Origin of the sequence: Desulfuromonas sp. CSMB_57 (assembly GCF_020194955.2) — a bacterium.
Taxonomy (GTDB): Bacteria; Desulfobacterota; Desulfuromonadia; order Desulfuromonadales; family Syntrophotaleaceae; genus JAFCIY02.
This window is the reverse complement of the sequence record NZ_JAFCIY020000023.1, coordinates 1-57,671: the sequence shown is the minus strand read 5'-3', so window position 1 is coordinate 57,671 and position 57,671 is coordinate 1. Positions and strand designations below refer to the sequence as shown.

48 protein-coding genes, 3 tRNA genes and 1 riboswitch (1 of these 52 running past the window's edge) are annotated in these 57,671 nt (G+C 62.6%); of the genes, 22 read left to right on the top strand and 29 right to left on the bottom strand.

The window, feature by feature from the left end; all coding sequences use genetic code 11:
- From JQN68_RS06340 to alr, 6 genes are all read right to left on the bottom strand, one after another.
- Positions 1–1,211: the 5' portion of a cytochrome c biogenesis ResB family protein gene (locus JQN68_RS06340; protein ID WP_225071965.1), read on the bottom strand. 172 nt of this gene lie to the left of the window's left edge; the window shows 1,211 of its 1,383 coding nt (coding positions 1–1,211); the start codon lies at positions 1,209–1,211; the stop codon falls past the left edge of the window.
- Positions 1,212–1,239: 28 nt separating this feature from the next.
- The gene (purE, locus tag JQN68_RS06335) at positions 1,240–1,758 is read right to left on the bottom strand and encodes a 5-(carboxyamino)imidazole ribonucleotide mutase (RefSeq protein ID WP_225071964.1); all 519 of its coding nucleotides are present in this window, start codon (positions 1,756–1,758) and stop codon (positions 1,240–1,242) included.
- A 42-nt stretch (positions 1,759–1,800) separates the two neighbouring features.
- Positions 1,801–3,072, bottom strand: coding sequence for a phosphoribosylamine--glycine ligase (gene purD / locus JQN68_RS06330; protein ID WP_225071963.1), 1,272 nt, complete (start codon positions 3,070–3,072; stop codon positions 1,801–1,803).
- Between the two features lie 41 nt (positions 3,073–3,113).
- A complete protein-coding gene (gene purH / locus JQN68_RS06325) occupies positions 3,114–4,679 on the bottom strand; it encodes a bifunctional phosphoribosylaminoimidazolecarboxamide formyltransferase/IMP cyclohydrolase (protein ID WP_225071962.1) in 1,566 nt (521 codons plus the stop codon).
- 107 nt (positions 4,680–4,786) lie between these two features.
- Positions 4,787–6,019 carry an ASKHA domain-containing protein gene (locus tag JQN68_RS06320; RefSeq protein ID WP_225071961.1) on the bottom strand — a complete coding sequence of 411 codons (1,233 nt, stop codon included), beginning with the start codon at positions 6,017–6,019 and terminating at the stop codon, positions 4,787–4,789.
- The gene (alr, locus tag JQN68_RS06315) at positions 6,009–7,154 is read right to left on the bottom strand and encodes an alanine racemase (RefSeq protein WP_225071960.1); all 1,146 of its coding nucleotides are present in this window, start codon (positions 7,152–7,154) and stop codon (positions 6,009–6,011) included. Before alr ends, JQN68_RS06320 begins: the two co-directional genes overlap by 11 nt.
- A gap of 195 nt (positions 7,155–7,349) precedes the next feature.
- Positions 7,350–7,454, top strand: a riboswitch (TPP riboswitch).
- 173 nt (positions 7,455–7,627) lie between these two features.
- Between alr and thiD the strand changes: the two genes are divergently transcribed.
- Both thiD and thiC read left to right on the top strand, forming a co-directional pair.
- Positions 7,628–9,073, top strand: a complete 1,446-nt coding sequence (gene thiD / locus JQN68_RS06310) for a bifunctional hydroxymethylpyrimidine kinase/phosphomethylpyrimidine kinase (protein WP_225071959.1) — start codon at positions 7,628–7,630, stop codon at positions 9,071–9,073.
- 68 nt (positions 9,074–9,141) lie between these two features.
- The gene (thiC, locus tag JQN68_RS06305; protein ID WP_225071958.1) at positions 9,142–10,434 is read left to right on the top strand and encodes a phosphomethylpyrimidine synthase ThiC; all 1,293 of its coding nucleotides are present in this window, start codon (positions 9,142–9,144) and stop codon (positions 10,432–10,434) included.
- A gap of 92 nt (positions 10,435–10,526) precedes the next feature.
- Here the strand turns inward: thiC and JQN68_RS06300 are convergent, their stop codons facing one another.
- From JQN68_RS06300 to JQN68_RS06230, 15 genes are all read right to left on the bottom strand, one after another.
- Complete coding sequence (locus tag JQN68_RS06300; RefSeq protein ID WP_225071957.1) at positions 10,527–10,682, bottom strand: hypothetical protein; 156 nt, start codon at positions 10,680–10,682, stop codon at positions 10,527–10,529.
- 173 nt (positions 10,683–10,855) lie between these two features.
- On the bottom strand, positions 10,856–11,410 hold the full coding sequence (locus JQN68_RS14715; protein WP_225071956.1) for a ComEA family DNA-binding protein: 555 nt from the start codon (positions 11,408–11,410) through the stop codon (positions 10,856–10,858).
- Between the two features lie 5 nt (positions 11,411–11,415).
- Complete coding sequence (gene cimA / locus JQN68_RS06290) at positions 11,416–12,990, bottom strand: citramalate synthase (RefSeq protein WP_225071955.1); 1,575 nt, start codon at positions 12,988–12,990, stop codon at positions 11,416–11,418.
- A 42-nt stretch (positions 12,991–13,032) separates the two neighbouring features.
- Positions 13,033–14,265, bottom strand: coding sequence for an aspartate kinase (locus JQN68_RS06285; protein ID WP_225071954.1), 1,233 nt, complete (start codon positions 14,263–14,265; stop codon positions 13,033–13,035).
- Between the two features lie 125 nt (positions 14,266–14,390).
- Positions 14,391–14,873 (bottom strand): tRNA (adenosine(37)-N6)-threonylcarbamoyltransferase complex ATPase subunit type 1 TsaE, encoded by a 483-nt coding sequence (gene tsaE / locus JQN68_RS06280; protein ID WP_225071953.1) that lies wholly within the window; start codon positions 14,871–14,873, stop codon positions 14,391–14,393.
- Positions 14,870–15,325 (bottom strand): CBS domain-containing protein, encoded by a 456-nt coding sequence (locus JQN68_RS06275; protein ID WP_225071952.1) that lies wholly within the window; start codon positions 15,323–15,325, stop codon positions 14,870–14,872. Before JQN68_RS06275 ends, tsaE begins: the two co-directional genes overlap by 4 nt.
- A 184-nt stretch (positions 15,326–15,509) precedes the next feature.
- The gene (acpS, locus tag JQN68_RS06270; RefSeq protein ID WP_225071951.1) at positions 15,510–15,899 is read right to left on the bottom strand and encodes a holo-ACP synthase; all 390 of its coding nucleotides are present in this window, start codon (positions 15,897–15,899) and stop codon (positions 15,510–15,512) included.
- 2 nt (positions 15,900–15,901) lie between these two features.
- Positions 15,902–16,621, bottom strand: coding sequence for a pyridoxine 5'-phosphate synthase (locus JQN68_RS06265; protein ID WP_225071950.1), 720 nt, complete (start codon positions 16,619–16,621; stop codon positions 15,902–15,904).
- A gap of 4 nt (positions 16,622–16,625) precedes the next feature.
- Positions 16,626–17,993, bottom strand: a complete 1,368-nt coding sequence (glmM, locus tag JQN68_RS06260; protein ID WP_225071949.1) for a phosphoglucosamine mutase — start codon at positions 17,991–17,993, stop codon at positions 16,626–16,628.
- 111 nt (positions 17,994–18,104) lie between these two features.
- Positions 18,105–18,767 carry a CdaR family protein gene (locus JQN68_RS06255; RefSeq protein WP_225071948.1) on the bottom strand — a complete coding sequence of 221 codons (663 nt, stop codon included), beginning with the start codon at positions 18,765–18,767 and terminating at the stop codon, positions 18,105–18,107.
- 1 nt (position 18,768) lies between these two features.
- Positions 18,769–19,557 carry a diadenylate cyclase CdaA gene (gene cdaA / locus JQN68_RS06250; protein WP_225071947.1) on the bottom strand — a complete coding sequence of 263 codons (789 nt, stop codon included), beginning with the start codon at positions 19,555–19,557 and terminating at the stop codon, positions 18,769–18,771.
- A 26-nt stretch (positions 19,558–19,583) separates the two neighbouring features.
- Positions 19,584–20,774: a dihydropteroate synthase gene (gene folP / locus JQN68_RS06245; protein WP_283775411.1), complete on the bottom strand. Its 1,191-nt coding sequence runs from the start codon at positions 20,772–20,774 to the stop codon at positions 19,584–19,586.
- 3 nt (positions 20,775–20,777) lie between these two features.
- Positions 20,778–22,634 carry an ATP-dependent zinc metalloprotease FtsH gene (ftsH, locus tag JQN68_RS06240; RefSeq protein ID WP_225071946.1) on the bottom strand — a complete coding sequence of 619 codons (1,857 nt, stop codon included), beginning with the start codon at positions 22,632–22,634 and terminating at the stop codon, positions 20,778–20,780.
- Positions 22,635–22,903: 269 nt separating this feature from the next.
- The gene (tilS, locus tag JQN68_RS06235; RefSeq protein WP_225071945.1) at positions 22,904–24,271 is read right to left on the bottom strand and encodes a tRNA lysidine(34) synthetase TilS; all 1,368 of its coding nucleotides are present in this window, start codon (positions 24,269–24,271) and stop codon (positions 22,904–22,906) included.
- 81 nt (positions 24,272–24,352) lie between these two features.
- A tRNA-Met gene (locus JQN68_RS06230) sits at positions 24,353–24,429 on the bottom strand.
- Between the two features lie 256 nt (positions 24,430–24,685).
- On the opposite strand from JQN68_RS06230, the gene JQN68_RS06225 reads away from it, so the two are divergent.
- Positions 24,686–25,036 (top strand): cupin domain-containing protein, encoded by a 351-nt coding sequence (locus tag JQN68_RS06225; RefSeq protein WP_225071944.1) that lies wholly within the window; start codon positions 24,686–24,688, stop codon positions 25,034–25,036.
- Between the two features lie 16 nt (positions 25,037–25,052).
- On the opposite strand, the gene JQN68_RS06220 is transcribed toward JQN68_RS06225, so the two are convergent.
- Entirely contained in the window at positions 25,053–26,036 is a 984-nt protein-coding gene (locus JQN68_RS06220; protein ID WP_225071943.1) for a serine/threonine protein kinase, read from the bottom strand.
- Positions 26,037–26,261: 225 nt separating this feature from the next.
- Here JQN68_RS06220 and JQN68_RS06215 point away from each other — a divergent pair, with 225 nt between their 5' ends.
- The 11 genes from JQN68_RS06215 to JQN68_RS06165 all read left to right on the top strand — a co-directional run bounded on the left by JQN68_RS06215 (position 26,262) and on the right by JQN68_RS06165 (position 40,574).
- Positions 26,262–27,551, top strand: coding sequence for an NCS2 family permease (locus tag JQN68_RS06215; protein ID WP_225071942.1), 1,290 nt, complete (start codon positions 26,262–26,264; stop codon positions 27,549–27,551).
- A 99-nt stretch (positions 27,552–27,650) separates the two neighbouring features.
- A tRNA-Ala gene (locus tag JQN68_RS06210) sits at positions 27,651–27,726 on the top strand.
- 163 nt (positions 27,727–27,889) lie between these two features.
- Positions 27,890–28,624: an ABC transporter ATP-binding protein gene (locus tag JQN68_RS06205; RefSeq protein WP_225071941.1), complete on the top strand. Its 735-nt coding sequence runs from the start codon at positions 27,890–27,892 to the stop codon at positions 28,622–28,624.
- Positions 28,621–30,984 (top strand): ABC transporter permease, encoded by a 2,364-nt coding sequence (locus JQN68_RS06200; protein WP_225071940.1) that lies wholly within the window; start codon positions 28,621–28,623, stop codon positions 30,982–30,984. The genes JQN68_RS06205 and JQN68_RS06200 overlap by 4 nt, the downstream gene beginning before the upstream one ends.
- 289 nt (positions 30,985–31,273) lie before the next feature.
- The gene (locus JQN68_RS06195) at positions 31,274–32,476 is read left to right on the top strand and encodes an efflux RND transporter periplasmic adaptor subunit (protein ID WP_225071939.1); all 1,203 of its coding nucleotides are present in this window, start codon (positions 31,274–31,276) and stop codon (positions 32,474–32,476) included.
- Positions 32,477–32,740: 264 nt separating this feature from the next.
- Entirely contained in the window at positions 32,741–36,625 is a 3,885-nt protein-coding gene (locus JQN68_RS06190; protein WP_225071938.1) for an EAL domain-containing protein, read from the top strand.
- A gap of 119 nt (positions 36,626–36,744) precedes the next feature.
- A complete protein-coding gene (locus JQN68_RS06185) occupies positions 36,745–38,106 on the top strand; it encodes an anthranilate synthase component I family protein (RefSeq protein WP_225071937.1) in 1,362 nt (453 codons plus the stop codon).
- Positions 38,103–38,936 carry an aminotransferase class IV gene (locus JQN68_RS06180; protein WP_225071936.1) on the top strand — a complete coding sequence of 278 codons (834 nt, stop codon included), beginning with the start codon at positions 38,103–38,105 and terminating at the stop codon, positions 38,934–38,936. Before JQN68_RS06185 ends, JQN68_RS06180 begins: the two co-directional genes overlap by 4 nt.
- 37 nt (positions 38,937–38,973) lie before the next feature.
- Positions 38,974–39,059, top strand: a tRNA-Leu gene (locus JQN68_RS06175).
- A gap of 275 nt (positions 39,060–39,334) precedes the next feature.
- Entirely contained in the window at positions 39,335–39,832 is a 498-nt protein-coding gene (locus tag JQN68_RS06170; RefSeq protein WP_502799350.1) for a DUF7713 domain-containing protein, read from the top strand.
- A 130-nt stretch (positions 39,833–39,962) separates the two neighbouring features.
- Positions 39,963–40,574, top strand: a complete 612-nt coding sequence (locus tag JQN68_RS06165; protein ID WP_249621065.1) for a nucleotidyltransferase domain-containing protein — start codon at positions 39,963–39,965, stop codon at positions 40,572–40,574.
- A 3-nt stretch (positions 40,575–40,577) separates the two neighbouring features.
- Here JQN68_RS06165 and JQN68_RS06160 read toward each other — a convergent pair whose 3' ends face one another.
- Positions 40,578–41,279, bottom strand: coding sequence for a hypothetical protein (locus JQN68_RS06160; protein ID WP_225073552.1), 702 nt, complete (start codon positions 41,277–41,279; stop codon positions 40,578–40,580).
- Positions 41,273–41,803 (bottom strand): hypothetical protein, encoded by a 531-nt coding sequence (locus JQN68_RS06155; RefSeq protein ID WP_249621064.1) that lies wholly within the window; start codon positions 41,801–41,803, stop codon positions 41,273–41,275. The genes JQN68_RS06160 and JQN68_RS06155 overlap by 7 nt, the downstream gene beginning before the upstream one ends.
- Positions 41,804–42,155: 352 nt before the next feature.
- On the opposite strand from JQN68_RS06155, the gene JQN68_RS06150 reads away from it, so the two are divergent.
- A complete protein-coding gene (locus JQN68_RS06150) occupies positions 42,156–42,437 on the top strand; it encodes a four helix bundle suffix domain-containing protein (protein WP_249621063.1) in 282 nt (93 codons plus the stop codon).
- Between the two features lie 43 nt (positions 42,438–42,480).
- Here the strand turns inward: JQN68_RS06150 and aroL are convergent, their stop codons facing one another.
- Both aroL and JQN68_RS06140 read right to left on the bottom strand, forming a co-directional pair.
- Positions 42,481–42,999, bottom strand: a complete 519-nt coding sequence (aroL, locus tag JQN68_RS06145; protein ID WP_249621062.1) for a shikimate kinase AroL — start codon at positions 42,997–42,999, stop codon at positions 42,481–42,483.
- 19 nt (positions 43,000–43,018) lie between these two features.
- Positions 43,019–43,756 carry an MJ1433 family protein gene (locus tag JQN68_RS06140; protein WP_225073548.1) on the bottom strand — a complete coding sequence of 246 codons (738 nt, stop codon included), beginning with the start codon at positions 43,754–43,756 and terminating at the stop codon, positions 43,019–43,021.
- Positions 43,757–44,321: 565 nt separating this feature from the next.
- Between JQN68_RS06140 and JQN68_RS06135 the strand changes: the two genes are divergently transcribed.
- The 4 genes from JQN68_RS06135 to JQN68_RS14605 all read left to right on the top strand — a co-directional run bounded on the left by JQN68_RS06135 (position 44,322) and on the right by JQN68_RS14605 (position 51,677).
- Positions 44,322–46,205: an ATP-binding protein gene (locus tag JQN68_RS06135; protein WP_225073547.1), complete on the top strand. Its 1,884-nt coding sequence runs from the start codon at positions 44,322–44,324 to the stop codon at positions 46,203–46,205.
- Positions 46,202–46,642 (top strand): response regulator, encoded by a 441-nt coding sequence (locus JQN68_RS06130; RefSeq protein ID WP_225073546.1) that lies wholly within the window; start codon positions 46,202–46,204, stop codon positions 46,640–46,642. Before JQN68_RS06135 ends, JQN68_RS06130 begins: the two co-directional genes overlap by 4 nt.
- Before the next feature lie 18 nt (positions 46,643–46,660).
- Entirely contained in the window at positions 46,661–49,168 is a 2,508-nt protein-coding gene (locus JQN68_RS06125; RefSeq protein WP_225073545.1) for an EAL domain-containing protein, read from the top strand.
- 61 nt (positions 49,169–49,229) lie between these two features.
- The gene (locus JQN68_RS14605) at positions 49,230–51,677 is read left to right on the top strand and encodes a transporter substrate-binding domain-containing protein (protein ID WP_283775410.1); all 2,448 of its coding nucleotides are present in this window, start codon (positions 49,230–49,232) and stop codon (positions 51,675–51,677) included.
- A gap of 6 nt (positions 51,678–51,683) precedes the next feature.
- Here JQN68_RS14605 and JQN68_RS06110 read toward each other — a convergent pair whose 3' ends face one another.
- Together JQN68_RS06110 and JQN68_RS06105 are read right to left on the bottom strand one after the other, a co-directional pair.
- Positions 51,684–53,048, bottom strand: coding sequence for an MFS transporter (locus JQN68_RS06110; protein ID WP_225073544.1), 1,365 nt, complete (start codon positions 53,046–53,048; stop codon positions 51,684–51,686).
- Between the two features lie 131 nt (positions 53,049–53,179).
- The gene (locus tag JQN68_RS06105; protein ID WP_225073543.1) at positions 53,180–54,088 is read right to left on the bottom strand and encodes a sensor domain-containing diguanylate cyclase; all 909 of its coding nucleotides are present in this window, start codon (positions 54,086–54,088) and stop codon (positions 53,180–53,182) included.
- Positions 54,089–54,291: 203 nt separating this feature from the next.
- On the opposite strand from JQN68_RS06105, the gene JQN68_RS06100 reads away from it, so the two are divergent.
- Positions 54,292–55,455 carry an alkaline phosphatase gene (locus tag JQN68_RS06100; RefSeq protein WP_225073542.1) on the top strand — a complete coding sequence of 388 codons (1,164 nt, stop codon included), beginning with the start codon at positions 54,292–54,294 and terminating at the stop codon, positions 55,453–55,455.
- Here JQN68_RS06100 and JQN68_RS06095 read toward each other — a convergent pair.
- Positions 55,445–56,230, bottom strand: a complete 786-nt coding sequence (locus JQN68_RS06095) for an ADP-ribosylglycohydrolase family protein (RefSeq protein ID WP_349632303.1) — start codon at positions 56,228–56,230, stop codon at positions 55,445–55,447. The genes JQN68_RS06100 and JQN68_RS06095 overlap by 11 nt on opposite strands.
- A 212-nt stretch (positions 56,231–56,442) precedes the next feature.
- Here JQN68_RS06095 and JQN68_RS06090 point away from each other — a divergent pair, with 212 nt between their 5' ends.
- The gene (locus JQN68_RS06090) at positions 56,443–57,129 is read left to right on the top strand and encodes an ABC transporter permease (protein ID WP_249621061.1); all 687 of its coding nucleotides are present in this window, start codon (positions 56,443–56,445) and stop codon (positions 57,127–57,129) included.
- A gap of 3 nt (positions 57,130–57,132) precedes the next feature.
- Positions 57,133–57,671: ATP-binding cassette domain-containing protein (locus JQN68_RS06085; protein ID WP_225073945.1), on the top strand; the 539-nt coding region annotated here is incomplete at its 3' end.

The following is a 57,671-nucleotide window of genomic DNA, read 5'->3' as shown; positions in this document are numbered from 1 at the left end:
CAGACGCGCTGATGAGACAAGCCGCAACAGGCTGCCAAGCCGGCCAACAGCAGCAGACATCCGGCCCACACCAAAGGCACGCCCGGATCCCTGGTAACCTGCAGCACCGTGATGTAGTTCAGCTCGGCAGCCTTGAGGCGAAACTGCAGACCGTCAGCGCCATCCGTGGACACGGCGCGACGGGTACCGACGATGGCTTGGCCATGGCGGCCGGCATCATCCACCACGACGATACCGGCAGCGGGTCCCTGCCCGCGATGCTCATCGCTGAAACTGGTCACCATCACCATGTGCCCATCCGCCAATCGCACGGGTTCACCGGCCACCACCGGCACTTCCTGCCAGGCCTGCTGGTCGGCCCCACGCCATTGCAACTGCAGTCGCGGCGCTGCCAAATCGTAGCTTGACTGGAAAAAATTCAAGCCCCGAAAACGCAGGGGATGGTTGACCAACAGGGGGATTCGGGTCAGGCCGGGCAACTCCCGGCCATCCTCCAGCACGGTCAGCAAGGTACGGTACTCGCGCACCCGATCGGTACCCGGATAATAGTCGATGGCAAAGTCATCGCAGCGCAGGGCAAAGCCCAATGGCCGGGGCTCGGTCGCCCCCGGCAGGGAAAGGGTCGCGACGGTTGCCCCTTCGGCAATCTCGAGGTGGGTGCGGAACCCGGCCAGTTTGCCCACCAGGGCGCCGCCAAGGATGAGCAGAATGGCCAAATGGGTGACCACCACGCTGAAACGCGCCCAGGCGTTCTTCTGGGCAAACAGCCAATTGCGGCCATCGCCGCGCAACAACCGTGGCCGCGCGAAATGCTGTCTGAGCAGAGCGGCCAGGCGAAAATCGATGGTTTCCTGAGGGGCCGGAACGGACCAGGCGGCATGCTGGACAAGGCTGAGCAGCCAGGCCGGATCGGGTCTGAGGCGGGGGCGCATCACCGAACGCCACATGCCGGGCAGGCGCTGCAGGGTGCAGGCGGCGAGATTGAGGCCCAGCAGGCCCGGCAGAGCCAGAAACCACCAGGCGCGATACAGGTCGTGCACCCCCATGGCGCGCAACAGCGTCCAGACCGGCTGGGGATAGATGCGCAGGTAGGCCTCGGGAGCCAGATTCTGCGGCACCACCGTGCCCACCAGGGCCACACCGGCCAGGGCGAAGAGCAGGATCAGGGTCAGTTTCAGGGAGCAGAGTCCCTGCCACAATCGGTATGGCACCGTGCGTTCCTTCCGGAAAGGTGGGGACTCAGAAACCGTCCCGACTCATACGATCCTGCAACGCCCGGGCCTTGACCGCCACGCCCGCCGCCATCCGGTCCTTGAACTCATCCAGCTTGCAAGCCAGTTCGTCATTCGCCAGAGCCAACAACTGGGCCGCGAAAATCCCGGCATTGCGGGCTCCGGCCCGGCCGATGGCCAGGGTTGCAACCGGAACCCCGGCCGGCATCTGCACCGTCGCGAGCAGCGCGTCGAGGCCCTTCAAGGCCGAAGCATCGATGGGCACCCCGAGCACCGGCAGGGTGGTTTCCGCCGCCACCACCCCGGCCAGGTGGGCGGCCGCTCCGGCACCGACAATCAGCACCCGCAAGCCCCTCCCGCGCGCCGAGCGCGCATATTCAGCCGTGCGTTGCGGCGAGCGATGGGCGCTGGAAACGGTCATTTCGAAGGGAATACCAAAGTCTTTCAGAACCTGGGCCGCCTCGACCATGATGTCGTAGTCGCTGTCGCTGCCCATGAGTATTCCGACCAACGGCTGGTCACTCATGCCGGGATTCTCCTTGTGCCGGGGATCATGCAGACGACGACTTCAGCGCTTCAGGGCCTTGCCGCCGATGTCGTTGCGGAAATGCACCTCCGGCCAACGGATGACCCGCACGCCCTGATAGGCCCGGTCCATGGCTTCGGCCACGGTGGCGCCCAGGCCGGTGACGCCCAATACCCGTCCGCCGGCGGTGACGACCCGGCCGTCCACCCGTTTGGTGCCGGCATGAAAGACCACCAGATCCTCGATCCGGGCCGCCTCCTCCAGGCCGGAAATCTCCTGGCCCTTGACGTAGTCGCCGGGATAGCCTCCGGCAGCCATTACCACGCAGACCGCCGCCTTATCGTGCCATTCCAACTCGATGCCGGACAGATCCCCCTTGGCGCAGGCCAGCAGCACCGGCACCAGATCCGACTTGAGGCGCGCCAGCAGGGGCTGGGTTTCCGGATCACCGAAGCGGGCATTGTACTCCAGCACCTTGATGCGGCCGTCCTTGATCATCAGGCCGGCATACAGGATGCTGCTGTAGGGCCGGCCTTCGGCGGCCATGCCGGCGATGGTCGGCTTCAGCACCTGTTCCAGGATCTGCTCATGAATCTCCGGCGTCACCACCGGCGCCGGGGAGTAGGCTCCCATGCCACCGGTATTGGGGCCCTGATCGCCGTCGAACACGGCCTTGTGATCTTGGGAAGAGGCCAGCGGCACGATGCGGGTACCGTCGGTAAAGGCCAAAAAGGAAGCCTCCTCCCCCTCCAGGAACTCTTCGACCACGACCTTGGCGCCGGCCGCCCCGAAGGCTCCCTCACAGAGAATGGACTCCACCGCGGCGATGGCCTCCGCCTCGGTGCGGGCCACCACCACCCCTTTGCCCGCCGCCAGGCCGTCGGCCTTGACCACGATGGGCGCCCCCTGCCGGCGGATGAAGGCGATGGCCTCCGCCGCATCCTCGAAGGTCCCGTAGGCTGCCGTCGGCACGCCGTACTTGGCCATCAGATCCTTGGCGAAGCTTTTGCTGCCCTCGATCCAGGCCGCCTTCCGGTCGGCGCCGAAAATGGCCAGACCGGCGTCCCGAAAACGGTCGACGATGCCCAGGGTCAGGGGCAACTCCGGTCCGACCACCGTCAGATCGATGTTCTCCCGAAGAGCAAACTCCAGCAATCCGTCCACATTCTCCACGCCGATGGGCAGGCACTCGGCCAGGCGGTCGATGCCGGCGTTGCCGGGCGCGCAATAAAGCTTTGCAACCAGGGGGGATTGGGCGATTTTCCAAACCAGGGCATGTTCCCGCCCTCCATTGCCGACGACCAGAATCTTCATGGCGACGGTTCCTTTCTCCGAGACTTGGTCGGTAATGAATTTCAGTGCCGGAAATGGCGCATGCCGGTAAAGACCATGGCGATATCGTGTTCGTCGGCGGCGGCGATGACCTCTTCGTCACGGATGGAACCGCCCGGCTGGATGACCGCCCGGATGCCGGCCGCCGCGGCATTGTCGATACCGTCACGAAAGGGGAAAAAGGCATCGGACGCCATGGCCGCGCCCCGCACCTCGAGGCCGGCGTGCTCGGCCTTGATGGCGGCGATACGGGCGGAGTTGACCCGGCTCATCTGGCCGGCCCCGACGCCGATGGTCATGCCGTCGCGACCGTAGACGATGGCGTTGGATTTGACGAACTTGGCCACCCGCCAGGCAAACAGCAGATCCTGCATTTCCTGCTCCGTCGGCACCCGACGGGAAACCACCCGCAACTCTCCGGTCAGGGCCAGATCGCAATCCTGCACCAACAAACCGCCGTTGACCCGTTTGAAATCAAGGCGCGCCCCAGGCATGGCCGGCCAGGCTCCGCACGCCAACAGACGCACGTTTTTCTTCGCGGCTACGATGGCCGCCGCCGCCTCGGACACCGCCGGTGCGATGATCACCTCGACGAACTGTTTTTCGACAATGGCGCTTGCCGTCTCCGCATCCAGTTCGCGGTTGCAGGCGATGATGCCGCCGAAGGCCGATTCGGGATCCGTACTGAAGGCCCGCTGATAGGCGTCCAGCAGGGTCGCACCGACAGCCACCCCGCAGGGATTGGCGTGCTTGACGATGACGCAGGCCGGCCCTTCGTCGAACTGCTTGACGCACTCCAGAGCCGCATCCGTATCGGCGATGTTGTTGTAGGACAATTCCTTGCCCTGCAACTGGCGGGCCGTGGCAATGCCGGCCTCGGCCACCTTGTCTTCGACATAGAAGGCCGCCGCCTGATGGGGATTCTCACCGTAGCGCATTTCCTGGGCCATCTTGAACTGCAGGCTCAGAACCGGCGGAAAGGCGGTCGGCGCACCGCCGAGGCGTTGCCCCAACCAGTTGGAAATGGCGCCGTCGTAAGCGGCCGTGTGCTGGTAGACCTTGACCGCCAGGCGAAAATTGGTGGCCGGCGCAACGGCTCCGCCGCTGGCATTCATTTCGGCCAGCACCGCCGCGTAGTCGGCATGATCGACCAACACCGTGACATCCCGGTTGTTCTTGGCCGCGCTGCGCAGCATGGTCGGGCCGCCGATATCGATATTCTCGATGGCGTCCTCCAGGCTGCAGTCGGGGCGTGCCACCGTCGCCTCGAAGGGGTAGAGGTTGACCACCACCATGTCGATGGGCTGGATGCCGTGCTCCTGCATCTTCGCCACATGGGCCGGATTGTCGCGCATGCCCAGCAAGCCGCCATGCACTTTGGGATGCAGGGTCTTCACCCGGCCGTCGAGCATTTCGGGAAACCCGGTGTAATCGGATACGTCCCGCACCGTCAGACCCTCCTGGCGCAACAGGCCGGCGGTACCGCCCGTCGACAAAATCTCGACGCCGAAGGCGGCCAACTGGCGGGCCAGGTCGACCACACCGGTCTTGTCCGAAACACTGATCAGGGCACGTTTTATGACGGCCATAACTGTAGTCCTTTCCTGCTTGAAAGCTGAACCGGAGTACCGCGCGGCAAGCCGCCGACACGGCGTATACATCGGTAAAAAAGAAAAAAACCGTCGACTGGCGGTTTTCAGAACTCCATGGCGTTGAGGAAGGCGCGTTCAAAAGCCGGCGTCCCCGACAGGGGGTAGGCCTGCAGGCGCTGCGCCAGGGCAGCGACCTGCGCACCGGCATCCTTATCGAGCAGTCGGCGACCGCAGCCGGCCAGCACACCGGCCTCGGCGAAGCGTACCCTATCTACCATGATTTCCGGCAACATGGCAACCCTTTTCAGGACCGCGGCGGGCAGGGAAAACCCGAAGGCACCAGTGACGATGACCTGCTCGATGCGCTCCGCCGACACCCCCGCCCGAGCCAGCAGACAGACGGCTCCGGCCCGGACCGCCGCCTTGGCCAGCTGAAAGCGGCGGATGTCCTCCTGGGTCAGCAGCAAATCGACGGTCGCATCGCGGTAAAGCCGCAGGACCCGCCCACCGCCGACCTCGACGATGTGGCGGGAAAGATTACCCGGCACCGCGAGGGGTTCGACCAGGGTGCCATGCCGGTCGAGCAGGCCGCCCTCAAGGGCCGCCGCCACGACCGCCGCCAAGCCGCTGCCGCACAGTCCTCTGGGCGGCCCGCCGCCGAGCACCGTGAAACGCAGGTCGTCGCCGGCCAGTTGAGCATCGACAATCGCCCCGGGGCCGGCCGGCATGCCGCATGCCAATCCACCACCCTCGAAAGCCGGGCCGGCGGCCACCGAGGTCGCCCACCAACGGCCCTCGGCATACAGGGCCATCTCACCGTTGGTACCGATATCAAGAAACAAGCTGCCGGGCGCCGCCGGCTGTTGGGCATAAAGAAAGGCCACCAGGTCGCCGCCGACATAACCACTGACCAAGGGAAAGAGATAGACGGGGACCACGAGACCAACATCGAGTTCGGCAGCGGCCAACAGGACGGCGCCGCGTTCCCGGGGCCGATGGGGCGGAAACAGGAGCGGCTCGACGGGCAGACCGCGCAACAGGTGGCAGATGCCGGGATTGCCGGCGGCGGCCGCTGCGACGATGGCCGCGGCATTGCAATCCGCCTGGCGCAGCAGAGCGGCCAGCAGTGTCTTCAGGCCGTCCAGCAACAGGCGCTGCAGGTTTGGTCCCTCACCCTCGCGGGCCCGCTCCAGGCGCTGAATGATATCCGATCCGTAAACACCCTGCGGGTTGTTGACCTGGGCTTCGGCGTGCACCCGCCCCCGCCCGTCGAGCAACCGCCCGGCCAGGCTGGTGGTCCCCAGATCCAGCGCCAGTCGCAGACCGTCAGTCCCCATGCGGACCTTCCAGATAGAGCCGTGGTACCCGCTTGCTGACCTGGCAGAAGACTTCATAACCGATGGTGCCGATGCGGCCGGCCCATTCCTCGGCGGTGATGCGCTGGCCGTTGTCGCGGCCCAGCAGGGTCACTTCGTCGCCCACCGCCACCTCGGGAATGTCGGTGACATCGATCATGGTCCAGTCCATGCAAACCGTTCCGGCCACCCGGGCCCGGTGTCCACGCACCAGAACCTCGCCGCAATTGGACAGGGCGCGGCTGAAGCCGTCCGCGTAGCCGACGGGAATCACCGCCAGCAGCGTCGGCCGCTGGGCCACAAAACGATGTCCGTAAGAAACCCCGGTCCCCGCCGTAATGGTGCGCAGCTGAGCCACGGAGGTACGAAAACTCATCACCGGCAGCAAATCGCAATGGCGGTGAAAACCGGGTGCCGGCAGGCCACCGTAAAGAATGATACCCGGTCGTACCAGGTTGCACTCCGGCAATGCCCGCGACAGCAGGGCGGCGCTGTTGCTCAGATGCACATGACGCGGCGTGAAACCGGCCCCTTTCACCAGTTCCAGACCATGCCGAAAACGCCCGATCTGATCCCCGGTCAGGGGATGATCCGGATCGTCGGCCAGAGCGAGGTGGGACAACACCCCTTCCATACGCAGGGCCCGGCAAGCCGCCAGTTCCTTCAGCACCATGGGCAGTTCCGACGGCGAGAATCCGATGCGCGCCATGCCGGTATCGATCTTGAGATGATAGGGCAGCACCACCCCGGCCCCCGCCGCCCAACCGTTGAGACGGCGCGCGACCTCGACATCGAACAGGGTCGGCACCAGGTCGTAACGCACCAGATCTTCTTCCTGCCCGGCATAGAGGCCGCCGAGCACCAGCACCGGCCGGGTCACCCCGGCCTCGCGCAGGGCCATACCCTCCTCGACGATGGCCACTCCGAACATGCTCGCGCCCGCTGCCTGCAGCACCGGCGCCACCCGCGCGGCACCGTGACCGTAGGCATCGGCCTTGACGATGGCCAGGATGCCCTGTCCGGGACCGGCCTGGTCCCGGACCTGGCGGAAGTTGTGGCGCAGCGCCTGCAGATCGATTTCGACGTAAGTGGGGCGGTGACCTTGGTAATCAAGCATGTTCGCGGGTCCTGACAAGAAGGGATACAATCAAACCTGAACATGTAGCACTCCGCCGAAGGACTGTAAAGCACAATTTCCGGGATGGCGCCGGCGCCCCGTCGCAGAAAGTAAAAAAGGCTTTCCCTGGCGTTGCGGGCATATTAGAATGACGTCAAGGGCATGCCGGTCCATGGCAGCTCCGGAGCCATCCGATTTATCCGCTAGGGGCGTGTGATACTGAGAGTTCCGTGCCAAACGGAACGACCCTTGGAACCTGATCCGGGTCATGCCGGCGTAGGGAAGCGGCCAGGTTGCACCAGAACGGTGCCATCGTCGCGCGCCTGCCGGCCGCGACGATTTTGTTTTTTCGTTCACGATGCAGCAACGGTGGTGCAGGGGTTTGGCTGGCGTCATCCGGGCGCCAGACAGCCTCGGCGTGGGAGAAGCCCCCGTGCAAACAATTTAGTTTTTTCACCACAACGGGAAATGCCATGCAAAAAACCGACATCCGAGGGCTCTACCTGATCACCGACGGTTCCCGGGGGGAGGCCCTATGCCAGCGGGTGGAGGCCGCCCTGCGCGGCGGAGTGCGCGTCCTGCAGTACCGGGCCAAGGACCTGCCGGAGCAGGAAATGTACGCCGAGGCCTGCCAACTGCGGGCTCTGTGCCGTTCCGCCGGCGCCCTGTTCCTGATCAACGACAGCCCCGAACTGGCCCTGGCCTGCGATGCCGACGGCGTTCACCTCGGTCAACAGGATAGGCCCGTAGCCGCGGCCCGGGCGCTGCTCGGTCCCGGGAAAATCATCGGCACCTCCAACCGCACTGTCGCCCAGGCGCAAGCTTCCGAGGCGGCCGGCGCCGACTACCTGGCAGTGGGCAGCATGTATCCGACGGCGACCAAGGGCGATGCCGTGCACGTCGGCCTGGACACCCTGCGCGCCGTGCGTGAGGCCGTGGCCCTGCCGCTGGTCGCCATCGGCGGCCTCGACCGGGACCGAACCGGCGAAGTTCTGGCCGCCGGCGCCGACGCCGTTGCGGTGATTTCCGCGGTGCTGGCGGATCCGTCCCCGGCCCTGGCGGCGGCGGAAATCGCCCTGCAGTTCAATGTCCGGCAACCCTGGCCCCGGGGCCGGGTTTTGACCGTGGCCGGCTCGGACAGCGGCGGCGGTGCCGGCATTCAGGCCGACCTGAAAACCGTCACCCTGCTGGGCAGCTACGGCATGAGCGTGATCACCGCCCTGACCGCCCAGAACACCTGCGGGGTGCGGGCCATCCATGGGGTGCCCGCCGACTTCGTCGCCCAACAGCTGGATGCGGTCCTGGAAGACCTCGCTCCGGAGGTGGTCAAAACCGGCATGCTGCACAACGCCGAGATGGTCCGCCTGGTGGCGCGCCGGCTGGCGGCCTGCGGTCGACTGCTGGTGGTCGATCCGGTCATGGTGGCCAAGGGCGGTGCCGCCCTGCTGCAGCGGGACGCGGTGCAGGCCTGCCGTGAGGAACTGCTGCCTCATTGCTACCTGCTCACGCCCAATCTGCCCGAAGCCGAGATCCTGACCGGGTTGCCGGTGCGCAACGAGGAGGACATGGCCCGGGCCGCCCTGCGCCTGCAGGAAATGGGCGTGCGCCATGTGCTGATGAAAGGCGGGCACCTCGAAGGTGAGGCGGTGGATCTGCTCCGGGACGGCCGGGGGTGGCAACGATTTCCCGCGGCCCGCATCTCCGGTCGCAACACCCACGGCACCGGCTGTACCTTTTCCGCCGCCATCGCCGCCCTGCTGGCTCAGGGCAGGCCGCTGCCGGCGGCGGTGGCCACGGCCAAACAGTTCATCACCACGGCCATCGAAAGGGCCGTGGACCTGGGGGCCGGGCACGGACCGGTCAACCATTTCGCGGCGGCCCGGCAATTGGGACGAATGCTGCAACATCCGCCGGGCTGACGGCCCCGCCCAACCCCGAACCAAGCCGTCCCCACCGGGGCGCTTCCACTGCATGAAAAGGACATTCCATGACCCAACTGGAACTGGCCCGCCAGGGCATCGTATCGGATAAAATGCGCCAGGCTGCCGCCGGCACCGGCCTCGACCCGGAGATCCTGCGCCAGCGCATCGCCGCCGGCACCGCCATCATCTGCCACAACAACCGCCATGCCCACGGCCGTCCGCTGGCCGTCGGCCAGGGCCTGCCGACCCGCGTCAATGCCAACATCGGCACCAGCAAGGACGACACCAGCATCGACAACGAACTGGCCAAGGCCCGCGTCGCCGTGGCCGCCGGCGCCGACGCCATCATGGATCTGTCCACCGGCGGCCCCATCGACGAAATCCGCCGCGCCATCATCGCCGAAACCGACATCTGTATCGGCAGTGTACCCCTCTACCAGGCCGCCTGCGACACGGTGGTAAAAAAGGGCAAGGCCATCGTCGACATGACAGTGGACGATATTTTCGACGGCGTGGTCAAGCATCTGGATGACGGGGTGGACTTCATTACCGTGCACTGCGGTGTCACCCGCTCGACGGTGGAGCGCATGGACCGCGAAGGCCGCATCATGGAAGTGGTGTCCCGAGGCGGCTCCTTTACCGTCGCCTGGATGGCCCACAACGACGCCGAAAACCCCCTCTTCGAGCATTACGACCGGCTGCTGGAAATCGTCCGCCCCTATGACGCCACCCTGTCCCTGGGCGACGGCTTTCGGCCCGGCTGCCTGGCCGACGCCACGGACCGGGCCCAGATCCATGAACTGATCCTCCTTGGCGAACTGACCCAGCGCGCCTGGGATGCCGGGGTGCAGGTCATGATCGAAGGTCCCGGCCATGTACCCCTGAACCAGATCGAGGCCAACATCCAGCTCCAGAAACGCCTCTGCCACGGCGCGCCATTCTACGTCCTGGGCCCCCTGGTCACCGACATCGCCCCCGGCTACGACCATATCGCCTGCGCCATCGGCGGCGCCCTGGCGGCCGGCGCCGGAGCCGATTTCCTCTGCTATGTCACCCCCAGCGAACATCTGCGCCTGCCCGACGCCCAGGATGTGCATGAAGGAGTCATGGCGGCCCGGGTCGCGGCCCACGCTGCCGATATCGTCAAAGGAGTACCCGGCGCCATGGCCAAGGACCTGGCCATGGCTCGCTGCCGCAAAGCCCTCGACTGGGAGGGCCAGTTCGCCCTGGCCCTCGACCCGGACAAGGCACGCCGCCTGCGGGCCGAATCGGGCGTCGACGACGGTCACGGTGCCTGCACCATGTGCGGCGAATTCTGTGCCTACAAGATTATGGCGGAACGCAAAGGAGCGCGCTGACGGCTTTTGAACGACTGCGGAAGGATGGAACAGAAAAAAGAGGGCTGGAAGAGTTTTCTCTTCCAGCCCTTATCTTTTTATGGACAATCGCCTCAGCCCAGAAACAGGTTCTGACTGCGGGCCCGATTGGCCAGAATGGTGTGATCGATGATCTCTCCGCAGGCGCAGCATTTCCATGCATCAAACACCCTCACAAAGTCATAGAATTTCTCGGCATACATGCGGCTTTTGCATTTCGGGCATTTCATGGTTTCCCCCTGACGAGATAGTCAAAATGGCGTTCTAGCAGCCTTGCGCTGGTGCCATTTAGTAATTACATAAGTTGTGCCAGAACCCGAAAATCTACCCGAAATTCTTTGACCCCCTTCCTGAGGAGATTTTTTTCAACTATAAATCGAATACTTACATGAACAACCCGGAGTTAAAAATATTTTTCGAGGGCCTCGATTCGGCGTGGACCGATGCCTTTAACGCGCTGAACTTCGCTCCAGACTCCGAAATCGCCATTTTTTTGGCGGTCCTCTTCGATGCGCTCCGCCAATTTCGGCCCGATACCCGGCAAAGCTTCCCAATCACGCAGGGTCATCCGATCCGGATGCAAGCGGACACCCAGGATCATGCGCTGTCCGGCAGACATAAAACCCCTTTTTATTTCCACCCCTTGCCCCTCATTCCAGCTCAACTCCAAGGACTCTCCGTCGACCAGGGCAGGCTTCGGACCGGATTGCACATGGCAACCCGGGGGCAGATCGGGCGCCGCCATTCGAATGACGTCATCCAGATCGGTACCGTCAAAAATTTGATGAATTCCCGGAATGGAAAAGCCGGCCCCCAAGGCCACCGTCAAGGAGCCCGGCTTGGGGGCAAAAAAAACCGGGGACTTTTCCATTTGGGGAAAAGTCGCCCGGTGCCAGTGCCATCCGTAGAGAGCCAGCGCGCATGCCACCAGAAGCAGGGTTCCGGCGGAACGGCGCACGATGTTTACTGCTCCTCGCTGTCTTTCAGCAACTTGTACTGGAATGCGTCCACCAGCGCGCGGTAGGAGGCGTCGATGATGTTGTCGCTGACCCCGACGGTGCCCCAGCGCTGATCCTTGTCCCCCGATTCAATGAGCACCCGGGTCATGGATGCTGTGCCCTTGCCGGCCGGCAGCACCCGGACCTTGTAGTCCAGCAGGCGCATCTGCTTGATCTGGGGATAGAAATTTTCCAGGGCCTTGCGCAGGGCGTTATCCAGGGCGTTGACCGGACCGGAACCCTCGGCCGCGGTATGCTCGACGCGGCCGCCGACCTTGACCTGAATGGTGGCTTCGGAAAAGGGCTTGTCGTCCTCCAGGCGCTTGCTGTCGAATACCCGGAAGCCGACCACGGAGAAGAAGGGTCGCATGGTCCCCAACGCCCGGCGCATGAGCAGGTCGAAGGAGGCCTCGGCGCCTTCGAACTGGTAGCCCTGGTTCTCCAGTTCCTTGAGGTTGGCGAGAATCTCGACGGTCACCGGATCCTTGCTGTCCAGATTGATGTTGAACTGAGCCGCCTTGGCCAGGATATTGGAGCGTCCGGACAGATCGGAAACCAGCACCCGACTGACGTTGCCGACCCGCTCCGGGCGGATGTGCTCGTAGGTTTCCGGGTGCCGGGCAATGGCCGAGACATGCACGCCGCCTTTGTGGGCGAAGGCGGAATTGCCGACATAGGGCTGATGCTTGTTGGGAACCAGGTTGGCCTGTTCGTAAACGTAACAGGACACTTCCCGCAATCTGGCCAACTGGTCGTCGGTGAGACAGGGCCGATCCATCTTCAGGGACAGGGAAGGAATGATGGAACAGAGGTTGGCATTGCCGCAGCGTTCACCGAAACCGTTGATGGTGCCCTGTACCTGGGTCGCGCCGCAATCCACGGCCACCAGGGCGTTGGCCACCGCGCACTCGCTGTCATTGTGGGTGTGGATGCCGATGGGCAGGGCAATGCGCTTGCGGACCTCGGCCATGATGGGCGGCAGCTCGAAAGGCAGGGTGCCGCCGTTGGTATCGCACAGGACGATACAATCGATCTGTGCCGCCGCAGCCGCCTCCAGGGTTTTCAGGGCATATTCCGGATTGGCCTTGTAACCGTCGAAAAAGTGTTCGGCATCGTAGAAGACCTCTGCCACGTTCTGCTTCAGGAACACCAGGGAATCATGGATCAATTCCAGGTTTTCCTCCAGGCTGATGCGCAGTGCCTCGTGTACATGAAAATCCCAGGTCTTGCCGAAAATCGTGATGACATCCGGTTCGGCCTGGATCAGGGTCCGCAGATTGTGGTCCTTGTCCGGCGTCACTTTGGCCCGACGGGTCGAGCCAAAGGCGGCAACCTTCGCCTGGTAGAGGGACAGTTTCTTGATTTCCTTGAAAAAGGTGATGTCCTTGGGATTGGAGCCCGGCCACCCGCCTTCGATGTAATGAATACCCAGCTCGTCCAGCTTCTGGGCGATGCGCAGCTTGTCCTCCACCAGAAAGGAGATCTCTTCCGCCTGGGTACCATCCCTGAGGGTCGTATCGTACAATCGGATCGCAGTCATGCTCTCATCCTTTGGCTGCGGCCGGGAATCCAATGGATGCCTCTATTCGGCCTTGATGTCTTTTTTCGCCAGTTCGAAGGCCTCGTGCAGCACGCGCACGGCCAACTCGGTATATTTCGCATCGATAACGCAGGAAATCTTGATCTCGCTGGTGGAAATCATCTGAATATTGATGCCTTCGGCGGCGAGTACCTGGAACATTTTGCTGGCCACGCCGGAATGGGAACGCATGCCGACCCCGACGATGGAGATCTTGGCGATGTGCTCGTCGCTGTTCACCCCGGCGGCACCGATTTCCCGGGCCGTCTCCTCCACGGTTTTCAGCGCCTTTTTGAAGTCGCCCCGCGGCACCGTAAAGGTCAAATCGGTGGAACCGTCCGTCGAGACGTTCTGGATGATCATGTCCACGGTAATCCCGGCTGCGGAGAGGGGCGAAAAGAGGGCCGAAGCAATGCCGGGCTTGTCCGGCACCCGCAGCACGCTGATTTTCGATTCGTCCTTATTGTAGGTAATCCCCGAAACCAGCACGGTTTCCATATCCTCATCCTCCTTGGTGACCAGAGTGCCTGGATTATCATTGAAACTGGAACGGACGTGCACATCCACGCCGTACTTCTTGGCGAATTCCACCGAACGGGTCTGCAGCACCTTGGCGCCCAAGGACGCCATTTCCAGCATCTCGTCGTAGGAAATCTTCTCGATCTTGGCGGCTTCCGGAACAATGCGCGGGTCCGTGGTATAGACGCCGTCGACGTCGGTGAAGATCTCACAGACGTCCGCCTTCAGAGCGGCGGCGACGGCCACGGCCGAGGTATCGGAACCGCCACGCCCGAGGGTCGTGACATTGCCATCCCGATCGACGCCCTGGAATCCCGCCACCACGATGATGGTGCCGTTTTTGAGGTCTTCGCGAATTTTCTTGTCGCCGATGCGCTCGATGCGGGCCCGGGTGAAGTCGCTGTCGGTAATGATGGGAATCTGCGAACCCAAATAACTCTTGGCCTGATATCCCATGGACTGCAGGCACATGGCCAGCAGGGAAATGGTGACCTGTTCGCCGGTCGCCACCAGCACGTCGAATTCACGTTCACTGGGGAAATCGCACATTTCATTGGCCAGCGACACCAGTTTGTTGGTCTCGCCGGACATGGCGGAAACCACCACCACCACATCATTGCCATCGTCGTAGGTCTTGGCGACCCGCCGGGCAACATTGCGAATGCGCTCGACGGAGCCTACCGACGTGCCCCCGTACTTCTGAACCACCAGGGCCATACCTCATATCCTCCTTGGGGAAATCCTCCTGCCGCCACTCCAGGCGGCAGGAGGTCTTGCATAACAAGAATTCCTGGTCGGGTCAAAACATTTTTACCGACCTTCGCTGTCTACGCTGTCAGGTTTCAGGCAGCGGTCTGCCAGGCCTGCCGAAAGCGCTCCAGCAAGGCACCGGCAACCGGGCCCCGGGCTGAAAGGGTAAACCGGCGCGAGTCCCCGCACGCATGGCTGATTTCGATCTGCAAAAAGTCATCGCTCAGACCGGGAAAGCGGTTACCCCACTCCACCAGCGCCACGCCGGCACCGGGCAAATATTCCTCCACCCCCAGATCATGAAGTTCATCGGGATTCGATAGGCGGTAGAGATCGAAATGATACATTTCCAAACGACCCGGGTAGACATTCATCAGGGTATAGGAGGGGCTGACCACCGGTTCGTCGGCGGGCACGTCCAGACCCCGGGCCACGCCCTGCGCCAGACAGGTCTTGCCGGCGCCCAGTTCGCCAACCAGCAGCAGCACCACCGGTTGCCGGATTTCCCGGCCCAGGCAACAGCCCAATCGGCGGGTCTCCTCGGGCGAAGCCGTATCAAGCTGCCATGTGTTCACGAGGCGTTTCCCATGCTGCGGATGATGTCGTGCCTGGCCACCACGCCGATGAGGCGCTCCTGTTCCACCACCGGGACCAGATGAATGCCTTTTTCCACCATCAGGGCGGCGATCTCGGGCACGGTGGCGTCCGGGGAGCAGGTGATCACCTCGCGAGTGCAAATCTCCCTGACCTTGCGCGCGGTCATTTTGCGCACCTGCTGGGAAAAACGCTCCTCGCTTTCCAGGTAGACCACCCAGTCGAACAAGGTGATGACCGTGGGAATATGCAAAGGCTGGTCCCGGGCGATGAGATCGGTTTCCGAGACGATGCCCTGCAGACGCCCTGCGGCATCCAGGACCGGCATGACACTGACGCCGACCTCAAGAAAGCGGCGGGCCAGGTCTTCGACGCTGGCTTCCAGGTCGATGGTATGGACCTCTCGGGACATGATATCGCGCGCTGTCAACATCCATGCATCCTTTCCCATGCGGAGTCCGCCGTCAGGCGAAATCCTGCGGATTTTGTCATTATTCGGCAAAGGGTCTCGGGTCGCCCACGCCGAGGGTGTCTGGCGCCCGGATGGCACACCGGCCAAGCCCCGGGGACGGGTTGGCGTGGGCGACCCGAGACTTTCCTCAACGGCTGCTCAACAGTTACCCGATTTTCTCCAATATGACCGTGGCCAGGGCATAATCCCCGTCATGGCTGCAGGACAGGTGCAGCCGACCATGCCCACCCACCCGGAACAGCTCCTCGGCCCGACCTTGCAGCAGCAGGTCGGGTTTGCCTCGTGCATCCCGGACGATCTCCAGATCCAGCCAGCGGATGCCCTCGGCCAGGCCCGTTCCCAGGGCTTTCAGAAAGGCCTCCTTGGCGGCGAACCGCACCGCCAGGTGCGGAGCCGGATCCCTCTTGGCCAGAGCATAGGCCTGCTCGCGGCCGTGGAACAGGCGATCCAGAACCCCCTGCCTGGATTCCTCAAGCAGGCGCCGAAAACGGCTGATCCGAACCACATCCGTGCCCAGCCCGCTGATGCCGGACATCCTCAGGCGCCGTGCACCAGAGCAGCCATCTCCCGTACCGCCCGCTCCAGACCGACCAGGACCGCCCGGGAAATGATGCTGTGGCCGATGTTGTATTCCCGCACCCCGCCCAGGGCCAGCACCGCCTGCACGTTATTATAGTTCAGACCATGGCCGGCATGCACCTGCAAACCGGCTTCATGCCCGGCGACGATGGCGGTCCGGATGCGCTCCAGTTCTCTGTCCCGCTGCTCGCCGGCCGGAGCCTCACAATAGGCGCCGGTATGGATCTCGATGGCCCGGGCGCCGCTCAGGCGTGCCGCCCGCACCTGCTCCGGATCCGGATCGATGAACAGGCTGACCAGCATGCCGGCCTGCTGCAGGGCATCGATGGCCGACTCCAGGGATGGATGCAACTGGGCCACGTCCAAGCCGCCTTCGGTGGTCAGTTCCTGGCGTTTTTCGGGCACCAGGGTGACCGCCTCCGGCCGCACTTCCAAGGCGATGCGAACCATTTCCTCGGTGGCCGCCATTTCCAGGTTGAGACGGGTCTGCACCGTTCGGCGCAGCACGTGCAGATCCCGGTCCTGGATATGCCGGCGATCCTCCCGCAGGTGCACGGTGATGCCGTCGGCGCCGGCCAGCTCCGCCAGCACCGCCGCGGCCACCGGATCGGGCTCGCGGCCGCCGCGGGCCTGGCGAACGGTTGCGACATGATCGATGTTGACACCCAGTAAAGCCATGTTTTCAGCCCTCCTTGCGGCCCCCCAGATGATGTTCCATGGCGCCGGCAATCTCCTCGGCCAGGGCGGTAATCCGCCCCTCCTCGCGGCCTTCGAGCATGATACGCAGCAAAGGCTCGGTGCCCGAATAGCGGATCAGCACCCGGCCGCTGCCCGCCAACTCCGCCTCGGCGGCGGCAATGACCTGCGCCACCTCCGGCACCTGCCGCCAATCCTGCCGGCGGGCGACCCGCACGTTGACCAGCACCTGGGGCAGTGCCGTCATGACGCCGGCCAGTTCCGACAGGGTCCGGCCGCTGCGCTGCATGATGGCCAGCACCTGCAGGGCGGCGATCATGCCGTCGCCGGTGGTGTTGTGATCCAGAAAAATCATGTGGCCCGATTGCTCGCCGCCCAGGTTGTATCCGCCGCGACGCATTTCCTCGACCACGTAGCGGTCGCCGACGGCGGTCTTGACCACCCGCCCCCCCATCTCCTGCACGGCCAGGTCCAGACCCATGTTGCTCATGACCGTCGCCACCAGGGTGTTGTGGGCGAGCTTGCCCCGCTGCAGCATGTCGCGGGCACAGATGGCCATGATGTGATCGCCGTCCACCTCCCGGCCGTTTTCATCGACAAAAATCACCCGGTCGGCATCGCCGTCCAGGGCCATGCCGAGATGCGCGCCATGCTCGCGCACGGCGGCGGCGATGCCGGCCGGATGCAGGCTGCCGCAACCGGCATTGATGTTGACGCCGTTGGGGGATACCCCCATGGGAATCACCTCGGCGCCCAACTCCGCCAGCACCGCCGGTGCCGCCTTGTAGGCCGCGCCGTTGGCGCAATCGAGCACGATCTTCAGGCCCATCAAATCAAGCTCCCGCGGGAAGCAGTGCTTCAGGAACACCACATACCGGCCGCAGGCGTCATCGATGCGAAAGGCCTTGCCGACCTCGGAGGCCACCGGCCGCAGGGATTCGATCTGATTGGAAAAAATCAGTTCCTCGATGCGCAGTTCCGTTTCGTCCGGCAGCTTGAAGCCGTCGGCGGAAAAAAACTTGATGCCGTTGTCCTGGTAAGGATTGTGGGAAGCGGAAATCACCACCCCGGCATCGGCCCGCATGGAGGTGGTGATAAAGGCGATCCCCGGCGTCGGCAGGGGACCGACCAGCAGCACATCGACCCCCATGGAGCAGATTCCGGACGCCAGGGCGTTCTCGATCATATAGCCGGACAGCCGCGTATCCTTGCCGATGACAATCCGATGCCGGCGATGGCCGTTTTTGAAGACATAGGCCACCGCCCGGCCCAACTGCATGGCGATTTCGGTGGTCATGGGATAATTGTTGGCCACACCCCGCACCCCATCGGTGCCGAACAGACGTTTTTTCATGCTTTTTCCAACCTCGTCATGGTAGCTCACCCCCGCCTGAATTGGCGACAGGTGGCCGGAATCCGGCAGCCGCCACCTTGCGGAGCGGCGCCGTAAAACAGACGGAGCGCGTCAGCGCTGGTCCTCCTGCGCATCGCGGCCGATCATCACCTCGACGGCCACCGTCGGGGCGCCGCGCACCGCGGAGTAGCGCCCACGGTAGCTCAGGGGACGCATCAGACGCAAATTTTCCCGCACGCCTTCGATGTCGATGTTGGTGGTCCAGACCTCCTTGACCTGAGCCACCTCGCTTTCGGCTCCCTCCAGAGCCACCTCGGCCGGATTGACCCGCACGGTCTGCAGAATGAAGCCCCGGGCCGGCTCGCCGCGCAAAGCGGCCTTGACCGGCACCATCCTGGTCGCCACCGGTTCCAGCTTGACATCCACATAGGCCGGCGAAATCCGCGTGACCCGCAGCGGCCCGGCAATGTTGAGGCGTTCCTCAAGGCGCTTGAAGGAGGTCAGGCCCGGCTGCAGATCCCGCAGATCGACGGAGATGCGGACATCGTCCGCCTGCAGCTTCATCAGCATGGTACGCGGTCCGCTGATACGCACCTCCACCTGCCCCGGCACCTCGTTGGCCACCATCATGCCGCGCGGCACGTTCTCCAGCACCAGGGGCACGACGTAGGAGCGTTCCAAACGCTGCTCCCCCATGACGAAAAACCACAGAATCAGGGCGGATACCAGGGCCAGCAGCTTGAGAACCCAGTTTTCGGTCAGTGTGTTGCGCATGTCATTTTTTCTTTGTCTTCGGCAGCTTCGGTTCCAGGAGACGCTTGAGAACCCGGGTCAGGGCGCTGGAATCCAGATCACGGGTGATGCGCCCGCCAACCACCATGGATATTTTGCCCGTTTCCTCCGAAACCACGATGGCCACGGCATCCACCAATTCCGTCAGGCCGATGGCCGCCCGATGGCGGGTCCCCAGGGATTTGCTGATATCGGGATTCTGGGACAGGGGCAAAAAGCAGCCGGCCCGGGTCAACCGTCCCTGCTGGACGATCAGTGCCCCGTCATGCAACGGCGAATAGGGCAAAAAGATGGAGGTAATCAGATCGCTGGTCACCTTCGCGTCGATTTCGGTGCCGACTTCGAGAAAGTCCTTGATGCCCGTCTCGCGCTCGATGACCAGCAGGGCGCCGATGCGACGGTTGGCCATATTGACGCAGGCTTTCGTCAACTCGACAATCACCTCGTTGCCTTCCTGATAGGACAGGTCAGTGAAAAAGGGGTTGGCTCCCACGGTAATCAAGGCTCGGCGGATGTCATTCTGGAACAGGACGACGATAATCAGGATGATGTAGGACAGGAACTTGTCCAGAATCCATTGCAGGGTGTAAAGGCCGGTATACTGGGAGGCCACATACACCAGCAGCATGACCGCCAGGCCGAGAAGCATCTGCACCGCACGCGTGCCCTTGATGAGCAGGAACATGCGATAGATGATAAAGGCCACCAGCCCCACATCCAGCGGATCGAGCAGCCATCGGAAGTTTTTCAGGTAGTCAAGAAATGCGCTCATACCATTCCGCTGTCAACATGAATCCCTCAGGGCAGCTGTCGCCGCATGATGCTCCAAGCCATGAGTGCGGCTTCCCGCGCCGGGCGCACGTCGTGCACCCGAAACAGCTGTGCTCCGGCGGCAACCCCCAAAGCGACCGTGGCCAGGGTTCCGGCCAGACGCTCCGCCGGTTCCGGCAGGTCGAGGGCGCGACCGATGAAGCTTTTGCGCGAGGTTCCCAGCAATATCGGCCGACCGAGTACTCGCAACTCGCCCAGCCGCCCCAGCAGTTCCAGGTTGCCGCGGACATCCTTGCCGAACCCGATGCCGGGGTCGACGGCCAGCCGCTCTGCAGGGATGCCGGCCCGAAGCGCACTGTCCATGGCGGCCTGCAGATAATCCAGAACCTCGCCGAGCAGGTCCCGGTAGCGGGTATCCTTCTGCATGTCCGCCGGCAGGCCGCGCGTATGCATCAGAAAAGCACCGGCGCCACTGCCGGCGACCGTCGCCGCCATCTTTGGATCAAATGCGAAGCCGCTGATATCGTTGACGAAAGCCGCCCCGGCCGCCACCGCCTGCTCGGCCACCCGGCTCTTGGTGGTATCCACGGACAGAGGGCAGTCCAGCTCCCGTCGCAGGGCCTCGATGACCGGTACGACCCGGTCCAGTTCCTCCTGCTCATCAATGCTCGGCGCCCCGGGGCGCGTGCTTTCGCCGCCGACATCGATGACATCGGCACCGTCCGCGACCATCTGTCGCGCCCGGTCAAGAGCTTCGGCAATGGAACCGGAGCGACTCCCGGCAAAAAACGAATCCGGCGTGACGTTGAGAATGCCCATGATGCGGGGCCGATGGAGGACCAGGCGGCAACCGCGCCCGTAAAGGGCCGCCGGAGGGCTCTCCAATCCGGCCAGCAGCCTGGCAAGTTGGGTGGCCATTCCGGGAGGCAGACCGCTGTCCCCAAAGGAGTTCTGCAGAAACCGGCGCAGCAGGGGCCCGGAAACCGCTGCGACCAGGGCGGCGGGACGGCCGGACCGACCGCAGACCGTCGCTCCGAGCTGTCGCAGCATCGCCGAAGCGGTTTCGGCAACGGCGGCATCCAAGCCGTCCAGACACAGCACCAGGGGTTGCAGCGCATTCTGCAACCCGGCCGCGTCGGCCGCGACAAATCCCCGGGATGCCAAATCGGCAACCAGGGTCGGCGACCCCGGGCCTGCCCAGAGACGAACCGTGGGCAACGATCAGGCCTCGGTTACAGGCGGCAGCTCCGTCGCGGCGGCAGCGTCGGCCGTTGGGGAGCAGGCTTCACCCTCCTGCTCCAGGGCCAGACAACGAACCTCCTCGCCATCCAGGGTTTCACGCTCCAGCAGCGCCTCGGCAACCCGGTGCAGACCGTCCAGATGGTCGGCGAGGATGCTTCGGGTCCGTTGATAGTTTTCGCTGACGATGCGGCGAATTTCGCTGTCGATCTCCAGGGCGGTGGCTTCGCTGTAATTGCGGACATGACCGAAATCGCGACCCAGGAAAACCTCCCCTTCCTTTTCACCGAAGGCCAGCGGTCCGATGCGGTCGCTCATGCCCCATTCGCAGACCATGCGTCGGGCGATGCCCGTCACCCGCTCAATATCGTTGCTGGCACCGCTGGTAATCTCACCGAAAACCAGGTCCTCCGCCACCCGGCCGCCCAGCAGGCGGCAGATGTAGGTTTCCAGACCGGTGCGGGATTCGTTGTATTTTTCCTCTTCGGGCAGATACATGGTCACCCCCAGGGCGCGGCCGCGGGGAATGATGGAGACCTTGTGCACCGGATCGGTTTCCGGCAGGAACAGTGCCACCACCGCATGGCCCGCCTCATGATAAGCCGTGACCTTCTTTTCCTGCTCGGTAATCACCATGGAGCGCCGCTCGCTGCCCATGAGAATTTTGTCCTTGGCCGCCTCGAAGTCCGCCATCTCGACATGGCTCTTGTTGGCCCGGGCCGCCAGCAGGGCCGCTTCGTTGACCAGGTTGGCCAGATCGGCCCCGGACAGGCCGGGGGTGCCCTTGGCAACCACTTCGAGCTTGACGTCCTCTCCCAGGGGTACGCGCCGGGCATGCACTTCGAGAATCTTGGAGCGGCCCTTGATGTCCGGTCGCGGCACCACCACCTGGCGGTCGAAACGGCCCGGTCTCAGCAGGGCCGGGTCCAGCACGTCGGGACGGTTGGTGGCGGCGATGAGAATCACGCCTTCGTTGGATTCAAACCCGTCCATCTCCACCAGCAACTGGTTGAGGGTCTGCTCCCGCTCGTCATGGCCGCCGCCGAGACCGGCGCCGCGATGCCGACCGACAGCGTCGATCTCGTCGATGAAGATGATGCAGGGTGCATTCTTTTTACCCTGCAGAAACAGATCACGCACCCGGCTGGCACCGACGCCGACAAACATTTCGACGAAATCGGAACCGGAAATGGAAAAGAACGGCACCCCTGCCTCGCCGGCGATGGCGCGCGCCAGCAGGGTCTTGCCGGTGCCGGGCGAACCGACCAGGAGCACGCCCTTGGGAATGCGGCCGCCCAACCGGGAAAATTTCTTGGGGTCCTTGAGGAAGGCCACAATCTCCTCGAGTTCCTCCTTGGCTTCGTCGATGCCGGCCACATCCTGAAATGTTACCTGAGCCCCGGTGTCGGATAGCAGCTTGGCGCGACTTTTGCCGAAACTCATGGCCTTGCCGCCGCCGGACTGCATCTGTCGAATGAAGAAGATCCAGACCCCGATGAGCAGCAGAATCGGGCCCCAGGAGATCAACATGGTCATCCAGAAGCTGCGATCCTCCTCGGGTTTGGCCTGAATGGCCACCCCTTTGTTGCGCAATTCGCCGACCAGGGCCGGATCGTAAGGCGCATAGGTTTGGAAGCTCTTGCCGTCCTGATAGGTGCCTTCGATGTTGGAGCCTTCCAGCAGCACATTCTTTACCAGGCCTTCATCGACGGCAGTCAGAAAATCTGTATAGGTGATGGTTACCGGACCCTTCTCGCGGCTGGTCATGAGATTGAACAGGGTGATCATGACCAGGGAGATGACCAGCCAGAGGGCCAGGTTCTTGTAAAACTGATTCACTCTTCCCCCTTACAGGATGCGTTGGTACGCCTGCGGCATGGCGCCTGACAGACGGTTGGACTGAGGGTAAACAGGGTCGGCCGGGATTCCCCGCAAACAGACATGGTCCGAAAACAGACGGTTTGTCTCGTCTACGAGTTCCGAGTTGTCATAATGTACCGCGGATTTTCTGGTCCGCCCCGTAATGGTTCCGACGGCCGGAAAAACATCGGATAAATACGGTGAAGTTCTATCACAATCCTCTTATTTTAACAAGTATGGAGTCCTCCTCAGGCAGCTCCGCCGCCATCCGACTGCAGGGACAGATGCAGGACGGCCCGGCCGGGGATGGCACGGCGACCGGCGCAGCGGCGCAGCCCCGCCAGCCACAGGATTTCGTCGGCGACCACCAGCGGCAGACGGTAGCGGACTTCCCGAGCCAGTTTGGCGTCGATAAAAAAGTCCTTGAGTTTTTTCCCCCCCGGAGCCCCGTCGGGCCGAAAGCGGTCACCGGGGCGAAAACTGCGTACCTGCAGGGGAAAGGGCACCGCCGCGGCTTCGAATTCCACCCGACCTGCGTCCTCGCCCCACGGATGATGGGAGAGCGCGACCTCCAGCAGCCTGCCGTCCGGTAGGGGGTAGCGGCCCGGCCCGGCAATAACGACACAGAACGGCTCCGGTTCCGGCGGCGGCGCGCGACGCAGCCACAGACGCTGATAGCGGCGCCCGGCCCAGGCTTCCGGCAGGTTCAACTCCCCTTCCGGACGCTCGCCGACCAGTAACTGCTCCAAGGCATCCAGATGACAGGCCTGCACCCCCCGCAGGTGGCCGCGCACCCCCTCCAGGGCGCGTCGCAGCACTCGGCTGCGCAGGGCCGGATGCAGGGCCAGCAGGGCCGGCCGCTCCAACCACCAGCCATCAGCGTCCATCCTGGCCAGGCACTGCAACTGCCGTTGCTCCTCCTCGGCCCAGAAATCCTCCTCGAGGGTCAGTCGCCGGCCGAGGCGGGCCAGGTGTTCGGCAATGCGGGGATTGAAGCTCTGCAATTGCGGCAACAGCTGATGCCGGATGCGGTTGCGGGTGTAAGACGGATCCCGGTTGCTGGCATCCTCCACAAAAGGCAGTTCCTCGGCGGCCAGGTAGTCCAGAATCGCCTGGCGCGAAACCTCGAGCAGGGGCCGGATGAAGGGGCCGGACCGCAGACGCATGCCCGCCAGGCCGCTGCTGCCGCAGCCCCGCAGCAGCCGCTGCAGCACCGTCTCGGCCTGGTCGTCGCGATGATGGCCCAGAGCGATGGCGGCACAATCCAGCCGTTGCGCGGCGGCCTGCAAAAATGCCCGCCGCTGGTCGCGGGCGGTTTCTTCCAGCCCGCGGCGGTGCCGGCAGGCCAGGGCCGGGATATCTCGCCGCTCCACCACCAGGGGCACCCGCCAGTCGTCGCAAAGGCGCCGGACAAAGGCGGCATCGTCCGCGCTCTCCCGCCGCATGCCGTGGTCCAGGTGCGCCGCCGATACCCTCAGGCGCAAAACCGGCGCCACCTGCAGCAACAGGTGCAACAGGGCCATGGAATCGGGGCCGCCGGACAACCCGACCAAAATCCCCTCGCCTGGCTGCACCAGGCAATCCCTTTGCAGAGTACGAAGCAACTTTGCACGCATGAACCGTCCCGGGCGCGGCGGACGAAAAATCCGCCGCAACGCGAAAACCCCCTCTGGCGGCCAGAGGGGGTTTCTTTAAATTGGTGGCGGTGCAGAGATTCGAACTCCGGACACTGCGGATATGAGCCGCATGCTCTAACCAACTGAGCTACACCGCCTTGTTCTTGCTGTCATTTTTGGTCACTCCCCGTCGGGAGAGCCACTATATAAAACAAAGCGGCAAAGCTTGTCAAGGGCTAAACCTGCGAGGGGCATTTTTTCGTCCTCGATGTTTCAATCCTGCTGTACAGGCCCACGGCGGCAAACCGTCGTTTTTTGATCCTCCTCAAGGCCGGGTCCTGGGATTGCAGGCAAAATGGCCTAAAATGAATGGCAAGGCCGGTTCATCCTCTCATTCCCGCAAAGGAGCACACCATGCATTCCGCCACCCCGGAAGCCTTCCCCGCCGCCACCGTCTTGTCCCTGCAGGCACTGGTCGACTACCAACCCGGCGCCGTGGTCAGCCGCACCCTGGCCAAGAGCACCATCGGCACCCTGACCCTGTTCAGCTTCGCCGCCGGGCAGGGCCTGTCCGAGCATTCGGCCCCCTATGACGCTTTCGTCCAGGTGCTCGACGGCCGGGCGGAAATTCGCATCGGCGGCCAGAGCCATCTGCTGGGCGCCGGCGACATCATCCTCATGCCAAAGGATATCCCCCATGCCGTGGCAGCAGTGGAAAACTTCAAGATGCTGCTGACCATGTTCAAAACCCCGACCGAGGGGTAAGGTCAAGCTCCGCTCCTCAAACCTGTAACGGCGACTCACGGAGGGCCGCGATCTGCTCGCGCAACTCCAGAATGTGGTCCCCCCAGTAGCGCGGCGTGTTGAACCAGGGAAAACTCGGCGGAAACGCCGGGTCTTCCCAGCGCTGTGCCAACCAGGCCGTAAAGTGCACGATGCGCAGGCTGCGCAAGGCTTCGATAAGCGCCAACTCGCGCAGGTCGAATTCGTTGAATTCCGTGTAGCCATCGAGGATTTCCGTCAGTTGGACGGTTTTGGCGGCCCGATCGCCCGACAGCATCATCCAGAGGTCCTGCACCGCGGGCGCCATGCGTGCATCGTCAAAGTCGACAAAGTGGGGCGCACCGTCGCGCCACAGCATGTTGCCGGCGTGGCAGTCGCCATGGGTGCGGATATAACGCACCTGACCCGTGCGCGCCAGCACGTCCTCGATGCCCTGCAGCAGTTCCCGGGCCAGGACGTCGTAGTTGCTCTTGAACTCCGCCGGCACAAACCGCTCGCTGACCTCCGCCACGGCCTCATGGCCGAAACTGCGACAATCCAGACGCGGTCGAACGTCGAAGGGCCGCACCGCACCGACCCGGTGAATCCGCCCCATGAGGCGGCCCAGAATCAGCAGATTCCGCAGATTGTCCAATTCCGGAGCATGCCCGCCCTGGCGCGGATAGAGAGCGAACCTGAAGCCGCCGAAGGCAAACAGGCTCTCGCCCCGCTCATTCCGCAACGGGGCAACGACCGGCAGCTCGTGCTCCGCCAGTTCAAAACAGAACCCATGTTCCTCGAGAATCTGGGCGTCGCTCCACCGACCGGGACGATAAAACTTGGCCACCAGGGGCGCCCCCTCTTCGATGCCGACCTGATAAACCCGGTTCTCGTAGCTGTTCAGGCCCAGAGTGCGGCAATCGCACCGATATCCCCGACTTTCCACGGCGTCCATGACAAAAGCGGGGGACAGGCGCTGAAAGGGATGCGGGTCCATGGTCATTTCCACTCTCCTCGGTGCCAACCAGTAAAAAAAACCGGCAGAGCCGGATCGAAAGGGTCAATGTAACAGGAACACCCGGACAGCTCAACCGGCAAGACCGGAAGAATGGTTTTTTCAATACATGCACTTTCAAACCAGGGCACGCAGGGCTCATTGCGCCCAACCTCATGAACATGCTACAAAACTTCCACTGAGCCGGGATCAAACTCACGGGAGGTCGAAACCATGTTGGAAAAAATATTTCTACTGCGCCGGAACGGTACCACCGTACGCACGGAAATCATTGCCGGGATCACCACCTTTCTGGCCGGGGCCTATATAATTTTCGTCCATCCTCGCATGTTGGCCGATGCCGGCATGGATCTCGGCGCCCTGACCACTGTTACCTGCCTGGTGGCGGCCCTCGCAACCCTGCTGGTCGGCCTGTGGGCCAATGCGCCGCTGATGATGGCTCCCGGCATGGGACTGAACGCCTTTTTCGCCTACACTCTGGTCCTCGGCCAGGGCTTGTCCTGGCAAACCGCCTTGGGCGTGGTGTTTCTATCCGGCCTGTTTTTTCTGCTGTTGACCTGGCTGGGAGTGCGCGAACGACTGCTGCGGGCAATCCCAACGTCCCTGCAACTGGCCACGGCCGGGGGTATCGGCCTTTTTATTGCCTTTATCGGCCTGCAGCATCTCGGCCTGGTGGTCCGCAACGAAGCCGTGCTGGTACAATTCGGCACCCTTTCGCCGCAGGCCGTCCTCGGCTTGGCCGGATTGCTGCTGGCGGCGCTGCTGGAGGTGCGCCGAGTGCGCGGCGCGCTGCTCATCGCCATCCTCACCGTTAGCGGGTTCGGCCTGGTCGGCGGACTGGTCGCTCTGCCCAAGGCGATGCTCGCCCTGCCCCCCTCCCCGGCACCCATAGCCTTTCAGCTCGACATACTTGGCGCCCTCAAATGGTCCCTGTGGCCGGCCATCTTTACCTTCATGTTCATGGACCTGTTCGACAGCCTCGGCACTCTGCTGGCGGTCTGCCACGAAGCCGACATGGTTCAGGAGGACGGCGACATACCGCGCCTGCCGCGCATGTTGACCGCCGATGCCCTGGCAACGGTGAGCGGCGCCATACTGGGAACCAGCACCACCACCGCCTTCATCGAATCGGCCAGCGGCGTCGCCGACGGCGGCCGCACCGGCCTGACCAGCGTGACCACCGCCGGATTGTTCCTGTTGGCGGCTTTCTTTGCGCCCCTGATCGCCGTGGTGCCCCCCTTTGCCACTGCTCCGGCCCTGATCATGGTCGGCGCGGTGATGATGCGGGGCATCGGCCGCATCGATTTCAGCAAATTCGAGGAGGGGCTCCCGGCTTTTCTGACCCTGCTCCTCATGCCCCTCACCTATTCCATTTCCACCGGCCTGGCCTTCGGCTTTTTATCCTACACCCTGATCCAGATCGGGATCGGCCGGTTCCACCGGATTCACCCCCTGATGCTGGCCGCAGCGGCTTTGTCCCTGGTCAGCCTGACCCTGACCTGATCCGACAGCCCCGGAGTGCCGCCCGAACCGCGCCCGCTGCCGATAAAAAAACCTGTTGACAGCCGACCGCGGCTTTTGTTATAAACTGGCCCACGACACGGGGCTATAGCTCAGCTGGGAGAGCGCTTGAATGGCATTCAAGAGGTCAGCGGTTCGATCCCGCTTAGCTCCACCAAGAATTCAAGGGTCAGCGATTTTTCGCTGACCCTTTTTTCGTTCTGCCCTACCTCCTCCCCTTCGTCTGCAAACCCGCATCTTCGTTGACATCCGCCGACATCCAGCTGTTATAGTAGGCATGGGCAAATATTTGTTTATCCACGGCGAAGACAGGACCTGGCATGGCGTCTTCTTCCCGCACAGCGGACGACACCGAAATCGTGTTTCGCGCCCAGGCCCTCACCAAGGTCTACCGCATGGGCGAGGTGGAGGTCCATGCCCTGCGCGGCATCGATCTGGAACTGCCGCGCGGTGAGTTCGTGGTGCTGCTGGGTCCCTCCGGCAGCGGAAAATCGACCCTCCTCAATATCCTGGGCGGCCTCGACACCCCCACCAGCGGCCAGGTCATCTGCGGCGGCCGCAACCTGGTGGCAGCCGGAGAACGGGAACTGACGGAATTTCGTCGGCACCTGGTCGGTTTCGTATTCCAGTTTTACAATCTCATCCCCAGCCTGACGGCCCGTGAAAACGTCGCCATCGTCACGGAAATCGCCCGCGATCCCATGCCTCCCGAGGATGCCCTGACCCTGGTCGGCCTGGCGGAACGCCTGGACCACTTTCCATCCCAACTGTCCGGCGGCGAACAGCAGCGGGTGGCCATCGCCCGGGCCATCGCCAAGCGGCCGGCGGTGCTGCTGTGCGACGAACCGACGGGCGCCCTCGATTCCCAAACCGGCGTGGTGGTGCTGGAGGTCCTGGAGCGCATCAACCGTGAGTTCGGCACCACCACCGTGGTCATCACCCACAACGCCGACATCGCCCGCATGGCCGACCGGGTGATTCATCTCGGTGACGGCCGCATCAGCACCATCGAGCGCAACCCGGACAAACGGCCGGCCCGGGAGTTGTCCTGGTGACGGCCCTGCACCGCAAGGTCTGGCGGGAGCTTTGGCAACTGCGCAGCCAGGCCCTGGCCATCGCCGTGGTCATCGCCGGCGGCGTGGCGACCCTGCTCATGTCCCTGTCCACTTTGGAGGCCCTGCAGCAGACCCGCCGGGCCTTTTATCGCGACTACCGCTTTACCGAGGTCTTTGCCGAACTGAAACGGGCGCCGGAGGAGCTGGGCGCCGCCCTGGCCGCCCTGCCCGGCGTCCAGCAGTTGGAGACGCGGGTGGTGGCGGCCGCGCGTCTGGAAATACCCGACTTCACCGACCCCGCCACCGGGTTGCTGATTTCCCTGCCAGACGGCCGCAACCCGGAACTCAACCGTCTGTTCCTGCGCCGCGGCCGCCTGCCCGCCGCGGACCGCGACCGGGAGGTGGTGATCAGCGAATCCTTTGCCGAAGCCCACCACCTGCAACCCGGCGACGGCCTGGCGGCGGTCATCAACGGTCGCCGACAGCGACTGACGGTGACCGGCATCGCTCTGAGCCCCGAGCATGTCTATCAGATCAAACCCGGGGATCTGTTTCCCGATGCCAAGCGTTACGGCATCCTGTGGCTGAACCGCTCCCCCCTGGCGGCCGCCTACGACATGGACGGCGCCTTCAACAGCGTCGTACTGACCCTGGCCCGCGATGCCCGGGAGGGGGATGTGATCGCGGCGCTGGACCGGCTGTTGGCGCCTTACGGCGGCACCGGAGCCATCGGCCGCGCCGACCAGGTGTCCCACAGCTATCTGGAAGCGGAATTTCAGCAGCTCGAAACCATGGCCAGGGTCTTTCCGACCATCTTTCTCGGCGTGGCCGCTTTTTTGCTGCATGTCGTCCTGGCCCGCCTCATCGCCACCCAAAGGGAGCAGATTGCCATTCTCAAGGCCTTCGGCTACAGTCGTTTTCAGGTCAGCCTGCATTACACCCAACTGGTGCTGCTCATGACCGGCCTCGGCCTGGCCCTGGGCGCGGTCGGCGGGTTCTGGCTGGGCCGGGTGCTGTCCGAACTGTATGCGGATTTTTTCCGGTTTCCATGGCTGGATTACCGCCTGTTGCCGAGTCATCTCGCCCTCGGCAGCCTGATCACCATCGGCGCCGCCCTGCTCGGCACCTTCGGCGCCCTGCGCCAGGCCTATCGCCTGCCGCCGGCGGAGGCCATGCGGCCGGAGCCGCCGGCCCGCTACCGGCCGACCCTGGTGGAACGACTGGGCCTGCAGCGCCACCTGGCTCAACCGAGCCGCATGATCCTGCGGCACCTGGAACGACGGCCGGTGAAATCCCTGCTGGCGATCCTGGGCATTGCCTTTGCCTGCGGCATCCTCATGGTCGGCAACTTCCAGCAGGGCGCCGTGCGGCACATGCTGGCGGTCCAGTTCGACCTGGCGCAGCGCTATGACCTGGCGGTCACCTTCACCGAACCAACCTCCCGCCGGGTGCTGCACGAACTGGCGGCCCTGCCGGGAGTACAGGCGGTGGAACCGCAACGCCAGGCACCGGTGCTGCTGCGTCACGGCCATCGCACCTTCCGCACCGGTCTGCAGGGACTGGTGCGCGGCGGCGATCTGCGGCGGGTGCTGGATGAGCAATTCGAAGTCCTCGATCCGCCTCGCCAAGGCCTGGTCCTGACCGATTTCCTGGCGGAATTGCTGGCCGTCCAGCCGGGCGACACCCTCAGCGTCGAGGTGCTGGAAGGCCGGCGCCGGCGCACCTCGGTGGTGGTGGAAGGGCTGGTCCGGGAATATGTCGGGGTCGGCGCCTACATGGATATCGAGGCCCTGAACCGGCTGCTCGGCGAAGGGCCGGCGGTGACCGGCGCCCTGCTGGCCCTGGATCCGGAACAACGTCCGGCGGTGGTGGCCGCCCTCAACCGCAGCCCGCGGGTGGCCGGCATCACCGATCGCCTGGCGGCGATCCTCAGTTTTGACGAAACCATGGCCCGCACCGTGCTGACCTTCGCTTTCATCAGCACCCTGCTGGCGGGCAGCATCGCTTTCGGGGTGGTCTACAACAGCGCCCGCATCGCCCTTTCGGAACGCAGCCGCGAACTGGCCAGCCTGCGGGTGCTGGGTTTCAGTCGCGCCGAGATCAGCTATATCCTGCTGGGCGAGTTGGCCTTGCTGACGGCCCTCGGCATCCCCTGCGGCTTTCTCGTCGGACGCGGCCTGTGCTGGTATCTGACCGTGGGCCTGCGCTCCGACTTTTACCGCGTGCCCCTGGTGCTGGAATCATCCACCTACGCCTTTGCCGCCGTGGTGGTCATGGCCTCGGCCCTGCTGTCGGGCTGGATCGTGCGGCGCCGACTGCACCGCCTGGATCTGGTTGCCGTGTTGAAGACCCGCGAATAGCCGCGGGTGTTTTGCATGTCAAACCGGGGAAACGGAATTACCTGCTTGATTTGTTTATGTCTAAAATTTATTGGGACATGCCATGTTGTCAGTGAAACGACACCGGAACAGTTGTCGTTGTCGGAATCGCTGTCGTTTCCTTCGGTAACTACCGAGTACGAGTACGAGTACGAGAACGAGTACGAGTACGAGAACGAGTACGATTGCGAGTACGACAAGGGTAATGGCGACCATCTGCTGGTTCTACAACCAGTTATTTTTCCTTCAATCCGCCAAACGGGAGGATGTCATGAAATGGCGCAAAACCCTGCTGCGGCTATTGCTGGCACTGGGCCTGATCGCTCTGCTGGCACTGGGCTTTCGCCCCCGGCCGCAACTCGTGGACGGAGCCATGGTCAGCCGGGGACCCATGGCCCGCACCATCGAGGAGGAGGGCAAAACCCGGGTCGCCCAGCGCTATCTGATTTCCGCGCCTCTGGCCGGGCAGGTGCGCCGCATCCAACTGGAGGCCGGTGACGAGGTGGCGGCGGGACAGGTGGTGGCGGTGCTGGATGCGGTTGCCGCGCCGACTCTCGATGCCCGCCGGATTGCGGAAGCCCGGGCCCGGGTGGCCGCCGCCGATGCGGCCCTGGCCGCGGCCCGCAAGGAGGCCGAAGCGGCCGCCGCCGCAGCCCGCTATGCCAGTGCCGAAGAAAACCGCCGTCGGGAACTCGGCCGGGCCGGCTATCTCTCGGCCAGCGAAGTGGAATCCATCCGTGCTGAAGCCGCGCGTAGCCGCGCCCTGCAGCGGGCCGCGGACTATCGGGTCCAGACTTTGCGTCACGAGTTGGAGGCCGCCCGCACTGCCCTGGCCTACGCCGGCCGTCAGGATCCCCGGGCCAGCGGCCGGATTGAACTGCGGGCGCCCGTCGCAGGGAGGGTTCTGAAGCGCTATTTCGAAAGCAGCCAGGTGGTGGAGGCCGGCATGCCCATCCTGGAACTCGGCGACCCGGCCAGTCTGGAGGTGGAGGTGGATGTGCTATCCGCCGACGCCGTGCGCCTGCGCCCCGGCATGCCGGTACAGTTCGAGCGGTGGGGCGAATCGGAGCCCCTGCAGGGCCGGGTGCGGCGCATCGAACCGGGCGGCTTCACCAAAATTTCCGCCCTCGGCGTCGAGGAGCAGCGGGTGCTGGTCATCGTCGATTTCTCCTCCCCCGCCGCCGATTGGCAGCGCCTCGGCGATGCCTACCGGGTCAACGCCCGCTTCATCCTCTGGGCGGCGGACGAGGTGCTGCGGGTTCCGACCAGCGCCCTGTTCCGGCATCGGCAGGGCTGGGCGGCCTTCGTCGTCGAGAATCGCCGGGCGCGCCTGCGCCCGGTGAGAATCGGCCAACAGGGGGGCGCCTTCAGCGAGGTTCGGGATGGTCTGGCGGAAGGAAGTAGGGTCATCGTTCACCCCGGCCGGGATCTGGCCGACGGCGATCGGGTAAGTTTGCGGCGGCCGCCGGAATGAAAACGCCCCAAAGCAGCTCACTTGGCACGCAATTCGCTTGTTCATCACGATGGCAAGGGAAAAAAGTTTAAGATTATATGGAATTTGCATTGAATAATTTTTTGACACGAACAAAATATCATGAATTTTTTTCTTAAAAAGCTGGATCTTCAGACATGGTCGCTTATACTGTTGTTACCCGAACCTCGACGCTCCAGGCCAGAAAGCCAGCAGGCAAGTACTTAAAATTATAAGCACTTTTGTCTCTAATCGCGGGTTATCGGCATGTCCCCTGCCAATCGAAAAATCACCCTGGCCGTCTGGCTGTACTTTCTGGCCGGCAGTTGTTGGATCCTGACCACCGACTTTCTCCTCCAGCAGACCCGTCCCGATTCCGTCTGGGCGGTCAGCTGGCAATCGGGGAAAGGGCTGATTTTCGTGGCCGGCACATCCATTTTCCTGTTTCTCATCTTGCGCAGCGTGGTGGCCCGGGTCGCCACCGACCTTACCCTGGAACATGCCGCCACCTTGGGCGATGCTACCGATGCGACACCGAATCCCATCCCTCCGCCCGGCTTGAAAACTCCCCTGACCATCTTCCTGGTGCTGGCCGTCACCCTGGTGATGACCGGAGTTCTGGTCCATTCCCGCTTCGCCGAGACCATCCGCGCTGCCTCCCTGCAGAATTTGGAGCAGATGAATGAACAGGCGTTGCAGCAGATGGAATCCTGGCGTCGCGAACGCCTGGGCGATGCGGCAACCATCACCGCGGATGCCGCCTTTCTGGGCGAGATTCAGAACTGGCTGGCAGCCCGGGGCAACAATCCGCCGCCGGAATCCGTCACCTCCCGCCTGCAAGCCCTGCATAGCGCCTTCGGCTATCATGCCATCCTGCTCTGCGACCTCGATGGCAGCATGGTGCTTGCGCCCGCAGGGCAGATGGCTTGCACCTTACCCGGCAGCCTCCTCACCATGGCCTTGCAAGCCGGCCGGCCCCTCTGGTCCGGAATCCACCAGTCGCGCCCCGACCATCCGCAGGTACTGGACCTCGTCATTCCCCTGCCGGTCCCAAAGGGGCCGCCGACCGCCTTTTTCGCCACCCTGGTGTTGCGTTCCGAAGCAACCATGGCCCTGGCTCCTTCCCTAAAGGACGGATCCCATCCTGCTTCGTCAGCCGAAACTCTGCTTCTGCAGGTGGATGCGAACCACATGAGCCAAACGCTGTCGCTGCGCCATCCCGGCGCCAAGGTGCAACCCCTCCGCCTGGCCGGCATGGAACCCCGGCAACTGCTCGATATGCTGCCGGCCGGCGGCCACCGTACCGTCAGCGGCAGGGACCATCGCGGCACCCCCGTAGTAGCCGCCCTAAGTACCGTGCCCGGAACGGACAACTGGCTGCTCATCGCCAAGATCGATCAAGCCGAAATTGACGGCTCCCTGCAGCGCCTGACCTTCATATCAGGCAGTTTCACCCTGTTTCTGCTCAGCATCGCCGCCGGCGGCATCCTGTTGTGGTGGCGTCAGCAGCAGGCCGGTCTGGCTTTTGAAAAACTGCATGCACAAATCCAGCGGCAAATGTTGCGCAAGCATTTCGAGTTCATTGTCCGTTTCGGCAACGACATCATCTGGCTGCTCGATGAACAGGGCCGTATCGTCGAGGCCAATGACCAGGCCCTGGCTGCCTACGGCTATGCCCGGGAGCAGCTCATTGGCCGCGACATCCGCGATCTGCGCGCCCCCGGCCACCGGGACGATTTCGACTACCTGCAGGGCGACGCGACCGACGAAGGGGTGCTCTTCGAAACCTGGCACCAGCGCGCCGACGGCAGCGTCTTTCCGGTGGAAGTCAGCAGCCGCCGGGTGGCAGCGGAGGGCAGCCGGTGGATTCAAAGCATCGTTCGGGACATTACCGAGCGCCACGAAGCCCAGGAAAAAATCCAGCGCCTGACCCGCCTCTACAACGTTCTCAGTCAGACCAACCAGGCCATTGTCCGCCTGCCGGACCGCCAGACCCTGTTCGAGGAAATCTGCCGGGTGGGGGTCGAGGTGGGCAGGCTGCGCATGGCCATGATCACGGAAGTGGACCCGGCAACGGGCCTTCTGCGGCCGACGGCCTTTCGCGGCCCCGACGCCTCCTTCCCCGACAGCCTGCCCTGGCGGCAGATGGCCGATATCCCCCCCATGAGTCCTACGGCCCTGGTGCTGCAGCAGCAGCGACCGGTGATCTGCAACGACCTTCACAACGACGCCATGAACTGGCAGCGACGCGATATTCCGAAGCGCTACGGATTTCAATCGGCCGCCGTTTTTCCCCTGTTTCTGGAAGGACAACTGGCCGGCACCCTCAACCTCTATGCCGGCGAAACCGGCTTTTTCGAAAGCGATCTGACGGCAGTGCTGGAGGAAATGGCGGTGGACATCTCCTTCGCCCTCGACAACTACGAGCGGGAAACGGCGCGCCATCGCGCCGAAGAGACCCTGCGGAAAACCGCCAACACCCTGCAGGCCCTCTACCAAGCCAGCCCGTTGCCGGTTCTGACCATGGATCTGGCGGGCTGCGTGACCTTCTGGAACCCGGCGGCCGAAGGGCTGTTCGGATGGACCGCGGAAGAAGTCCTCGGTCAGCCCCTGCCGACGGTGCCCATGGAGTTCAAGGAGGAGTTCTTCAGCTTCATCGCCCGGGGCAGCCGTGGGGAAGCTCTGTCCGGACTCGAGGTCCAGCGCCAGCGACGCGACGGCAGCCGCCTCGATCTGCTGCTGTTTTCCGCGCCCCTGCTCGACGACCAGCAACAGGTTACCGGCATCATGGCCCTGCTCATGGACATCACGGAGCAGAAAAAGGCCCGCCAACACATCATCCACCTGGCCCACTACGATCAGCTGACCGGTCTGGCGAACCGGACCCTGCTGCGGCAGCGGTTCGACCAGGAAGCCGCCCATGCCCAGCGCGAAGGCCGTCAGATGGCCCTGTGCCTGCTCGATATCGATCAGTTCAAGCTGGTCAACGACGCCCTCGGCCACCCTCTGGGGGACAAGCTGTTGTGCCAGGTCGCCCGCCGCCTGGAAAACCAATTGCGCCGCATCGACCTGGTCTGCCGTCCGGGCGGAGATGAATTCCTGCTGCTGCTGACGGATCTCGATCAGCCGCAAAACTGCGCCCGCGTCGCCCAGAAGATTCTCGGCTGCCTGGGCGCGTCCTTCTCCCTGGATGGCCACACCTTCCGCATCTCGGCCAGCATGGGCATCAGCCTCTATCCCGGCGACGGCATCGACATCGATACCCTGTTCAAGAATGCCGATACGGCCATGTACGCGGCGAAACAGAAGGGCCGCAATTCCTTTCTGTTCTTCCAGGAAGACATGAACCGGAAAATCCAGCATCGCCTGCTCATCGAGAGCAGTCTGCGCAGCGCCCTGGGCGGCCCCAACCTGTTCCTGCACTATCAACCGCAGCTGGATACCGTCAGCGGACGCGTTCTCGGGGCTGAAGCCCTGTTGCGTTTCCGCCACCCGCGTCTGGGTCTGGTGCCGCCCGACGAATTCATCCCCATCGCCGAGGAGTCGGGCCTCATCGTGCCCATGGGCTACTGGCTGCTGGGCGAGGCCTGCCGCCAGTTGCGGTCCTGGCATAACCAGGGTCTGCGCCATCTGACCATGGCCGTCAACCTGTCCGTGGTACAGGTTCTGGAGGAGGACTTCGTCGAACGCCTGGCGGCCATAATGCTGCAGCACGGCATCGACCCCGGGCAGATGACCCTGGAACTGACGGAAAGCATCTTCATGGAAGAAGACAGCCGCATCGCCCGCACCCTGACCAACCTGAAAACCCTGGGGGTCCACCTGTCCCTGGACGATTTCGGCACCGGCTATTCCAGCCTCAGCTATCTGAAGCGCTACGCGGTGGATGAAATCAAGATCGACCGGGCCTTTGTCCGGGATGTCTGCAGCGACCCCAGTGATGCCGCCATCGTCCGCGCGACCCTGCAGATGGCCCACAGCCTCGGTCTGGTGGTGGTGGCGGAAGGGGTGGAAACGGTTGATCAATTGGAGTTTCTGCAACAGTTTCGTTGCGACCATTACCAGGGCTTCCTGTTCAGCAAGCCGCTGCCCGGGGAAGACTTTTTCCCGCAGCTCCAGTCCCGCGGCGCCTTTCCCGACCTGATCGCCTGAAACCCGGGGGCGCGCCGGATTTTCCTTGTCTGTCCGCAGCCAAGGGGTTATTCTGCCCAGCCACGGACAGCGATGGCGGTTTTTTCTCGGCGGCTTCGGCGGCGTTTCAGGTTGCTTCAATGGTCTGTCAGCAACACCGTTTCCCACTCGATGATTTTGACGCCCTGCGGGTGCATCGACAGCTCTGCCCGGACGGCCCCGGTTTCCTGGAGAGCCCGGCGCCCAACCCGCGCCTGGGGCGGTACAGCATCGTACCCCTGCGCCGCCGGGAATCCTACCGCCTCGACGGCCAGGGCCTGGCATGCCTGACCGCAAATGGCGAAACCCTCCTGCCGGGCGATCCCTTTACCGCCTTGGAACGGATCCTGGCCCAGCGCCACTGTCGTCCCCGGCTCCGGGACTGCCCCTTTCCAGGCGGTTTTTTCGGCTTTTTCAGCTACGACTTGGCGGGCCGCATCGAGCAGCTCCCGCGGCGCGCCCGACGCGATCGGCCGGTGCCGGATCTGTGGCTGGACTGGGTCGACCTGACGGCGGTCTACGATCACCAACAGCGCCTTTTGACCCTGTCCTCCCTCGACACCGGCGACGACCTGCTCGTTTGGGAGCAGGAGATCCGCGACGCCCTGCGCTGCCCCCTGCGGGAGGAGCCGGGCTCCTCCCCGCCCCCCACGGCCATGGTCGCCCCCGAGCAGTTCCGGGCCATGATCGAACAGGCCCAAGACTATATCGCCGCCGGCCACATCTACCAGGCCAACCTGTCGGTGCGCTTCGACACCGCCACCACCCTGTCGTCCACGGAACTCTACCGCCGCCTGCGGCACATCAATCCCAGCCCCTTCGGCGGCCTGCTGCGCAGCCCCGGACTGGACATCATCTCCGCCTCGCCGGAACGCCTGTTCTCCCTGCGCGGCCGCACGGCGGAAACCCGGCCCATCGCCGGCACCCGGCCGCGTGGCTACCACCCGGCCGAAGATCGGGCTCTGGGCGAGGAACTCCTCGGCCATCCCAAGGAACGGGCCGAGCACATCATGCTGCTGGATCTGGAGCGTAACGATCTGGGCAAGGTCTGCCGCACCGGCAGCGTCGAGGTGGACGAATTCATGGTGCTGGAGCGTTATTCCCACGTCACCCACATCGTCTCCAATGTGCGCGGCGAGCTGCGCGACGGCATCGGCCCCTTCGCCCTGCTGCGCGCCATGTTTCCCGGCGGCACCATCACCGGCGTGCCGAAAAAGCGCTGCATGGAGATCATCGACGAACTCGAACCCGTCGGCCGCGGCACCTACACGGGCAGCGCCGGCTACCTCAGCGTCACCGGCGAGGTGGATCTCAACATCCTGATCCGAACCTTCCAGCGTTTTGCCGACGGCCTGACCTACCAGACCGGTGCCGGCATCGTCGCCGATTCCGTCCCGGAGCGCGAATGGCAGGAATGCCTGGCCAAGGGCCAAGCCCTGCGCCAGGCCCTGGAGAGGCCATGATCGTCAATCTGGACGGCGCCTTCATGGCCCTGGAGCAGGCCTGTCTGCCGGTTGGCGACGGCGCCCTGCTGTTCGGCGACAGCCTGTTCGAAACCCTGAAAGCCTACGACCGCAAGATTTGCTTCATCGAGGAACATCTCGACCGTCTGACCCTTTCCGCACGCTTGCTGGATTTTCCCGCCAACCGGGCCCGCCTGCACCAGGCCCTGCTGGAAACCGCCGAACGGCTGCCATGGCCGGTCAGTCGCCTGCGCCTGACCCTGACCCGGGGCGAGATGGCCGGGTTCGAACCCTGTTCCGAAACCGGCCGCTTCGTCATCACCGCCGTTCCCTACCGGGAACCGGGCGCTGCCGAGCACCAAACCGGGGCCGCCTGCCTGTGGGCGCCCAACCAACGGGTCAATCCTCTTTCCCATCTGCCGCAAATGAAGCGGGGCAACTATGCCGACTGCCTCTACGCCGCCCAATATGCCCGCCGCCTCGGCGCCCGCGAGGCCCTGTTCCGCACTCCGGCAGGAGAGGTGCTGGAGGGCGCCACCAGTAACCTGTTCATCGTCCGGGACGGTCGCCTGCTGACGCCCCCGGCCGGCGATCTGGTCCTGGCCGGCGTCCTGCGCCGCCAAACCCTGCAGGCCGCCGCCGAGCTTGGCCTGCCCACCCTGGAAGCAGCCATCACCGAAACCGACCTGCTGACCTCCGACGAAGCCTTCCTCAGCAACGCCCTTATCGACCTGCTGCCGGTGGCGGCCGTGGCCGGCCAAGCTCTGCGGCGCGGCCCCTGGGCGGAACGCCTGCGCAGACATATTCGCCAAAATGCAAAAGCTCCTTGACCGAAGCCGCACATCCCACTATAATCCCATCCACTTCGCCGAAGTGATGGAATTGGTAGACATGACGGTCTCAAAAACCGTTGCCCTCCGGGCGTGCCGGTTCGACTCCGGCCTTCGGCACCAAACAGAAAAAACAAGGGGTTACGCTGCAAAGCGTAGCCCCTTTGGTTTTTCAATTAACGGTTTTTTTGTGTATCTTCTCAGGTCTTTTAGTTAAATTTCAATGAGTTGCCTTGCTCTGACCTCTAAACAGACCGCGGAAAAATGGAGGGGGTTTGGATGTGTGAAACCAGACGCCCACAGAGCTGGTAGGGCGAAAATTCTTGCTCTTTTATGCTATATAGTTTCGGTCAAAATGCCAGCCCCATAGAAATGAACCACGACGAGAGTTGCACCTGATGCCCAAACCAAGCAAACGCCTAAAAAAGCCATTCTTTGCCGATCTGAGCGAAGTCATCATCACCCGCAACGGCGAATATGCAGATATCACCTATCGAGATCCGACGGTTGGCGGGATCAGCCTCAAGATAGGTCCCGACATCATTCTAATGAGTGACCAGGAGATCCTTGACCGGCAGCATGAAGTCCTGCTGGCCATGAAACAGGCGGTCGCCAATTACAAGCACGAGGCGGTTGAAATTCCCCTTGGCAAACCTCAGGTGGAATATTCTGAGCGCTGCGATCAGTGGGTGCCGCGCGGGGATGTCCTCCGGTGCGTCATCCATGACGAAGAGGGACGCAGAGCGGTCATTGAAATAGACGACAAGGAGTTCACCCTGGAGGAGTTCGGCACCATGCTCACAACCTTTTCAGGCTGGGGAATGCGGATTGTCTTCGTGCCGGAGGATGAACTGACAAAGCAACCTGATATCGTCATCAAAGATCCGACAGACTGATCATACTTAATTTGCCTGAAACCTATCTGAACGGAATATAATCACGGATGTCCGTCGAAACAGGACTCAAAGCCCGCCTCATATCAAAACCTGCTTGCATTATCCCATTTTGGGTTATATAGTTCCCAATATGGGAAACATCAACAGCAAAACATTTAGCATCAGCGACGCCCTGTTTACCAAAACACAGCAGCAGCTTCTGCGCCTTCTCTTTGGGCAGCCGGATAAAAGCTTTTATTCAAAGGAGATTGTAGATCGGGCAGGAATAGGCACCGGGACTGTCCTGCGAGAACTGGAACAACTCTCCGATTCTGGCCTTCTAACGGTTAAAAAGATCGGGAACCAGAAACATTACCAGGCAAACCCGTCATCGCCTATTTTCGAAGAACTGAAAGGAATCGTCCGCAAAACCTTCGGTCTTTCCGGCCCGTTGCGTCTCGCCCTGGACCAATTCAAGGACAAAATCAAGATTGCCTTCATCTATGGTTCCATTGCGACGGGATCAGACACTGCTGAAAGCGACATCGATTTGATGCTGATTTCGGACCAGTTGACCTACCCGGACCTGCTTGTCAGCTTTTCCGAGCTGGAAACCCAGTTGGGAAGAAAGATCAACCCGACGATTGATACCATCGAAGAGTTCCGAAACAAAATAACAGCGGAAAGCAACTTTGTTGTCAGGGTGATGGAGCAACCCAAAATTTTTCTGATCGGATCGCAAGATGACCTCCCGGTCGGTTAAAAATCAGTTCAATGAGGCAATAGCTACCAGTCGCTGCCAAAGCAAAGGCAAGCGCTCCTGGCTTGCACGGTCTGGTGGCAGATGCCCCGAAAGGGCCTCTCGGAATTCTTCTGTGGTTATGAATCGTGACATTGTCTTGGCAATATATTCTTTCAGCTCAGCCTCAATCACTGAAAGCTCATCCAAAAACCCAGCGCGCCCATCAATAACCGTCACAATATCTTCCAAGTCGTGACTCCCCCAATAATCATCATTCCCGCGCCCGAAAAAAGCCTCCAATTTCGTCGCAATAAAATGAGCGGGGGTAACAAGCCGAATAGCAAGGTCTTCGTTCAGCGAAACGGTTTCTGCATTATTGATGGCATCGGAATACCAACGGTTGCTGAAACCCAGAATGCTTTCGTCTGTCGGCATAACATCGAGAGTGATCCCATCGAGTTTCCAGCGACAGGTCACCCCTTGGTCAATCTCTTGGGAGCAGCCAAGTTCCCGCAACCGCTCTTCCAGCTGCCAATATTCGTTTCGCGACAGCACCTCGACGATCACATCGACATCATGTGTAACCCGTACATCAGGTGCTGCCTCATCGGTGATGAACAATGCAGTCGTGCAACCACCAAGGAAAACCAACCGATCAAGCAAAGGCTCCAACCGCTCGGCAACCAGGCAGAGCATCTGGAGATTTATTTCTTTAACCGCTACCATTGGCCCCCCAAACGCTTCCGCATCTCAGAAACAGCGAGGTCCCTCTCACGAGCTTTACCGCCACGAATGGCATCCACCAGGACAAGTAACTCGTACAGCCTCTGATCCGCAAGAGCGGCCTGGGGTGCGGAACGATAAAGCGGAGAAAAAGAATACCCACGCACCTCCCCTTGCGGATACGGCCAGACGGGAGGAGGCTCATCGCTCGCTAAAATCATCCCTTTCAACGGTTCCGCTGCATAACCGGTCGGCACTCCACGCGTCAGTTCCCCCCTCTCGGGAACAAACGCATACTTCAGACCATGTACAAGGAATTCCTCAACCGCCTTCAAAGCGGGTTTTGGATTTTTACCCCCGACAAAATCCGCCACCAAAAGGTTTGCTGCCAGGCAACGCTTCACCCCTGCATTGATTTCTGATGCGCTCATCGACAACTCATTTGCCAACTGCACATAGCTCCAGGAGCGATCACCCATTGCAACAAGCTTGAGCACAACCAATATGTCTTGTGGCTTTAAGTTCATGACCATATTCTATTCGCGAATCGCGAATAGCGCAAGAAAAATTTTACAGAAAGAATCTGTCTTCTCAACCGGGTTAAATATTCTTGAAGAAATAAGAAATTCATCCAAGGAGAATTTAGCTGTAAATATTGCTTCAGACAAAAATCTCGGGGGTATATTCCGGGGTAGCCTTAAAGATGAAAGTCTAAAAAACAAAATGTTCTCAGGCCACTAGAGCGATTTTTCGACTCCGGCCTTCCCCTAAAAAACCCGCCTTAACGGCGGGTTTTTGTGTTTTGATGGCTGCAATTCGTCGGTTGAAATTGAAGATTGTTTTTGTTTCATGAACTGAAAGGGAACAAGGACCATCCCTATGCGGGACGCCTGCGACAGCTCAAATAGCTTGCCCCGGGCCGATTACCAGACCTTCCGCAAAGGCCTTGAGAGCGCCGACCCGGCGATTTTCGCCAATGTGATCACCGGCCCGACCCGGGTGACCAGCTATCTGCCGGACCGGCTGTTAAAGCACCTGGAACAGGCGTTCCTCAAGGAAGGCGGCCTGCGGGAGCGAATGACCAAGGCCCGTCTGGCAGCAAGGAAGACCCGCTTAGCAACCACGGTAACAAAAAGGACCCCAGCGCCTGAGCGGCCCTGAAGTCCCTGCGGCCCTTTGGGTCCCTGTACTCAATCCCCCAGTCTCACCTCATCTCCCGCAGCGCCGCCAGCGCCTGCTCGACCACGGCTTGCGGTTCCGCCGTGCCGTCCAGCACCTGGTGCGCCACCTCGCGATAGAGGGCTTCGCGGGCGGCCAGCACCTCGGCCATCTCCTCGGCGATGGGCCGGCCGGTGAGGGTCGGGCGTTGGGCGGTTTCGGGATCGGCATGGAGACGGGCGGCCAGCACGGCGGCGGGGGCGGCGAGGTAGAGAACAATGCCGTGCTCCCGCATGAATTGACGGTTGGCCGCGGCCAGCACCATGCCGCCGCCGGTAGCGACCACGGTGGCCGGCCGGGTCACGGCACGCAGAGCGGCGCTTTCCCGCTGCCGGAAGCCCTCCCAGCCCTCCTCGGCGACAATTTCGGCCACGGTCCGGCCGGCGCTTTCCAGCAGATGGCGATCCGTATCGACGAAGTCGTAACCCAAGGCCCGGGCCAGGGCCCGACCGATGGTGGTCTTGCCGGAGGCGCGCGGGCCGACAATGAAAACGGTGGCGGTCATGGGGCAGGCTCCTTGCGCATTACAGGGCGACTCGTGCCTCGGGATCGAAGGGATTGCGGCGCCGGGCCAGGCTGAAGAGATAGGGATAGTCCTGCTGCAAATGCAGCAGATAGGCCAGCCATTCGCGGCGCAGACGCAGGTAGGCCCGTTCCAGGTCACCCGCCAGATGTTGCGCATCCAGATCCGAAAAATGCCTGAGATCGCTGCGGTGGGACAATTCCTCTTCGAGGTGCAAAATGGCCCACATGAGCTCGCTGAAGGTGGCGTGTTCCAGCATGTTGGGGTTTTCCAGAATCCGCAGCAACTGCTCGCGCTTGGCGGCCAGAAAATCCTTCAGTTCCTGCACATCGCCGCGGCGGACGTCCAGCTGGCAGCTTTGGTCCCGGACCGCCCGCAAGGCTTTGACAAAGCGGGCACTATCCCAGTCGGCATCGATTTTGAACCGCTGCCGGGCCGCCTCCGCCTGGCCGTCGAAGGCCACGAAGCGGGCCAGCAGATCGGTACCGCAGTTGCTGAAAAAGGAACCGATGATCATGTTGAGCTTGTGCAACCGCGCCCGCTTCTCCCGCACCTCCAGCACCCGGTGGAAGATCATGGCGACCAGCAGGATTTCGATGAAGACAAAGGCGATGTCGCCCACCAGGTAGATGAAGATATGATGGGCGTCGCGAAACATGACAAAATGCAGCACATAGACCAGGGCAGAGGCCGCCAGCAAGCCAATCCCCAAACCGACCTGCCAACTCCAGAACTTCATGGCGCGACTCCCCCTCGAAAAAAATACGGCCACCAAAGCCTGCCGCCGGGCAGCAGGGATCGAAACCACCAAAACAGGCCGCCATACTCTAGAACCGAACACCGGCCAGGTCAAGGGCAACCGACAAGCCTGCAGGCGATACCTCGGGATGGGGATGGCCCTCCTGCTTCCGCATGTCTGTCAACAGCCAACAGGGATAAACCACCCTTCGCCTGTGGATAACCAGACTGCCACCCCACCATCCTTCTGAACTCCTGGCAGATTGCCCGCTTTTTAAGCACAAAAAAAGTGAACCCTGCCAGATGGAAAAAGGGTACCGGCCATGGAAAACCGCCGCCCATTTCCTCGCCCGATGCCGGGCAAAACGCCAAGGTCCCGGCCGCTGGTCCAGAGTCTACAGATTATTTCCATCCCAACCAGGTCCATGCTCAAATAAACCTTTGTCGTATCCAATAGCATATGTTAACTTTCTGACACATAGCATTTTAAAGCATTAACCAGCGTTTTGTGCATAAGGATTTCCGACTGGAATCAGGGGAGATGCGACTTGCCGACAGGAGCCGGGTTGACCTTCAGGAAAACTCCACCAGCCGGCCCTCAACATCCGGGCCCGCCGGCCCTGCCCTTTTTGCTGATGGCCGCCTGCTGGACCCTGGCCATCTTCGCCCTGGGCGGTTGGAATTATTATCAGGCGCGCCAGGCGGCCCTCGAAAATGCCCGGACCGCCGCCCGGCACAGCTTCGGCAAGGATCTCACCTTCCGGCGCTGGGCAACCGCCCATGGCGGCGTATATGTCCCCACCAGCAAAACAACTCCCCCCAACCCACACCTGGCCCACCTTGCCGAACGTGATATCCAGACGCCCTCGGGTCGACGGCTGACCCTGGTCAATCCGGCCTACATGATCCGTCAGGTGCATGCCCTGGCCGACCGGGATTTCGGCGTCCGCGGCCACCTCACCAGCTTGATGCCCCTGCGTCCCGACAATGCGCCGGATTCCTGGGAAACTGCCGCCCTGAAACGTTTGGAACAGGGCCAGCCCGAGGAGTGGTCCCTGGAGCGTCTCGATGACGGACCCTACCTGCGCCTGATGCGGCCCATTGTCATGGAACAGGGCTGCCTCAAATGTCATGGGCGGCAAGGTTTCAAAGTCGGCGCGGTACGCGGCGGCATCAGCGTCTCGGTACCCTGGGAACCCTACCGGCGCGCCATGCAGGCCGTGCTGCCCGGCTACCTGTTGGGCTACGGCGGCCTCTGGGCCCTCGGCCTGCTCGGCATCGGCTGCAGCCGGCGCCAAATTCACACCCACCTGCTGGCACGTCGACACAATGAACAGCGCCTGCAGCATTGGCACGACCTCATGCACACCATCATCCAGCACGATCCCAATGCCATCGCGGTGCTGGACCGGGAATTGCAATATCTATTTGTCAGCGATCGGTTTCTGGCCGATTACCGGGTCGGCGAACGGCAGGTTATCGGCCGCCGGCACTACGAGGTGTTTCCCGATATCCCTGAAAAGTGGCGCGAGGTCCATCGGCGGGCTTTGGCCGGCGAGGTCCTGTGCGGAGCGGAAGACCGGTTTCCGCGCCAGGACGGCAGCATCGACTGGACGCGCTGGGAATGCCGCCCCTGGCATGACGGCAACGGCGAAATCGGCGGCATCATTCTGTATACCGAGGTGATTACGGAACGCAAAATGATGGCGGAAGAACTGCAGCTGCGTTCCCGGGAACTGCAGGAACGCAATGCCGAACTGGAACGCTTCATCTATACCGTGTCCCACGATTTGAAAAGCCCTCTGGTGACGGTAAAGTCCTTCCTCGGCTTCCTGGAACAGGATCTGGCCGACGGCGATGCGGAGAACATTGCCAAGGACCTCCGGTTCATGCGCGACGCCACGGCCAGAATGGGACAACTTCTCGAGGAGCTTCTGGAATTGTCGCGCATCGGCCGCCTTGTCAACCCACCGGTCGCCCTGTCCTTCCACGACCTGGTGCAGGAGGTGGCGGACCTGCTGGCGGGTCGGATTCTCGAACGCCAGGTCGCTGTCGACATCCAAGATGCCGGAGATTTGCACCTGTTCGGCGACGCGCCGCGCCTCCGGGAGATCTGGCAGAACCTCATGGAAAACGCCATCAAATACATGGGCGTTCAGCCCCGGCCGCGCATCGAGGTCGGCGCCCGGGGGAGCGGCGCGGAAACCGTTTTTTTCGTGCGGGACAACGGCGTGGGCATCGAACCGCAATATGCCGAAAAAATTTTCTGCCTGTTTGAGAAGCTGGATCGACAGAGCGAGGGCAGCGGCCTCGGCCTGGCCCTTGTGAAACGCATCGTGGAACTGTATAAAGGTCGAATCTGGCTGGAATCGGACGGCAGCGGCCAAGGCAGCTGCTTCCGATTCACCCTGCCGGAAGCCTTTAACCATCCTTCAGGGGGGGAAGCATGAAAGGCGAACCGATTGTCATTTTGCTGGCCGAGGACGATCCGGCCCATGCCGAAATCGTGCGGCGCAACCTGGCGGGTTCCCACGTCGCCAACCATCTCCACCATGTAACGGACGGACAGGAGGCCCTCGACTACCTGTATCATCGCAACCGCTACGCCGAACCTGGACAGGCGCCGCGCCCCGGTCTCATCCTGCTGGATCTGCGCATGCCGAGGGTGGATGGCCTGGAGGTTCTCAAGGTGGTCAAGAACGACCCGGAATTGATGCGCATTCCGGTGGTGGTGCTGACCACCTCGGCGGCCGAATCGGACATCGCCAAGGCCTATGAATGCCACGCCAACAGTTACCTGGTCAAACCGGTCGACTTCTCCCACTTCGTATCGCTTTTGAAAACCCTGGGATACTATTGGCTGGTATGGAACCAGAACCCCTACTAAAGCAATGAGGAACCGCCCTTGAACGTTCCGCAAAAGCAGATCCTGATCGTCGAAGACGAAGCGGCCCATGCCGAAGCTATTGCCCGGGCCTTCCGCAAAGGACTTTCGAATGCCGCGCTGACCATCTCCGGTTCGCTCCAGGAATACCGCCTGGCCATCACCCGCGGTCTGCGGCCGGACATTGTCCTGATGGATCTGAACCTGCCCGACGGCAGCGCCATGGATGCCCTCGCCGCCCATGACGGCGACCAGGCCTGGCCCATCGTGATCATGACCGCCTACGGGGACGAAAAGCTGGCGGTGGCCGCCATGAAAGCCGGCGCGCTGGATTACATCGTCAAATCCAGCGAAACCTTCGCCGGCATGCCACAGGTCGTCGAGCGCGCCCTGCGGGAGTGGACCCTGCTGCAACAGCAGAAGATCATGGAAAAGTCCCTGCGGGAGAGCGAGCAGCGCTTTCGCACCCTGTTTCAGGATATTCAGACAGTCGCCGTGCAAGGCTACACGGAGGAGGGCACCATCCGCTTCTGGAACCTCGCTTCGGAAAAACTTTACGGGTACAGCGCCGCCGAAGCTCTCGGTCGAAATCTCCTGGAACTGCTGGTCCCGCCGGAGCAGCACGAAGCCCTGCGCGCGGCCATCCGCGAGATGGCAGCGACGGGCCAGGCCCCGCCCGGCGGAGAACTGACCCTGGTGCGAAAAAACGGTTCCACCGTCACCGTGTATTCCAACCATACCATCCTGCGCAAGCCGGGGGCGCCCGCCGAACTGTTCTGCTTCGATATCGATCTCACGGAGCGCAAACGCGCCGAAGCGGAGTTGCAGAAGCTGAGCCTGGCGGTGGAACAGAGCCCGGCGGCAGTCATGATCACCGATCCCTGCGGGGTGATCGAATACGTCAATCCCCGCTTTACCCGCATCACCGGCTATGCTCTGGAGGAGATCCTCGGGCGCGACGCCGACCTGCTGACCTCGGTGAGCCTGTCCCCGGAACAGATCCGGGAACTCCGCAAGATTCTGGCAACGGGGCAGGAATGGCAGGGGGAACTGCACAGTCGGCGCAAGGACGGCGGCAGTTTCTGGGAATCGGTGTCCATCTCGCCGGTGCGCGACCCGATGGGCACCATCACCCATTACGTGGCGGTCCGCGAGGACATCACCGAGCGCAAACGGCATGAAGCCGAACTGGAATACCTCTCGACCCATGACGAACTGACCGGGCTGGCCAACCGGGCCCTGCTGCAGGATCGCCTCGAGCAGGCCGTGCGACACGCCTATCGGTCGGGGCACCTGGTGGCCGTCATGCTGCTGGATCTGGATCGGTTCAAATTCATCAACGACAGCCTCGGCCACGCCTTCGGGGATGAACTGCTGCGTTCCGTGGCCCAGCGACTGCAACGCTCCGTGCGCGAGGTGGACACGGTGGCCCGCCTGGGCGGCGACGAATTCGTCCTGCTGTTGACCGAGTTGACGGCGGCCGAGAATGCCCGCTTGCTGGCCGGCAAAATCCTCGGCAGCCTGGAATCTCCCCATCGCCTCCAGGGCCGCGAAGTGACCCTGACCGCCAGCCTGGGCATCAGTATCGCTCCCTATGATGGCTGTGACGTCGCCACCCTCATCAGCAATGCCGACATCGCCATGTACCAGGCCAAAAAAAATCGCGGGACCTTTGCCTTCTATGCCGCCGAAATGAATCAGCGCGTTTGCGAAACCCTGGAACTGGAAAGCGCCCTGCGCCTGGCCCTGGAACGACAGGAACTGTTCCTGCATTACCAGCCGAAAGTCGATTTGGCTTCCGGTCGCATAGTTGGCTGCGAAGCCCTGCTGCGTTGGCAGCACCCCGAACGCGGGTTGGTGGCACCGGCCGAATTCATCCCCCTTGCGGAGGAAACCGGCCTCATCGTTCCCATCGGCCGTTGGGTATTACAGGAAGTTATCCGCCAGGTCAAAGCCTGGCAGGGTAGCGGACTGAAAACGCCGGCGGTAGCCGTCAACATCTCCGCCCGGCAGTTCCGTACCGGCGATCTGCCGCATCTGATTCGCAAAATTTTGGCCGACAGCGGCCTGGAACCCGGTTTCCTGGAGTTGGAATTGACCGAAAGCATGATCATGGACGATCCCGCCAAGGCGGAAATGACCCTGCGGGCGGTCAAGGACCTGGGCGTCAGTCTGAGCCTGGACGATTTCGGCATGGGCTATTCGAGCCTCAATTATCTGCGCCGTTTTCCCTTCGACAACCTGAAAATCGACCGCTCCTTCATCCGCGACGCCACCAGCAATGCCAGCGAGGCCGCCGTGGTCACCAGTATCATCAGCATCGCCCATAATCTCGGCATCGCCGCCATTGCCGAGGGAGTTGAAACCCAACGGCAGCTCGCCTTCCTGAGACAGAACGGCTGCGACACCTTCCAGGGCTATCTGTTCAGCAAACCTCTGCCGGCGGAGCAGTTCGCCGACCTGTTACGCGAGGATCGCCGACTGCCCGACGCTTGGCTGCAACCGGCCTGTTCGCAGGAAATCTGTTGAGATGAGACGAGCCCAAGGTTCGGCACACCCATCACCAGGCAAGCAGCAGGGAGCATCCCCCATGCGGACTGACGGCCACCTGCTTCCCAGGCCAACTCCAAGCCCTTTCAGGATGCTCCGCCGCGCTCTGCCGGCGGCATGGGCGCTGTTGGGCATACTGTTTCTGCCAGCTTTGCTCCCATCCCGGGCAGCGGCGGCGCCCGCCGGACCTTCCCGAGCCGACGTCCCCCTCCGGGCGGCCAGCGAATACGATTATCCGCCCTTTGCCGTTGTCACGGCGGAGGGCCAGGCGGACGGTTTCTCTGTCGAACTGCTGCGGGCCGCCCTGCACGCCATGGGCCGGCAGGTGGTCTTCGAGGTCGGCCCGTGGAATCGCATCAAGGACGATCTGACGGCGGGTCGCATCCAGGTTTTGCCCCTGGTGGGCCGAACACCGGAACGGGAGGCGCTGTACGATTTCACCTTTCCCTATCTTACCATGCACGGCACCCTCATCGTTCGCCGGGACGAAAGGTCAATCCATGATCTGGACTGCCTCCGTGGCCGGCAGGTGGCGGTCATGGGCGGCGACAACGCCGAGGAGTTCCTGCGGCGGAACCGCATCGGCGCCACCATCGTCACCACCGAAACCTTCGAGCAGGCCCTGCGCGAACTGGCCGCAGGCCGCCACGACGCGGTAGTCATCCAAAAACTGGTGGCCCTGCAACTGATGAAACAATTGGGTCTCACCAACCTGAAACCGGTCGGGCCGCCCCTGGACGGCTTCGTCCAATCCTTGTGCTTTGCGGTCAAAAAGGGCGACAGCGCCCTTTTGAACGTCCTCAATGAAGGTCTGGCCCTGGTCATGGCCGACGGCACCTACCAGCGCCTGCGGGTCAAATGGTTCGCTCCCATCGAGGCGGCTGCCGCAGGACGCAGCCGTATCGTGGTGGGGGGCGACAACGATTACGCGCCCTACGAGTATCTGGACAAAAACGGCGAACCCGCCGGTTACAACGTCGATCTGACGCGGGCCATCGCCAAACAGCTGGGCTTGGCGGTGGAGATCCGTCTCGGCCCCTGGAGCCGCATTCGAGAAAGCTTGAAGAAGGGCGAAATCGACCTCATCCAAGGGATGTTCTATTCCCCCGAACGCGACCGGGATTTTAATTTTTCGCCCCCCCATACCCTAATCAGCCATGTCGCGGTATTCCGCAACGGCACTGCGCCACCGGCCACCATGGCGGATCTGGCCGGAAAAAGGCTGCTTGTCATGGAGGGCGACATCATGCACGATGCCGCCGAGCGCCAGGGCTATGCGGAACAGCTCATCCGGGTGAAAACCCAGCAGGAAGCCCTGCGCCTGCTGGCCGAGGGGCAGGGTGACTACGCCCTGGTGGCCAAGGTACCCGCCCTGTTCTGGATCAGGGCCCACAACTGGAATAACCTTACAATTGCCGAGCCGTCCCTGCTATCGGCCGAATACTGCTACGCCACGCCGGGCAACAACCAGGCCCTGCTGGCACAGTTTACGGAAGGCCTGGCCGCCATCAAGGCCACGGGCGAGTACCGGGACATCCATTCCCGTTGGCTGGGCGTCTATGAAGCCCCCCGGATAGGCACCGCCGATATTCTCAAATATTCCCTGTTCGTCGCCGCCCCCATCACCCTGCTGCTGTTCGGCTCCCTGCTCTGGTCGCGCAGCCTGCAACGCAAGGTTCGGCACCGGACGGCCGAATTGAGCAGGGAAGTGACCGAACGGCTGCAGAAAGAACAGGAAATCCGCGCCAAAAACCGGGAACTGGACGAGAAAAACGCCGAGTTGGAAAGCTTCATCTTTACCGTGTCCCACGATCTGAAAAGTCCCCTGGTCACTCTGAAAACCTTTCTCGGCTATTTCGAACAGGATCTGGCCGACGGCGACCAGGAAAAGATCCAGACGGATCTGCATTACATGCACACCGCCGCCGACAAGATGAATCGGCTGCTGGTGGATCTGTTGGAAATGTCCCGGGTCGGTCGGCTCATGGCCACACCGGAACGGGTCACCTTCCGGCAGGTGGTCGACGAAGCCCTGGCCCTGGTGGCCGGCTCCCTGACGGAAAAGGGTATCCGGGTCCGAGTCGAAGAGGTTTGCCTGGAATTCTGGGGGGATCGGGGACGCTTGGTGGAACTCTGGCAGAATCTGGTCGACAATGCCGTCAAGTACATGGGGAACCAGCCCGAGCCGGCCATCGAGATCGGCCTTGAACAGCGCCCGGACGGCCCGGTGTTCCATGTCCGGGACAACGGCATGGGCATCGAGCCGGCCTTTCAGGAGAAGATTTTCGGCCTCTTCAACCAGTTGGATCCCAAGGCCGAGGGCTCCGGCCTGGGCCTGGCCCTGGTCCGAAAAATCGTCGAACTCTACAACGGGAAGATCTGGGTGGAATCCGCCGGCCTGGGCCAGGGCTCTTGCTTTCGCTTCACACTGCCCACCGCCCTGATGGATGCTCAGCCGGCAGCGAGTACCGCAGCAGGCGGCGCTTGATTCGGGTTAGGCCTCGCTGTCACAAGCCCCCGCCCGGCCCCGGCCTTCGTCCACCCCGCGACTGATGAGCAGAGCCAGGGCGAACAGGACAATGCAGAACAGGATGGCGGTGTGCAGGCCGAACAGGGCCTGCAGCACACCGATGGCCAGCACTCCGAACACCCCGGCCAACTTCATGGCCATGCCCCAGAAGCCGAAAAACTCCGCCGAACGACTGCGCGGCGAAAACAGGCCCACCAGGGTCCGGGTGGTGGACTGGCAGGAGCCCAGGCTCAGCCCGGCGACGCAGCCCACCACCAGAAACACGTACTGGGCCTGCCAGTCGAGACCGAGGGAAGAACGCGCCATCTCGGTCAGCAGCGGCGTCAGGTAGATCAGGGCGATGGCCGCCATCCACATGACCAGGGTCACGGCGTAGGTGCGCAGCGCCCCCAGGCGATCCTGGAGATAACCGAAGCCGACGGCGCCGAGGGCGGCGGTGATCTGCACGATGACGAACATCAGGGTCCGCACGTGAGCCTGCCAGCCGATGACCTGGGCGCCGTAAATGAAGGCATAGGTGATGATGATGTAGATGCCGCTCATGGCAAAAAACACCGAAGCCAGCAACACCGCCAGGTCCCGGCGGCGGCCGATATGGCCCAGGGTGGCGCGCACCCGATCCAAACCGATGCCGAGGTAACTGCGGCCGGCCGGCAATGGTTGCGGTCGGCCCCGCTCGCGCAGCCAGACGAAGGTCGGAATGGCCGCCACCAGAAAGAAAAAGCCCGCCCAGGGTCCCACCCAGCGGATACGTTGAAAGTTCTCCGCGCTGACTTCGCCCAGAAACAGCAGCACGAACACCGCCGAGCACATGCCGCCGACGTAGCCCATGGCCCAACCGAAGCCCGATATCTTGCCGAGATCCTGCGGCGGGCCGAGCTCCGGCAGAAAACTGGCGATGAAGGCCTCGCCGATACTGTAGGCGAAATTGGAAACCACCAGCAGCACCACCCCCAGCAGGGCATAGCCCGGGGCGACGCAATACAGGGCGACGGTGGCGACCACGGTAAGCAGATAGCTGGCGAACAGAAACCGCTTCTTGCCGGCGGTATGGTCCATGATGGCCCCGGCCACCGGTGAACAGATCACCACCAGCAGGTAACCGCCGGCCAGGGAAAGACTCCACAGCAGGTTGCCGAGACGATAATCGGGCGCATCGCCGACGATGACGCGGGTGAACAGGTCGCCGAACACCACGGTGATGATGAGCAGGGTATAGGCCTGGTTGGCGAAATCGAACATGGCCCAGCCGAAAATTTCCCGCTTGGGCGCCCGCACGGGCAAGGAGACGGAAGCAGTATCGGTCGCCGGGCCGTTGTTCTTCTCCATCGGTACTGCCTCCTTGAACGAATCCATCGGGATTCTAAAACAAACTTACCGTTGTCAGTGCAGCATCAGGGTAATGGTCCTTGCCGCGAGGGGATACATGACCAGGCTCATTGGTTAACCTTTTCACACCATCAGGCCACATCGCAGGTCACCCGGTTGCGGCCGGCCTGCTTGCTTTGATACATGAGCTGGTCGGCGCGCCGGATCAGGCTTTCAGCCGAATCTTCCGTCCTTGCCAGAGTGCCGCCGATACTGATGGTGACACCGAGCCTGGTACCGTGGTGCAGAATAAAGGATTCCTCGACCAGCATGCGCACCCGCTCGGCGACCTGGAGCAGGGTGGCCGCATCCACGTTCCGCAACAGGCCGACGAATTCTTCGCCGCCCCAGCGGCAGAAACTGTCGAAGGGCCGACAATTGCTCTTCAGGGTATTGGCCACCAGTTTGAGCACCTCGTCGCCCACATCGTGGCCGTAGGTGTCGTTGACCGCCTTGAAATGGTCGATATCGAAAAACATCACGCCCAGGGGCCAGTCGTAGCGAAACCGCTCCTGCAGACGAATCTCCAGTTCCCGCTCCATGCCGGTCCGATTGACCAGACCGGTCAGAGCATCGACCAGGGCCAGGCGCCGCATTTCTTCCAACTGCAACAGAATTCCCGTTTTTTCACTCAGATCGGCAAACAGTTCCACCGCGCCGACGACGTTCCCGGCAGGGTCATGGACCGGGCTGATGCGCACCCGCACCGGCAGGCGGTGACCGCCCTTATGATGCAGAAAAACATCGGCCTCGGCACTCTGGTCCTGTTCCATGGCCTTGACCAAGGGGCAATGCTCCGTGCAAAGCAGCAGGCCTTCGGCATTGACGTGCCGGAGCAGATTGTCCTGGCAGCGGGTGCCCAGCATCTCGCCGGACCTGAAACCGGTAATGTGCTCGGCGGTCCGGTTCCAGAAAGATATGGTCCGCTGGCGGTCGACGAAATAGACCCCATCGGACAGGCTGTCGAGCAGTTGGCGGAAACCGGGCATGAATGTTTTCAATGGTTCTCCTCCAAAACGAAAGCTTGGTCATTCCCGAAAACCGGATTAATCATGTCCAGATAAAAAACTATAAGAGAACTGCCCGCCGATATACAAAGTAAATTTTCCCTCTCGCCGACTTCCATGCTTGACGGCGACCCCGGCACCGATATAGCTTTCTATAAACAACGATGCCCCATCTCTCCCTGATCAGTGAGGAATGCATGCGAATTCCGGCTACCCGATCCCTTCTGCTCATCTTGTTGCTGCTGAACGGCGCCTGTTTGCCCGGCCGTACTCCTGGCCGGCAGCCCGAATCGGCCCGCAATATCATCCTTTTCATCGGTGACGGCATGGGTGCCGAGCATCGCACCGCGGCGACCTGGATGCAACATGGCCCCGAAGGCCGCTTGGCCATGGACGGCCTGGCGATATCGGGCTGGGCCGATACCCTCAACCATGCCGGGGAGGTCACGGACTCGGCGGCAGCCGCCACCGCCCTCGCCACCGGCGTCCGAACCCTTAATGGTCGACTGGGCCTGGATGCCGAAGGCCGGCCCCTTCCCACCATCCTGCAGCGCGCCCAACAGCAGGGCAAAAGCGTCGGCTTGGTCACCACCACCCCCGTCACCCATGCTACCCCGGCGGCGTTTGCCGCCCGCGCCCTCAGCCGCCGCGAAGCGGACAACATCGCGACCCAACTGGCGGAGGCGAACCTGGATGTGCTCCTGGGCGGCGGTGAAAGCGATTTTCTGCCGCCGGAGGAAACCGGTTGCCATCCGCAACCGGGACGGCGCCGGGACGGCCGCAACCTCATCGACGAACTGCGCCGGCAAGGGGTCCGCCAGGTCTGCAGCGCGGACCAATTGGCCGCCCTTGAATGGTCCGCGGGGGACCGGGTACTGGGCCTGTTTGCCGACGGCGGCCTAGTGCGCCCCTTTGCCCCAAGCCTGGCCGAAATGACCGGCGCCGCCATCGCGATGCTGGCCGCCAATCCCCGCGGATTTTTCCTGATGGTGGAAGGCGGCCAGATCGACTGGGCCAGCCATGACAACGACGCCGTCCATGCCATCGGCGACACCCTCGGTCTGGACGAAGCGGTGCGGGTCGCCCTGGAGTTTGCCGCCGGCCGTTCCGATACCCTGATTATCGTCACCGCCGATCACGAAACCGGCGGTATGGAACTGCAGCGGCCCACCCCCGGGTCGGCCGACGCTGATTGCCTCTTCGTCATGCCCGACGGCGCGTCCTTCTGCGTCACCTGGACCTCCAAGGACCACACCCATCGGCCTGTTCCCACCACGGCGGAGGGACCTGGCAGCCGGCGACTGCGGGACCGCCATCACCTGACCCATATTCATGACGTCATGGAACAGGTCATGCGATAAGCACGGGATAGCCGACCCGGGTCAGGAATTCTTTGGTCACCCTTCCCAATCGTTCATCGAGTCTGGCGAACACCTCCCCTTGCAGGGCTGCCGACAGGGAACCGTAAAAGGCTTCGGCGATGCCGCCGGTGATGCAGGCGATGGTGTCGCTGTCACCGCCGATGGATATGGCGTTGCGGACGGCATCTTCGTAGTCGGCCGCCTCGAAAAAGGCCTGCAGAGCCTGGGGCACGGAGCCCTGGCAGGAGACGTCGAATCGGTAGCCGGGGCGGATGTCAGCCAGGGTCGGGGAAAAGTCGTAACCGAAGCGTTCTTTGATGAAGGCTCGAATCGCCGCCTTGTCCTCACCCCTGCGGGCCAGAAAGATGGCCGCGGCCGTGGCTTGGGCGCCCTTGATGCCTTCGGGATGATTGTGAGTGACGGCGGCACTGCGCCGCGCCTCGGCCAGCACCCGGTCCAGATCGCCGAAAAACCAGCCCACCGGGCTGACGCGCATGGCGGAACCGTTGCCGAAGGAATAGTAGGGCTCCAGTTCCGGACCAGAGGCCCACATGCGAAACCGGCCGCCGTAGCCCGCCAGGGGATAAAGCAGAAAATACTCCTTCAGTTTGTCGCGAAACGGCACGCCGCTCAGCAGACTGTCGGCCTGGGCCACGGTCAGTACCGTATCATCGGTAAAATGGCAATCCTGGTGAAACAGTTCGAATTTCTTGTGCTTGATATTGTGCCATTCGAAACGTGAGCCGATGATGTCTCCGGCGATGGCGCCCAGCATGGCGAATACTCCTTTCATGTCTGCGGCGGTCCGGGTGGCGGCATCCGTTATATCTTTACGAACCAGCCTCAGACCATCGCCGTATACCCGGAAAAACGACCTTTCCTTTTTCCCGCCGCTCGTTATATACTCCCGGTCCTGTTCATAACACAACGCTTCGCCGACCAGCCTCCGGCGAAGGGTGATGTCTGTTTCGGAACGAGGAGCTATTCGTGGACTTTCTGCTGGAATCCCTGCTCGCCTCCCTGGACCTGATCCTGGCCATGGACCGCGAAGTCTACCTGACGGTCTGGACCTCCCTGTACGTCTCCCTCATCGCCATCGTCTTCGCCGCCCTCATGGGCGTGCCCGCCGGTTTGGCCATCGGGTTGGGACGGTTTCGCGGCCGGCGGCTGGTCATTACCCTGCTCAACACCCTCATGGCTCTGCCCACCGTCGTCGTCGGCCTGGTGGTGTACGGCTTTCTGAGCCGTCAGGGACCCCTCGGACACATGGGGCTGCTGTTCACCCCCATCGCCATGGTCGTCGGCCAAATCATTCTGGCGACACCCATCGTTGCCCACTATACCCTGGGCGCCATGAGCGCTTCCGACCAGCGCATCCTGCCCACGGCCCTCACCCTTGGCGCCAGCCCGACCCAGGGGGCGCTGCAATTGCTGCTGGAAATCCGCTTCGGCGTCATGGCGGCGGTGGTGGCCGGCTTCGGCCGGGTCATCGCCGAAGTCGGCGTGGCCATGATGCTCGGCGGCAACATAAGAAGTTATACCCGCACCATGACCACCGCCATCGCCCTGGAAACCAGCAAGGGCGAATTCGCCTTCGCCCTGGCCCTGGGGATCTTCCTCATGTCGGTGGCATTGCTGGTCAACCTGTTCCTGAACCTGTTGCAGCAGAGGTGAGTCGTGACCCCGATCCTCTCCCTGAAGAATATCGAAAAGCGCTACAATGACCACCTTGCCCTGCAGGTCGAGGCCCTGGAATTTGCCCCGCACCGCATCTACTCCCTGGTGGGCCCCAACGGCTGCGGGAAAAGCACGCTGCTGCAGATTCTCGCCCTGTTGCTCAAACCCACCCATGGCGAACTGTTTTTCGACGGCCATCCGGTGTCCTGGACCAACCGTGATTTACAGCGACTGCGCAAACAGATCACCCTGGTCCACCAGTCCCCCTATCTGTTCGACAGTTCGGTGAAGCACAACCTGGCCTATGGCCTGAAGCTGCGCGGCATTCGCGGCGACGAGCAGCACCGCCGCATTCATGAAGCCCTGGACCTGGTTGGATTGTCCGGCTTCGCCCGGCGTCGGGCCCGGGAACTGTCCGGCGGCGAGCAGCAGCGGGTCGCCCTGGCGCGTGCCCTGTTGCTGGAACCGCGGATTCTGCTCCTCGATGAGCCGACCTCCAACATGGACAAGGCCAGCATCGAGGCCTTTGATGACCTGCT

Bases quoted from the DNA above. Each gene is read 5' to 3' on its own strand.
- purE (WP_225071964.1), bottom strand. From the start codon at position 1,758: ATGAGTGACCAGCCGTTGGTCGGAATACTCATGGGCAGCGACAGCGAC.
- purD (WP_225071963.1), bottom strand. From the start codon at position 3,072: ATGAAGATTCTGGTCGTCGGCAATGGAGGGCGGGAACATGCCCTGGTT.
- purH (WP_225071962.1), bottom strand. From the start codon at position 4,679: ATGGCCGTCATAAAACGTGCCCTGATCAGTGTTTCGGACAAGACCGGT.
- JQN68_RS06320 (WP_225071961.1), bottom strand. From the start codon at position 6,019: ATGGGGACTGACGGTCTGCGACTGGCGCTGGATCTGGGGACCACCAGC.
- alr (WP_225071960.1), bottom strand. From the start codon at position 7,154: ATGCTTGATTACCAAGGTCACCGCCCCACTTACGTCGAAATCGATCTG.
- thiD (WP_225071959.1), top strand. From the start codon at position 7,628: ATGCAAAAAACCGACATCCGAGGGCTCTACCTGATCACCGACGGTTCC.
- thiC (WP_225071958.1), top strand. From the start codon at position 9,142: ATGACCCAACTGGAACTGGCCCGCCAGGGCATCGTATCGGATAAAATG.
- JQN68_RS06300 (WP_225071957.1), bottom strand. From the start codon at position 10,682: ATGAAATGCCCGAAATGCAAAAGCCGCATGTATGCCGAGAAATTCTAT.
- cimA (WP_225071955.1), bottom strand. From the start codon at position 12,990: ATGACTGCGATCCGATTGTACGATACGACCCTCAGGGATGGTACCCAG.
- JQN68_RS06285 (WP_225071954.1), bottom strand. From the start codon at position 14,265: ATGGCCCTGGTGGTTCAGAAGTACGGGGGCACGTCGGTAGGCTCCGTC.
- JQN68_RS06275 (WP_225071952.1), bottom strand. From the start codon at position 15,325: ATGTTGACAGCGCGCGATATCATGTCCCGAGAGGTCCATACCATCGAC.
- acpS (WP_225071951.1), bottom strand. From the start codon at position 15,899: ATGTCCGGCATCAGCGGGCTGGGCACGGATGTGGTTCGGATCAGCCGT.
- JQN68_RS06265 (WP_225071950.1), bottom strand. From the start codon at position 16,621: ATGGCTTTACTGGGTGTCAACATCGATCATGTCGCAACCGTTCGCCAG.
- glmM (WP_225071949.1), bottom strand. From the start codon at position 17,993: ATGAAAAAACGTCTGTTCGGCACCGATGGGGTGCGGGGTGTGGCCAAC.
- JQN68_RS06255 (WP_225071948.1), bottom strand. From the start codon at position 18,767: ATGCGCAACACACTGACCGAAAACTGGGTTCTCAAGCTGCTGGCCCTG.
- cdaA (WP_225071947.1), bottom strand. From the start codon at position 19,557: ATGAGCGCATTTCTTGACTACCTGAAAAACTTCCGATGGCTGCTCGAT.
- tilS (WP_225071945.1), bottom strand. From the start codon at position 24,271: ATGCGTGCAAAGTTGCTTCGTACTCTGCAAAGGGATTGCCTGGTGCAG.
- JQN68_RS06225 (WP_225071944.1), top strand. From the start codon at position 24,686: ATGCATTCCGCCACCCCGGAAGCCTTCCCCGCCGCCACCGTCTTGTCC.
- JQN68_RS06220 (WP_225071943.1), bottom strand. From the start codon at position 26,036: ATGACCATGGACCCGCATCCCTTTCAGCGCCTGTCCCCCGCTTTTGTC.
- JQN68_RS06215 (WP_225071942.1), top strand. From the start codon at position 26,262: ATGTTGGAAAAAATATTTCTACTGCGCCGGAACGGTACCACCGTACGC.
- JQN68_RS06205 (WP_225071941.1), top strand. From the start codon at position 27,890: ATGGCGTCTTCTTCCCGCACAGCGGACGACACCGAAATCGTGTTTCGC.
- JQN68_RS06195 (WP_225071939.1), top strand. From the start codon at position 31,274: ATGAAATGGCGCAAAACCCTGCTGCGGCTATTGCTGGCACTGGGCCTG.
- JQN68_RS06190 (WP_225071938.1), top strand. From the start codon at position 32,741: ATGTCCCCTGCCAATCGAAAAATCACCCTGGCCGTCTGGCTGTACTTT.
- JQN68_RS06185 (WP_225071937.1), top strand. From the start codon at position 36,745: ATGGTCTGTCAGCAACACCGTTTCCCACTCGATGATTTTGACGCCCTG.
- JQN68_RS06180 (WP_225071936.1), top strand. From the start codon at position 38,103: ATGATCGTCAATCTGGACGGCGCCTTCATGGCCCTGGAGCAGGCCTGT.
- JQN68_RS06170 (WP_502799350.1), top strand. From the start codon at position 39,335: ATGCCCAAACCAAGCAAACGCCTAAAAAAGCCATTCTTTGCCGATCTG.
- JQN68_RS06165 (WP_249621065.1), top strand. From the start codon at position 39,963: ATGGGAAACATCAACAGCAAAACATTTAGCATCAGCGACGCCCTGTTT.
- JQN68_RS06160 (WP_225073552.1), bottom strand. From the start codon at position 41,279: ATGGTAGCGGTTAAAGAAATAAATCTCCAGATGCTCTGCCTGGTTGCC.
- JQN68_RS06155 (WP_249621064.1), bottom strand. From the start codon at position 41,803: ATGAACTTAAAGCCACAAGACATATTGGTTGTGCTCAAGCTTGTTGCA.
- JQN68_RS06150 (WP_249621063.1), top strand. From the start codon at position 42,156: ATGCGGGACGCCTGCGACAGCTCAAATAGCTTGCCCCGGGCCGATTAC.
- aroL (WP_249621062.1), bottom strand. From the start codon at position 42,999: ATGACCGCCACCGTTTTCATTGTCGGCCCGCGCGCCTCCGGCAAGACC.
- JQN68_RS06140 (WP_225073548.1), bottom strand. From the start codon at position 43,756: ATGAAGTTCTGGAGTTGGCAGGTCGGTTTGGGGATTGGCTTGCTGGCG.
- JQN68_RS06130 (WP_225073546.1), top strand. From the start codon at position 46,202: ATGAAAGGCGAACCGATTGTCATTTTGCTGGCCGAGGACGATCCGGCC.
- JQN68_RS14605 (WP_283775410.1), top strand. From the start codon at position 49,230: ATGCGGACTGACGGCCACCTGCTTCCCAGGCCAACTCCAAGCCCTTTC.
- JQN68_RS06110 (WP_225073544.1), bottom strand. From the start codon at position 53,048: ATGGAGAAGAACAACGGCCCGGCGACCGATACTGCTTCCGTCTCCTTG.
- JQN68_RS06100 (WP_225073542.1), top strand. From the start codon at position 54,292: ATGCGAATTCCGGCTACCCGATCCCTTCTGCTCATCTTGTTGCTGCTG.
- JQN68_RS06095 (WP_349632303.1), bottom strand. From the start codon at position 56,230: ATGCTGGGCGCCATCGCCGGAGACATCATCGGCTCACGTTTCGAATGG.